Source organism: Caulobacter sp. SSI4214, from assembly GCF_012184455.1.
Classification (GTDB): Bacteria; Pseudomonadota; Alphaproteobacteria; order Caulobacterales; family Caulobacteraceae; genus Caulobacter; species Caulobacter vibrioides_E.
The window spans coordinates 1-53,922 of sequence record NZ_SZWJ01000026.1; the positions used below are offsets into that span (position 1 = coordinate 1).

Below are 53,922 nucleotides of genomic sequence, written 5' to 3' on the forward strand. Positions count from 1 at the left end.
GACGTCGGGCGCAAGTTTTTCGCCGACGGTCGGGTGCGCCCGTTCGCCGGCAACACGATCATCTGTCATTTGCCGCAGCAAGGGCCCGGCTACGAGACGTTCGACGCTCTGCTGGACGTTTATCGTGAGATGCCGATCCACGAATTTGGCCGCAAGATCGCGCTACTGCCGCCGTCCAGCTACCACATGACGATCTTCGGCGGGGCCAATGACCAAGGCCGCTCGCCGGGCGCGTGGCCGGCGGACATTCCGACCGATACGCCCATCGACGTGTGCAGCGCCCTGCTGGCCAAGCGCCTCGCCGATTTCGATCTGGACTGCGCGCTTCCCATTCGCATGAGGGTCAACGACGCCGAACCCATGCATCCCGAACCGCTGCTGATCGACCTGGTCCCGGTCGACGCCGCGGAGAACCTGAAGCTGCGCCGCTTGCGCGACCGACTTTCACAGACGCTGAAGATCCGAACGCGCGACCACGACCGTTACGGCTTCCACATCACCCTGGCCTATCAGATCGCCTGGTTCGACGAGGCCGAAAACGCCGACTTCCAACGCGCTCGCGATCGCTGGCGGTCGGAGCTTCGCAAGACGGCGCCGGTGATCGAGTTCCAAGCGCCCGAATTCTGCACATTCAAGGACATGTTCGCGTTCAAGAGCCAGTTCCCGCTCGGTCGCCGCGCCCCGGCTTGAGCCGACTGGCGCGGCGCCCGACGCCTCAAAGGCCGAGCGAGGCGCGCAGGAAGCCGTCGGCCTTGTCCAGCATCCGGGCGCGGGCCGAGCTGTCGTCGAGCTGGTGATCCAGGCCCGGATAGACGACCAGTTCGACCTTGCCGCCGGCGCTCTTCAGGCGCGAGGCCATCAGGCGGGACTCGCCGACGCCAACGTTCACGTCCTGGTCGCCATGGAACATCAGCACCGGCGCCTTGATCTTTTCCGCGTTCTGCGCGGGCGAGCCTTCCTTCACGTGCGGGCCGTGGCCGATGCGGGCGTCCTCGACCTTAAAGTTGGTGAAGTCCCGGGCCTCCTCGCGGAAGGCGTCGAGGTCGGTGACCGGCGCGATCGCCACCACCGCCTTGAACAGGCTCGGATCCAGCACCGACGACTGCAGCGCCGCGTAGCCCCCGTAGGACCAGCCGACGATCGCCAGCTTGCCCGGCGCGGCGATCCCCTGGGCGCTCAACCAACGACCGGCGTCGTTCACGTCGCCGATGGCGGTGCGCCAGGACTGGAAGCCGTTGTTCTCGAACCAGGCCTCGCCATAGCCGGCCGATCCGCGAAAGTTCGGCTGCAGCACCGCGAAGCCGCGATTGGCGAAGTACTGGGCCAACCAGTCGAAGCCCCATTCATCCCGACTTTCGGGACCGCCATGCGGCATGACGATGGCGGGGATGTTCTTGCCGTCCGAGCCCGGCGGCAGGGTCAGGTAGGCCGGGATATCGGTTCCGTCGGCGGCCTTGTAGGTGATCGCCTTGACCGGCGAGAGCTTGTAACCCGCCAGTTCAGGCCGTCCGGGCATCACCTCCGCCAGGCGCTTGGCGGCGCTGTCGAACAGGTAATAGCGCCCCGGGTCCACGTCCGTGCCGGCCCAGAGCAGCAGCTTCGTCCCGTCCTGGCTGGCGTCCACGAAGCGGATGTCCGGCTGACCCAGGGCCTTGGACAACGCCACCGCCGTCGCCTTCAGCTTCGGGTCGAAGAACTCGACCTGCCGGCGATCGGTGGCGTAGCTGGCGCCCACGACCCGGTGATCGCGGCCCACCCGGATCAGGCGATCCACATCGACATCGCTCCGAGAGACCAGCACCTCGCGCTTGCCAGAGCCGTCCAGGGCGACGCGAACGACCGCCAGATGGCCGTTGACCCATTCGAAGCCATAGGCCGCGTTCAGCGCGCGGTCGACGTCGGTGGGCTCGAAGCCGGTGCGCGCGTCCCCGTCATAGCTGGACAGCGGCGTCCAGGGTCCGCCGCCGGCCGGGCGATAGAAGTAGTTGACCTTGTTGGTCATGTAGCCGCTGGTCGCCCTGGGGCGATGCCCGTAGATCCGCACCGCGCCGTGCTGGTCCGAGATATAGACCTCGACCGCTTCGCGAGGCTGCTCGACGATCGTGCGTTGCAGCGTGTTGGTGTCGACCTTCTCGACGGCCAAGCCGCGCTTCTGGTTGGCCAGCAGCGTGCCGGTCGAGTCCTCCTCATGGAACGCCCGGCTCATCAGCACCGAGCCGCCGTTCGGGTCATCCGCGAGCCAGTCGATGACGCCGCCGCCGAACTGGCGATATTCCAGCGTGTAGTTGTTGGACGTCGCGCTCAGCTCCTGGACCTTGGTCCCGTCGGCGTTCACGGCCACCATCCGCGTGAAGACCATGCGAATGGCGTCCTGCTTGGTCACCATGTAGATCTGACACACCAGACGCGTGTTCGAGGCCCAGCCGCAGTCGGTCAGCCGGTCGGGCCGCCCGGACGACGTCAGGATCGGCTTCGGCTGGCTCTTCCCATCCAGGCGCGCGACGAACAGAGCATTGGCCTGGCCATCGGCGAGCGGCTGGATCAGCGCGATCGACTGACCATCGGGCGAAAGGCTGGCGTCCAGCACCGCCGGGCGCGCGCCGAAAGCCTTCGCGGCCGGATCCTCCGCCGCCACCGCGACGCCGGCCGACGCCAGGCAGACCAGACCGAACACGGCGCCCCGAGCGAACTTCGACATAGGATACTACTTTTGATGAATCCCCGAACAGATCGCCACTAGAGGTCAAGCCGACCGGGAAAATCAAGTCGCCGAAACGTCCGCTTGAGCCGGCGGGCAAGGCGGGCTAAACGAAGCATCCCTTCGGCGGGCGTAGTTCAGAGGTAGAACGTCAGCTTCCCAAGCTGAATGTCGGGGGTTCGATTCCCCCCGCCCGCTCCAAGGCTTTTCCCCCTCCCTTCTTGAAACGCGGAATTCGCGCCCCCGCGCGCCGGCCAGGGCGTCGCGTGGAAAAGCGGACGCCGGCTTTCCGCGAGAGCGACGCCTGAGCAGCAACCCAGCGCGAGCCCCGCGACGGCCAGACCCCAGCGCGCGGCCGTAACCGTCGCAAATAATTCGCAAAATTCCCGGGGCTCGAACTGTCCCCGATCGCCGCGCCGGCGGCTCCCCCGCGTGACGGCCGATCGCGCCGTCGGACCTGGGGAAAGCCTGCAAGGGATCGGCCATGCGCAAGACGCACAAGTTTTATCTGCTGACCACGACGGCCGCGGCCGTCTGCCTGCTGAACGCGCCGATGGCGCTGGCCGCCGACACGGCCGCCGACGCCGCGCCGGTCGCGACCGCCGGCGACGACAACCAGCTGGAGGCCATCGTCGTCACCGGCTTCCGCGACAGCCTGATGCATGCGCGCGACATCAAGCGAAAGGCCGTCGGCGCCGTGGATGTCATCGTCTCCGAAGACATCGCCGCCTTCCCCGACCTGAACCTGGCGGAATCGCTGCAGCGCATTCCGGGCGTGACCATCTCGCGCGACAGCGGCGAAGGTCGCCAAATCACCCTGCGGGGCCTCGGCCCGGACTTCACCCGCACCCAGCTGAACGGCATGGAAGTGCTGGGCAACACGGCCTCGGGCATGGACAACCGCGGCGGGGTCAGCCGTTCGCGCGCCTTCGACTTCAGCCTGTTCGCCTCGGAACTGTTCGACCGCGTCACGGTGCAGAAGTCCTACGCCGCCGAACAGGACGAGGGCGGCATCGGCGGCACGGTGCAGCTGTCGACCGCGAAACCCTTCGATTATAAAGGCTTCAAGGCGGTTCTGTCGGCCAAGGCCCAGCAGAACAGCAATGTCAGCGGCAAGACCTCGCCCCGCGTCGTGGGGCTGATCTCCAACCGCTGGGGCGACTTCGGCGCGCTGGCCTCGATCGCCTACAGTGAGAGCGACTCGAACGAATTCGGCTATCGCAGCTTCAACTGGGGCCCGATCCGCGCCAATCCCGGGAATATCGGCTCGGGCGTCAGCGCCGCCGACGCCGCCCGGCTGACGGCCGCCACCGCGACCATCTACGCCCCGCAGGCCGACACCTATTCGACCTGGTACGATCACCGTAAGCGCCTGGGCGCGACCGTGTCCTTGCAGTACGAGCCCGGCGACAAGCTGAAACTGGCTTTCGACGGGCTGTACAGCCAGCTCGAGAACAGCCGCCAGAACTTCGCCCTGGCCACCTCGGGGGTCAACAGCCTGACCGGCAACATCACCGGCACGCAGGTGATGCAGAGCGCCGTGATCCAGGGCAATACCCTGATCGCCTCCAGCTATACCGGCGTTGATCTGCGCAGCGAGTTCAACCGCGAAGAGGACAAGACCAAATTCTATCAGCTGGGCCTGAGCGGCTCGTACCAGGCGACCGAAAAGCTGCTGTTGTCGGGCCTCGTCGGCTATTCGAAGTCGGACTACCACCTGCCGGTCCTCGACAAGGTGTTCCTGGAGTCGAAGAACCACGCCTTCAGCTTCGACGACCGTCCGGAAATGCCGGTCAACACCTATGACGCGGGCCTGACCGATCCCAGCAAGTGGGACCTGATGCGGATGGACACCCAGGAGAACCGCATCTCCTCGGAGTACAAGAACGCCAAGTTCGACCTGAACTACGCGCTGAACGCCATCTCCAGCGTCAAGGGCGGCGTCTTGTACAAGAAGTTCGTCAACAGCGGCGCGCAGTGGTCGGACAAGGAGTTCAAGAACGTCCCCGCCAACACGATCATCTCGAACGACCTGAAGCTTGTCGTGCCCTACAAGTCGCTGGGCGCGTACATCGTGGGCAATGTGGATCCGGTCTACGCCGCGATCGGCCAGGTCCGCGATCTGGAAGCCCAAGGCGCCAAGTTCGCCACCCCCGGGACCAACTACACCGTCACCGAAGAGACCAAGGCCGCCTATCTTCAGTACGAGCTGAACACCGAGATCCTGGGCAAGGGCGTCCGCGCCAACGCCGGCGTGCGCTACTATTCGACCGAGCTGACCTCGGACGGCACGCTGAACACCGGGACCAGCCTCCAGCCGGTGTCGATCCAGCATAAGTACAGCGGCTGGCTGCCGGCCTTCAATGTCGCGGTGGACGTCAACGAGGGCATGGTCGCCCGCTTCAGCGCCAACCGCGACATCAGCCGCCCCGCCCTGGGCGACCTCGCCGCCGCCGGCTCCCTGACGACCGCGCCGTTCGGGGGCACGATCAGCACCGGCAACCCGAACCTGACGCCGTTCACCTCGGACTCGGTCGAAGGCTCGCTGGAGTTCTACGACGGCAAGGTCGGTTCGTTCACGATCGGCGTCTTCTACAAGAAGCTGAAGTCGTTCATCACCGCGCAGACCAGCATCATGCCCTACTCGCAGACGGGCTTCCCGCTGTCGTTCCTGCTGCCCGGCCAGGACGGCACGATCCCCTATAACGTCAGCCACCCGGTGAATGGCCCGGGCGCCGACATCCAGGGTCTGGAAATCGCGTTCCAGCGTGACTTCACGTTCCTGCCGGCGCCGTTCGACCACCTGGGCGTGGTGGCCAACGGAACCTATGCCGACGGCTCCTCGCCCGTGATCATCAGCGGCAATTCGGTGAACCTGCCGCTGTTCCAGCTGTCGAAATACACGGCCAACGCCACGATCTACTACGAGACCGACAGGTGGGGGATGCGCCTGTCGAGCGCCTATCGAGACAAGTACCTGGACGGCGCCGGCGGCAACGGCAACATCGGCAGCGGCTACAAGGCGACGAACAACATCGACTTCGCCGCGCACTACAACGTGCTGCCGAAGCTGAAGCTGACTCTGGAGGGCCTGAACCTCTCCAATGAGCACAGCATCCAGTACACCGACGTCAACGCCAAGCGCACGACGGTCAATGTCAGCAGCGGCCGCACCATCCTGGTGGGCGCCACCTACGAGTTCTAACCGCCTTCGAAGATCCCCTGAACTCGCGGGCCGTCGTCCCAACCGGGGCGGCGGCCTTTCTTTAGGTGGCCCTGGAGCGACGCCGGGCGGTCCCGGCGACGCCATCCACGGAACCTTCAAATTAGTGACATGCGCCTTTTGTAGAGGGTTCTCCAGGCCGCCAGGAAGCTTTGCTGGCGTCCGACTTTCGGGGACCTTGATGGCCGCACGGCGCGCCTGGCTGTCGCGATCGGGGGCGAGCCTTCTGGCGGGTCTGACCTGCGGCGTCGTGGCGGCCCCCGCCTTCGCCGCGCCGGCGCAACACTTCGCCATCGCCCGAGGCGATCTCGCCCAGGCTCTCAACGCCTTCTCCCGACAGGCCGACGTGCCGGTCATGACCCTGGCCGACATCCGCAACCGCACCAGCCAGGGCGTCAGCGGCGTTCTGACGCCGGAGCAGGCGCTGAACCGGCTGATCGCCGGCCAGAATCTGCGCGCCGTGGCGGCCGGCGGCGGCTTCGTCCTGCGCGAGGCGCCGCCGCCTTCCCCGCCCCCCGCGGTCGTCCGTCGGGCGACACCGCCCGAACCGGCGATCGAGCTCGATACGGTCGTCGTCACCGGCTTTCGCGAGACCCTGCTGCACGCGCGCGACCTGAAGCGCCGCGCCACGGGCGACACCGAGGTGATCCTGGCCGAGGACATCGCCGCCTTCCCCGACCTGAACCTGGCGGAATCCCTGCAACGGGTGCCGGGCATGACCATCTCGCGCGACACCGGCGAGGGTCGCCAGATCGCGTTGCGGGGCCTGGGCCCCGACTTCACGCGCGCTCAGCTCAACGGCATGGAGGTCTCGGCCTCGACCGCTTCGGGCATGGACAACCGAGGCTCGGTCAGCCGCACGCGGGCCTTCGACTATTCGATCTTCGCCAGCGAGCTCTTCAACAAGGTCACGGTGTGGAAGTCCTACGCGGTCGACCAGGACGAGGGCGGCATCGGCGGCACGGTCGCGCTGCGCACGGCCAAGCCGTTCGATTATCCGGGGGACAAGCTGGCCTTCTCGGCCAAGGGCCTGACCAACAGCGCCACCAGGACGGTCAGCCCTCGCGTGGCCGCCTTGGTCTCGCGGCGATGGGGCGACCTGGGGGCGCTGGTCTCGGTGGCCTATAGCGAGAACGACGCCAACGAATACGGCTATCGCAACTGGGGCTGGACGCCGGTGACGTTCGGCGCGGCCAATGTCGCCGCCACGGTCGATCCCGTCGTCGCCAATCGACTGATCAACGCCACGGGCGCGGGCCGCGTCGTCGCCCCGATGGCCGAGAGCTACTCGACCTGGTTCGACCATCGCACGCGGCTGGGCGTCACGGCGTCGCTGCAATACGAACCCGGAACCCGCGTGAAACTGGGCGCCGATCTGTTGTATGGCCGCCTTTCCAACGATCGCGACGAATTCTCGCTGGCCGCCGCCGGCGACAATCCGCTGACCGGCGACGTCAAGGGAACCCAGCGCCTGCGCGGCGCCGTGATCCAAGGAAACAGTCTCGTCCAGGCCGACTATTCCGGCGGCGTCGATCTGCGCACCGAACATAAGCGCTCGGAGGACACGACGGTCTTCCTCCAGGCGGCGATCAACGGCGAGATCCAGGCCGCCGACAAGCTGAGGCTGCGCGGCATGGCCGGCTATTCGAAGTCGGACTTCGAGGGGCCGGTCTTCGACAAGATCTTCCTGCAGGCCAGCGACAAGGCCTTTTCGTATGACCTGCGCGGCGGCAAGGCGGTCAACACCTACGGGTTCGACCCGATCGACCCGGCGCAATGGAGCCTGATGCGGGCCGACACCCGCGAGGATCAGGTGATCAATCAGTTCACCACGGGGCGCTTCGACGTCGACTACCAGGCCGCGCCGACACTCTCGATCGAAGGCGGCGCGCAGTACAAGTCGTTCCGCAATGACGGCTACACGCGTCGCGGCCGCTCGGACTATCCGACCGGGACGTCGGCGGCCCAGGCGGTCAAGGAGCTGGTCTTCCAGAAATCCCCGAGGCTCTACATCGTCGGCGACGTCGACGCGACCTTCGCGCGCCTGGGGGTCAATCGCGATCTTTCGACCGCCGACGATCTCCCCGGCTCCGATTTCTCGATCACCGAAAAGACCTGGTCGGCCTATCTGATGATGCGCGCCCACGGCGAGACCCTGGGTAAGACCTGGCGCGGCGACCTCGGTCTTCGCTACTACGACACCGACCTAACCTCGGACGGACTGGTCAATACGGGTGTCCAGACGCGGCCGGCGGTGATCCACGGCCGATACGACGGTGTGCTGCCCGCCCTGAACCTGGCGGTGGATCTCGGCCCCTCGGTGGTGGGCCGGCTGTCGATCAATCGCAACATCAGCCGCCCCAGCCTGGCGGACCTGCGGGTGGCGGGCAATGTCAACTCCGCGCCGTTCGGCGGCACGATCACGTCCGGCAATCCGAACCTGCGCCCGTTCCTGGCCGACGCCATCGAGGGGACGATCGAGACCTATCAGGGCCGCGCGGGCTACTTCGCCGTCAGCGTCTTCTACAAGCGCATGGCCTCGTTCATCACCACGGCCACCAGCGCCGTGACCTACGGCTCGACCGGCTATCCGTTGCAGTTCCTCGCCCCCGGCAACGGGCCAGATACCATCTATACATTCGTGCGCCCGGTGAACGGCGACGGGGCTTCGATCAAGGGCCTCGAACTGGCCTGGCAGCGCGATTTCACCTTCCTGCCCGCGCCGTTCGACAAGCTGGGCTTCGTGGGCAATGTCACCCGCGCCGCCGGCCGCTCGAACGCCATCGTCGATGGCCAGTCGGTGATGCTAGACCTCTTCCAGCTGTCGCGCTGGACCTCGAACGCCACGCTCTACTACGAGACCCCCCGCTGGGGCGCGCGGATCTCGTCGGCCTATCGCTCGGGCTATCTGGACAGCGCGGGCGGCAACGGTTCGATCGGCACGGGTTATCTGGCCAGCAACAACATAGACTTGGCGGCCCACTACAACACGACCGGCGGCCTGCGGATCGTGCTGGAGGGCGTCAACCTGACCGACGAGCCGATCACCCAGTATTCCGACATCACCGAAAAGCGCCTGACCGCCCGAACGGTCAGCGGCCGCACCTTCACCCTTGGCGTGACCTACGAGTTCTAGAGCGTAGTTCCAACACCGTGACGAAAAAGCTGTTCTCGCTGTCCCCGTTCGCGCGATCCGCGCCTCTACCGTCCATGGACGCGCGCGCCACCCTGCCGATCGGAAACGCCATGAAGGACGTCCTCGAGGCGCTTCGGCCCCACGAGCGCAAGCTCGCGGCCTACATCGCGCGGCGCTCCAAGGACCCCGCGCGCGCCGAGGACATCTTGCAGGAGACCTTTCTCACCGTCATGCGTCAGGCCGGAAAGCAGGAGATCACCCAGCCCCTGGCCTATGCCTATCGCGTGGCGGACTCGCTGATCTACGCCCAGGCCCGCCGCGACCGGCGCGAAGAGCCGATCGGCGACGAGGACTTCGGCTGCGAGATGCCTCTGCCCGACGCGGTGCTGGAGCACAAGCAGCGCGCCGCGGTGTTCGAGGCGGCGCTGAAGCGGCTGTCGCCCCTGCGCCGCGATATTTTCATCCGCCGTCATCTCGACGGTCAATCACGACAGGCCATCGCCGACGATCTGAGGATCAGTCTGGAGGCGGTCAAGAAACATCTCGTGCGGGCCATGACCGAACTGGCCGGCGCGATGCAGGACGCGGCGGTCAACGCCGCGCGAGAAGGGAGCGGCCGCGATGCGCGCTAACGACAACTGGCGGCTGCCGTCCGAAGAGGAACTCGAGATCGCCGCCGACTGGGCCGATCGCCTGCCCGAGTTGACCGCCGCCGAGCGTAGGGAGCTCGAATCCTGGCTCGCTGGCGGTCCCGGCCGCGCCGCCGCCTTCGCGCTGATGCGCGACACCCAGCGCGACACCGCTCTGGTCGAGGCCGCCGAACGCGTGCGCGCCGCGCCCGGCGCCAAGCGCTTGCCGCGCCTGGGCCTGATCGCGGCCGGCGTCGCCTTGGCCGCGGGCCTCTCGGCGGCTTTCCTGGTCCGCCCCTATCTGACGGCGACCGAGACGCCGCTGGAACTGACGACGCCCTTGGGCCAACGCGCCGAGCATCGGCTGAGCGACAAGTCCGTGGTCAGCCTGGCGGCCGACACCGGCGTCTTCGTCCGCTACAGCCACGGCGCCCGCGACATCGACCTCAAGAAGGGCGACGCGATGTTCCAGGTGGCGAAGGACAAGACCCGCCCCTTCAACGTCCAGGCCGGCGACACAACGGTCACCGCCGTCGGCACCACCTTCGAAGTCGAGCGGGTCAGCGACGCCGTCCAGGTGCGGGTCTTCGACGGCGTGGTGCGCGTCAATCGCGACGGCGCCGAGCGCAGCGTCAGCAAGGGCGAGTGGCTGATGCTGGTTGCCGATCGCGCGCCGGTCCAGGGCCGCCTGGACGCCGAAAGCTATCAGGCCTGGCGCTCGGACTGGCTGGACGCCGACGCCATGCCGCTGAAGTACGTGATCGCCCGCCTGAACCGCTACACGGCGCAAAGCGTGTCGTTGCACGATCCGTCGCTGGGCGACCTGAAGGTCACCGGTCGCTTCAAGCTGGATCGCCCGGCGGAGTCGCTGACCATGCTGGCCGCCCTGCTGGACATGCGGGCCGACCCAGCCGGCCGCCGCGTCTATCTCACTCCGAAGCGAACGGCCAAGGCTGAACCGAAGACTTAGCCGCCCCACCCGCTTCATTGACCTTCGGCGGCTTCGAGCGCACGATCGCCTCAAACAGACGTTTGGGAGAGAAACGCCATGGCCGACGGGGAAGACCATCCGCGCGCCCAGTTCCATGCCATGACCGAGGGCACAGCCGAGGACTGGAGCATCATCGCCGGGGCGTCGATGCAGTTCGGCCGCGAGCTGCCCACCCGCCTGGTCGCGCATCTGAATCTGTTGAAGGGCGACTGCGGCGGCTTCCCGGTGGACCGTCTGGAGCACAGCCTGCAGACCGCCACCCGCGCCCACCAGGCCGGCGAGGACGAGGAGTATGTCGTCTGCGCCCTGTTGCACGACATCGGCGACATCCTGGGCCCGCGCAATCACGCCGACATCGGCGCGGCGATCGTCCAGCCTTTCGTGTCGGAGCGGAACCACTGGATGGTGGCCAAGCACGCCATCTTCCAGGGCTATTACTTCTTCCACCACCTGGGTCTGGACCGCGACCTGCGCGAACAGTATCGCGGCCACCCGGACTTCGAACACACGGCGAAGTTCTGTCACCTGTACGATCAGGCGGCGTTCGACCCGAACTTCAAGTCGATGCCGCTGGAGGCCTTCGAGCCGATGCTGCATCGGGTGATGAGCACGCCCAAGCGCTCACTCTATATGAACACGCGCGCGGCGGAGTAGCCGCCTACTCCACGCGCTCGGCGGTGACGCCCAGCTTGGCCAGCTGGGCCTGCACGCTGTCGGGCCCCACCAGGTGGCCCGAGCCGACGGCGACGAAGCTGACGCCCTTGCCGGCCAGCTTGGTCTTCAGCTGCTGGGCCCAGTTCCGATTGCGCTGGACGATCAGCAGGTCATAGAGCGCCGGATAATCGCCCTTCATCTCCGAGACGAAGATCGACTCCAGGGTCTTGGTGTCGCCGGCGGCCCAGGCGGCCACCATCTGGTCGATCTTGCCCACGCCCTCGTCGGCGTCCTTCAGGCTCTGGGCCAGGAAGTCTGCCTCGGTCTTGGGCGGCAGGTCGGCGAAGAAGCGGATCTGCTGCTCGGGGGTCTCCAAGGCGTTTTCGGCCTTCCCGGCCGCGACGGCGTCCTTGATCAGCACCTGCTCGACGCCGCTCTTGGGGTCGTAGCCGGCCTTGATCACCGGGGCCAGGGACAGCGACACCGCCGCCATCCAAGGCCGCATCATGTTCAGGACCTGGGGCGGCACGCCGCCCAGCTGCGCCAGTTCGCTGGCGTGCTTGAACTGGTCGGGAGTGATCTTGCCAGACAGCGGATGCTCGCGATCCAGGCCGTAGGTCATGACCAGGGGCTGCATCACGGCGGGATCGTCGGCGCCGATGATCTCCAGCGTCAGATCGCCGCTGTCGGCCAGGGCCTTGTCGATCTTGGCCGAACGCCACTGGGTCTCGGGCCGCAGCACGTGGATCGTGCCGAACAGATAGATCGTCGAGTCCTTGTCCTTGATCGCCCACAGCGCCGGTTCGGCCTGGGCGACGCCCGACCAGGCGAGCCCGAGGGCCAGGATGGCGACCAGGCTCAGGGCGAACCGGCGCGCCGACCAACGAAGCTTGTCCAGCATGGATTTTCCTTCCGACCGAGCCCTATCCTTGGAGCGCGTCGCCGGCGGGCGCAAGGACCGCCGACGTTCGAAAATCAGTCCTTCAGGAAGGCGTCCACCGCTTCGGCGAAGGCCTTGGGCTGGTCGAACATGATGAAGTGACGACTGTCGTCGATCCGCTTCAGCTTGACGCCGGGCAGGTCGGCATAGGCCTTGGCGTAGATGCCGTCGACCATGGCCACGGGCGCGCCGATCGCCGGGTCGAACGGATAGAGCAGCGTGGTCGGCGTCTTGATACCGGCCAGGCCGGCGCGGGCGTCGGTGGTCATCAGGTCGTACATCGCCCGAGCCACCGCGCCGCGATCCGAGGTCTTGGACCATGCGATGACGGCCTTCAGGCCCTCGGCCGACTTGACCATGCCGGGCAGCACCGCGCTGGCCTGCTGATCCTGGAAGGCGGCCTCGTCCATGGCCAGCACGGCGTCGCGCAGGGCGGCGGCGCGGGGCTTGGCGCTTTCGGCCGTGACGCTGGACGACATGGCCGCCGAGAAGAACGGCAGGCTGTCGACGATCAGCAGGCGACCGACATCCTCGGGGTGATGCTCGGCCAACTCCAGGCCGGTGAAGCCGCCCATGGAGTGGCCGATCACGGCCGGGGCCTTCAGATGGTTGGCCTTGATATAGGCGTCGACGGCCTCGACCACGGGCTCGACGACCGGGCCCTGGGCGTTGCCAGCCACCGGCGCGCCGGCGAACCCCGCCACCTGGACGACGTGGACGCGGTGCGTGGCTGAAAGCTGCTTCACCGTGGCGTCCCACACCGCGCCGGACGAGGCCAGGCCCGGGATCAGCACCACGTCGGGACCCTTGCCCGAGACGCTGACGGTGATGCGGTCGGAAGACGGGGCGGCGTGGGCGCGGCCGCCAAACACGCCGATCGCGGCCAATATGGCCAGGAAGATAACCAGAAAGCGGTTGCTAAACGGCGTATCGTACATCGCGCTTCTCCTTGAAATTCAGGCGTGCGGAAGGCTCCGGCGCGACGCGCCGAGCGGACGGATGGGAGGTTGGTGGGAATGTCGGCGTCCCTATCGGCGGGACGCCGGGTTCTCAGGCTTCGTCCTGGAAGATCGCTTCGATCGGCTGCTCGAACAGCCGGGCGATCTTGAAGGCCAGCGGCAGGCTGGGGTCGTACTTGCCCGTCTCCAGGGCGTTGATGGTCTGGCGGGAGACCTCCAGCCGTTCGGCCAGATCCGCCTGGCTCCAGTCGCGCTCGGCGCGGAGCACCTTGAGGCGGTTCTTCATTGGTACCGCCTCCGAATGAGCGGCTGGCTCGCGCCCCAGGCCGCGCAGAACAGCGGGAAGACCAGGAAAGCCGGCGGCGCGGGGACCACCTCGGCGTTGCTGAGGAAGCCCCAGACCGTCGACACCGCCAGCACCGTGGCCAGGCCCCAGAGCATCGCCTCGACGCTGACCGCGCGCTCGAACTCGTCCGGCTCTTCCTTGAGGTAGAGGCCGATGATGCCTAGCACGCCCAGGATCGGAATGGCCGGCGCCACGGCGACCAGCCACAGCAGCGGTCCGGTGAGGCCGCCGTGCTTGAGCAGCATGACCGAGCCCAGCAGCGTGACGGTATAGATGATCATCGTGATGGACAGGCGGCGACGGTAGCGCTGCATCGCGGGGCCGGGCCGACATTGCTTGATCCTGGCGCTGCCGAAATAGACGTAGGCCACGAACACCATGCTCCAGACGAAGACGGCGATCACCATCGCCGCGCCGCTGAGCACGTGCGAAAGCCCAAGGGCGACGATCAGACCGGTCAGCACGACCACGCCGACCATGAACAGCGCCGTCCTGGGCCAGGTCGGTTTCTCGTTTTCCATGACAAGCACCCCTCTCTATTTGACAAGCACACTTGTCATCCATGGGCGAGGACATGTCAAGCATCATTGTCATATTGTCAGGTTTTGCCGACTAAACGACGGAGACCCTTGACCTTAGGCGCGCTTCAAGCGGCCTCCCGGCCCAGAAAAGGATCGATCGTCAGAGCGTCGGCGGTCAGGCCGCGCCAATGAACCGCCTCGAAGCGCCTGGCCGGAAAGGCCAAGCGCAGAACGCCGGAACGCTGGCGCGGGACCAGCTCCCAGCCATACCGCGAGAAGCGGTCGCCGAAGTCGGACCAGCGGATCACTCGCCCCTCGGCGTCCTGCCGCCAGACAGCCTTGTCGCAGCCCGGAATGCGCCCGCACCGCTCCCAGGCCTCGACACGGCCTTGCAGGATCACGAACGGGTCATGGGCGATAAGGGCCATGCAAGGGGGCTCCAGGGGCTGCCGCTGTCCTTTCGCGGCGACGGAGCTGAGTCGCGCCCCGGAAGGACGAGACCTAGAATTTGTGTAACCGCACAGACTGTCCACCACATCTGGTGCGGCGGGTTGCCGCGCGGCGCGGACCGCGGCCGGCGGCCTTTCGTCCCAGGACTATTTCCAGGCCTTGAAATGCTTGGACAGTTTCAGACCCTGGCGCTGGTAGTGCGAGCCGCCCTCGCCGTACAGGCGCTTAGGCCGCGCGGTCAGCGGTTCGTAGACGAGCCGCGCCACGGTCTGGCCGTCCTCCAGCAGGAACGGCGTCTCGTGGCTGCGCACTTCCAGCACGCCCTTGGAGCCCGTCGCCAGGGCTTCCTCCGTGCCGAAGCCGGGGTCGAAGAACCCCGCATAGTGCACGCGGAACTCGCCCACCGACGGGTCGATCGGCGTCATCTCGGCCGCCTCCAGCACCGGGATCTCGATATTGTCCTTGGAGGCCAGGATGTAGAATTCGCCCGGATCCAGCAGCAGCTCGCCGTGACGCGCCTCCAGGGGCTCCCAGAAGTCGCGCGGATCGTGACCGTCCTCGTGGTCCAGGTCGACGACGCCCGCGTGGCGGCGGCCGCGGAAACCGACGACGCCGGTGTCGGACAGCAGATCCACACCGACGCTGCGCGTCGCCAGCTTGGCCGGCTCGCCGCGCTTGAGGCGCAGCTGGTTCAGCCGCGTGCCCGCCCTGACCAGCACCGAGAAGGTCTGCGGCGCGATCTCGATATAGAGCGGCCCCGTATAGCCGGCGTCGACGTCGTCGAAGGCGCGCGAGTGGTCGGTCAGCAGGCGCACGAACACGTCCACCCGTCCGGTCGAGCTCTTAGGGTTGCCGCGCGCCGACACCGTCATCGGCAGGGTCAGGCGCTCCTGGATCTCGGCGATATAGACGCAGCCCTTTTCCAGCACCGCGCCCCGAGTCAGGTCCAGCTCGTGCATGGCCACGTCCTTGAGCCGCTCGGGCACCTTGCGCGACAGGCCGGGCAGGAACGAGGCGCGGATGCGCCAGGCGCGCGCGCCCAGGCGCAGGTCGAGGCTGGCGGGCTGCACCTGGTCGACGTCGAAGGGCGTGGCCGAGGTGATGGCCTCCTCGGCGATCAACTCTTCGATGGTTTGGCAGGGCAGAATCCCTGCGGCGTGGGCGTCGGTCATCGGCGGGACACTCGCCAAACCGGACCATAAAGGCAAGGCGAGACCTGGCCCCTTGAAACCACTCGCCTGTGACAATCGTCTTTTCGCCTGTGACAATTCTCCGGTCGCGGAAGAGGTGTTCGCCCTTGACCCAGACGCCCTCGCCGCTCTCTATGCCCGCGTTTCAAGCGTAGGAGACCGCCGGTGGCCGAGGACCCCAAAGACTGGGACGTCGCGACGAAGCTTATTCGAGGCGGCATCGCGCGCTCGCAGTTCATGGAAACCGCCGAGGCGCTCTATCTGACGCAAGGCTTTACCTACGACAGCGCCGAGGGCGCGGACCGTCGGTTCGCCGGTGAAGATCCCGGCTTCGTCTATTCGCGGTTCAACAATCCGACCGTGAAGATGTTCGAGGATCGCCTGGCGCTGCTGGAAGGCGCCGAGGTGTGCCGCGCCCAGGCCACGGGCATGGCCTCGATCCATGCCTCGCTGATGGGTCTGGTCAAGGCCGGGGATCACGTCGTGGCGGGCCGCGCCCTGTTCGGCTCGTGCCGCTGGATCGTCAGCGAGTGGCTGCCGCGCTTCGGCGTCGAGACCACCTTCGTCGACGCCACCGACCTCAAGGCCTGGGAAGCGGCGATCCGCCCGAACACCAAGGCCGTGCTGATCGAGACGCCCTCCAACCCCGTGCTGGAGATCACCGATATCGCCGCCGTGTCCGAAATGGCCCACGCCGTCGGCGCCAAGGTCATCGTCGATAACGTCTTCGCCACGCCGATCTTCCAGCAGCCGCTGAAGCTGGGCGCGGATGTGGTGGTCTATTCGGCCACCAAGCACATCGACGGCCAGGGCCGCGTGCTGGGCGGGGCGATCCTGACCAGCGAGGCGATCAACGAAGAGTTCTATCGCGACAGCCTGCGCCACACCGGCCCTTCCCTGTCGCCGTTCAACGCCTGGGTGATGCTGAAGGGCCTCGAGACCCTCGACCTGCGCGTGCGTCGCCAGAGCGACACCGCCGCGGCCCTGGCCGACGTCATGGCCGAGCATAAGAAGGTCCAGACCGTGCTCTACCCGTTCCGCGAGGATCATCCGGGCTATGAGGTCGCCAAGAAGCAGATGAGCGGCGGCGGCACGGTGATCGCGCTGGACCTGGGCTCGCGCGAGGCGGCCTTCAAGTTCCTGAACGCCCTGGAGATCGTCGACATCTCCAACAATCTGGGCGACGCGAAGTCCATGGCGACCCATCCGCCGACCACCACCCACCGCTCGGTGCCAGAGGAGCAGCGTCCGCTGCTGGGCGTGACCGAGGGCGGCGTGCGCCTGTCGGTGGGCCTGGAAGGCGTCGAGGACCTCAAGCGGGATGTGATCCGTGCGCTCGATCAGGCGTGAGACCTCCCCGCCGATGCAGCGGATGCGCCGGCGTCGCGGCGGCGACGCCTCGATCTATGAGGCCCGAACGCGCGACATCGTCGTGCGCGTTTTCCCGACCTACGCCCATGAGGAGTCCTCTCCCGAGGAGGGTCTCTATCTCTGGTCCTACACGGTCGAGATCGAGAACCATGGCGACGAGACCGTCACCCTGGTGTCGCGCCGCTGGACCATCACCGACGGCTTCAATCGCGTGAACGACGTGGAAGGCCCCGGCGTGGTCGGCGAGCAGCCGGAATTGAAGCCCCGGGAGGCCTTCCGCTACGTCTCCAACTGTCCCCTGCCCACGCCCTCCGGCGCGATGAAGGGCAGTTATCAGATGATCAACGACGTGGGCGAGGTCTTCGATGTGGCGATCCCCGAGTTCTCGCTGCACATGCCGGGCGCGGCGCTGAAGCTGAACTGACGCGACCTTCCGAAAAGGAAAAGCCGGCGCCTTCTCAAGCGCCGGCCTTGATCCTCGCGGGCGGTCGGATCACGCCGCCGGCGCTTGGTCCTTCGGCGGATCCAGCTTGTAGACGCGCGAGCAGTACTCGCAGGTCACGTGGATCTTGCCGTCGGGTTCGATCATTTCCTCGACCTCCTGGGCCGAGAAAGAGTCCATGACCACGCCGATGCGGTCTTCGGAGCAGCGGCAGAAGGCGCGCAGCGGCTTTTCGTCCAGCAGACGCACGCCATCCTCGTTGAACAGCCGCCACAGAAGCGTCGGGGTGGAGACGGTCGGGTCGATCAGCTCGTCCTCGCCCGTCGTCTCGAACAGCGCCTGAACGTGGGTCCAGGCGTCCTGGGTGTCGCCGCGCGCGGCGTCCCCGGCGATAACCTGAATGAGAATGCCGCCGGCGCGCCACTGGGAGCCCTCGCCGGTATCGACCTGACCGACGGCCAGGCGAATGCGGGTCGGGGTCTGTTCCGACTGCTGGAAGTATTGCTCGGCGCACAGGGCCAGGGTCTCGCCCTCGATCGGGGTGACGCCCTGATAGCGGTCCATGTCCGGCCCCTGGTCCAGGGTCATGATGAACACGCCGCCGCCCAGCAGGGTCTTGGCGCCAGGCCGCGCGAAACCCTCCGAGGCCTTGGCGACCTCGTCCGGATCGAAGCGGCAATAGCCGCGCAGGCCGCCGCTGGTGTCGTAATCGACCACGACGTAGCGGACCGGCCCGTCGCCCTGGGCCTGGATGATCAGGCGGCCGTCGAACTTCAGGCTGGAGCCGACCAGGGCGGCCAGGGCGCAGGCCTCGCCCAGCAGGTTGGCCACGGGATCGGGATAGGCGTGCCGCGTCAGCACCTCGTCGACGGCCGCGCCGAGGCGGACGACGCGACCACGTACGGGCAGGCCTTCGATCTGAAACGCGGAAACGACGTCGTCGAGGACGCTGGTGTTGGGAGCGATTTCGGTCATGGGGAGGCTAGATAGGTGAGCGGGGAGAGAATTGCGAATCTTCGCTCTCCGCCACCGTGCTCTGGTTCTCTCCTCCCCCGTCTGGGGGAGGTGGCGCGCCCGCGCAGCGAGGCGTGACGGAGGGGGCTTGCGCGGCTTAGGCCGGCGCTGACCCCTCCACCACCGTTCGGCGGCCCCCCTCCCCCAAAGGGGGAGGAGAGTGTAAGCCGACCGCCCCTACCCGATCGCCCCGAAGCACCAAGCCAGCACCGACTTCTGGGCGTGGATGCGGTTTTCCGCCTCGTCCCAGACCAGCGAGCGCGGACCGTCCAGCACGGCGTCGGTGACTTCCTCGCCCCGGTGGGCCGGCAGGCAGTGCAGGAAAACGCCGTTGGCGGCGGCCAGATCCATCAGGGCGTCGTCGACCTGATAGGGCTCCAGCGCCGCCAGACGCTCGTCATGGTCGGTGTCGCCCATCGACACCCAGGTGTCGGCGACGACGACGTCGGCGCCGCGCACGGCCGCCTGGGGGTCGGTCGTCATGCTGACCTTGCCCCGCAGGCTCTCGGCCCGCGCCAGGTCGTGCAGGTCGGCGTGATAGACCGCCGGACAGGCGATCTTCAGCTCGAAGCCCAGCAGCGGCGCGGCGTGGATGAAGCTGGAGCAGACATTGTTGCCATCGCCGACCCAAGCGATCGTCTTGCCGGCGATCGGACCGCGATGCTCCTCGATGGTGAGGATGTCGGCCATGATCTGGCAGGGATGGCTCTTGTCGGTCAGGCCGTTGATGACCGGCACGCTGGCGACCTGGGCGAAGCGCTCGACGTCCGCGTGGCTGTTGGCGCGGATCATCACCGCGTCGACCATGCGCGAGAGCACCTTTGCGGTGTCCTCGATGGTCTCGCCGCGCCCCAGCTGCATGTCGGACGCGGTCGAGATGATCGACGCGCCGCCCAGCTGGCGGATGGCCGCGTCGAACGAGAAGCGGGTGCGGGTCGAGTTCTTCTGGAAGATCATCGACAGCACGCGGTCCTTCGCCGGCGCGTCGGCGTCGACCTTGCCCTGGGGCCAGCCCTTGCGGGCGGCCTTGCGCGCATGGGCGTCGTCCAGCAGCAGGCGCAGGGTCGCGCCGTCCAGCTTCCACAGGTCGATGAAGTGACGGGGGTGAGTCATCGGACTATCCCTATTTCCCGCCTCCCCGGCGACAGCCGGGGCCCAGATACATCCGGGTGGTCAGCGGGCTTGATCTGGGTCCCGGCTGTCGCCGGGAAGAACGGTGAAAAGCGGGATTAGGCGGCCGAGGCCTTCGCGCGCGCGACCTCGCAAGCCTTTTCCAGCTTGGCGACGGCCTCGCTGGCCTCTTCGATGGTCAGGTTCAGCGGCGGCAGCAGGCGCACGCAGTTGTCGCCGCCGCCGGCGACCAGCAGATGCTGATCACGGGCCAGGACCATGAACTCGCGGTTGTTCGGGATCAGCTTGATCCCGATCAGCAGGCCCTTGCCGCGGATGTCGACGATGACGTCCGGGAAGCGGTCCTTCAGACCGTTCAGCTGCTGGGTGAAGAAGCCGGCGACCGTGTTCACGTTGTCCAGGGTCTCGGGCGAGTTGATCAGGTCGAACGCCGCCTTGCCCACGGCCATGGCCAACGGGTTGCCGCCGAAGGTCGAGCCGTGCGCGGCCACGGTCATGCCCTTGGCCGCCTCGGTCGTGGCCAGGCAGGCGCCGATCGGGAAGCCGCCGCCTAGGGCCTTGGCCACCGCCATGATGTGCGGCGCGCCGCCTTCCGCCCACTCGTGAGCGAAGAGCTTGCCGGTGCGGCCCATGCCGCATTGGACTTCGTCATAGATCAGCAGCACGCCGTGCTCGTCGCACAGCTCGCGCAAGCCCTTCAGGCACTGGGTCGGGATGGCGCGCGCGCCGCCCTCGCCCTGCACCGGCTCGACGATGATCGCCGCCGTGGTCGGGCTGGCGATGGCGGCCTTGATGGCCTCGTGATCGCCGAAGGTCAGTTGGCTGTAGCCCGGCAGGCGCGGGCCAAAGCCGTCGACATAGCTGGGATTGCCCGAGGCGTTGACGGCGGCGTAGGTCCGGCCGTGGAACGAGCCGTCGAAGCCGTAGATATCGATCCGCTCGGGCTGGCCGTTGGCCGAGTGATATTTGCGGGCGGTCTTCAGCGCGCACTCGACGGCTTCCGTGCCCGAGTTGGTGAAGAACACCACGTCGGCGAAGGTGGCCGCGCAGATGGCGTCGGCCAGGGCTTCCTGCTCGGGGATCCGATAGATGTTCGAGACGTGCCAGAGCTTCTCGGCCTGGGCCTTCAGAACGTCGACCAGAACGGGATGGGCGTGGCCCAGGCCGTTGGTGGCGATGCCGGCCACGCAGTCCAGGTATTCGCCGCCGTCCGTCGAGAACAGGCGCGCGCCTCGGCCTCGCTCGAACGCCAGCGGGGCGCGGTTATAGACGCCCATGATGTGGTGTTGAGAGGCGTTGGACGACGTCGCGGTGCTCAAGACCGGCCCTCCTAGAAGGAAATAAGCCCCCGTGCTGCGCGCACGGGGGACTGGAAGGCCGCAGGTTGTCGCCGCGGAACGACGTCGTGTCAATCAAGGGACCGTGAAAAAGGGCTCTGAAAAAGCCGAAGAATTCACGGGTCTGTCCTAACGGCCACAGGCTGGGGATCAGCTCTTCAGACGGTAACCGGTGACGAACAGGCGCCAGCACCACAGGAAGAGACCCGTGGTCAGGACGCCCATGCTCACGACCCCGGTCGCGATGGATCCGTCGGCATGGCCGATGAAGCCATAGCGAAAGCCGTCGATCAGGTAGAAGAACGGGTTGAAATGGCTGGCCGAGCGGAAGGGCTCGGGGAGCTTGTCGACCAGATAGAAGGTGCCCGACAGGAAGGTCATGGGCATGATCAGGAAGTTGGTCACGGCGGCCAGCTGGTCGAACTTCTCCGACCACAGGCCCGCCAGAATGCCGGCCAGGCCCAGGATCATCGAGGCGGTCAGTCCAAAATAGAGGATGGCCCAGGGATGGGCGATCGACAGACCCGCGCCGGGCAACACGCCGATGACCAGGGCCGTCACCGCGCCCACGACCACGCCCCGCGTCGCCGCGCCGAGGGCGAAGCCCAGCACCTGCTCCAGCGCCGACAGCGGCGGCGTCAGGAAATCGGGCGTCAGGCCCATCATCTTGGCCTGGATCAGCGATGACGACGAATTGGCGAAGGCGTTGTTCAGGATCGCCATCATGATCAGGCCCGGGGCCACGAAATGGCCGAAGGTCACCCCGCCCACCGCCGGCCGGCTGGCGCCCACGGCGACGACGAAGACGAGCATATAGAGCAGCGTGGTGACGACCGGCGCGGCCACGGTTTGCGTCCCGACCTTCCAGAACCGGCGAATTTCACGTTGGTAAAGCGTGACGAACCCGGACCAATTCCAGCCGTGATAGTTGCGCGGCTGCGGCGGAACGACGCTGTTGGCCATGTCTCTCATCGCTCAATCCCTTGATTTTACGGGCATGTGCGCCTTGCGGCGCGGTTTCGCAAGCGCGGGGTTGCGGGAATCAACATCTTGTTTCTGTGGACAGAGTCGATGGCGCCCATTGTGTGTTTTAACGCATTCTTTACGATATCTAGTACGACGACCGCCGGCGGGGCGGTTCGATCACCATATATGGGGTGAAGGACGTGGGGACGTCCGGCGCCCTGTCAGATGGCGGAGACGGGTATGAGCTGGACGGACGAACGGGTCTCGACCTTGAAGAAGCTCTGGCTGGACGGCCTTTCGGCCAGTCAGATCGCGAAGCAGCTGGGCGGCGTCACGCGCAACGCCGTGATCGGCAAGGTGCACCGCCTGGGTCTTTCGGGCCGCGCGGCCCCCTCGCAACCGGCGCGCCCGGCCTTCAAGGCGCCGCGTCCGGCACGTCCCGTCGCCCAGGCCATGCCCTCGGCGCCGCGCCGCGTGACGCCGGTCGAGGCGCCGGCTTCGGTCCCCGTGGCCGCCGCGCCCGCGCCGCTGCCGGCCTTCCGGCATGAAGAGCCGGGCTCGGCCACCGTGCTGACCCTGGGCGCGCACATGTGCAAGTGGCCGATCGGCGATCCCTCGTCGGAAGGCTTCACTTTCTGCGGCCGCCGCTCGTCGGAAGGCCCCTACTGCGTCGAACACGCCCGCGTGGCCTACCAGCCGCAGCAGACCAAGAAGAAGGGCGGCGCCACCGAGCTCGCCCGCTCGCTTCGCCGCTACATCTAAGAAGAACAAAAGTCTCTCAGGCGGCGGATCCCGGGCAGCTCGACGGCTGCCCGGGATTTTCCATTTTGGGAACAGCGTTAGAGAGAGCCGAGGACGAGGGCCAGCACGCCCACAATCACCAAGACGCCGATCCCGAACAGAATCGGCGGGTCGGGCTCAACGGTGGCCTCCGAGAGATCGGGATCTTGCCCATCCATCGCCGCCCGCACCCTAGGCCACTCCCGAGCCAGAAACTGCTTCCTCGCGCCTCCGCTCAGGAACCATGTCACCCGCGGCCTCTTCAAGGTTCGCAGGATCCGTTCACGGACAAAGCCTGGATCAAAACCGGTCCACTCGCCGGCGATGCTCATCAGATTGAAGGCGAAGGCCGGAAAGACCTCGCGCTCGAGAATGTCGCGAACCTGCTCCTCCGAAAGCCCGCCCTCGCGCGCCGCCCGAGCGATCGCCTCATAGTCTTGTCGCCGCGGTTGGGTGTCGACAAACAGATCCGACAGCGCACACCACAAGGGCATCCTGGCGGCGACATCATCTTCGCTCAGTACGCGTTCGGCCATTTAACCCCGCCCCGGCTTTATCCTATCTAGAAGCCCATGAGCGATCTGCCGCCAACCGATTCCAACGCCCCGCCCTATTCGGTCTCCGAGCTGGCCTTCGCCCTGAAGCGCACGCTGGAGGACCGCTACGGCTTCGTGCGGCTGCGCGGCGAACTTTCCAAGGTCACGCACCACTCCAACGGCCACGTCTATCTGACCATCAAGGACGACAAGGCCGCCATCGACGGCGTCGTCTGGAAGGGCAATGTCCGGTCCCTCGGCGTGCGGCCCGAGCATGGGCTCGAGGTCATCGTCACCGGCAAGATCACCACCTATCCGGCCGGCTCGCGCTACCAGATCGTCATCGACAGCATGGAGGCCGCCGGCGTCGGCGCGCTGCTGGCCCAGCTGGAACGGCTGAAGGCCAAGCTGGCCGCCGAAGGTTTGTTCGCGCCCGAGCGCAAGCGTCTCCTGCCCTCGATGCCGGCCGTCGTGGGGGTCATCACCAGCCCCACCGGCGCGGTGATCCGCGACATCCTGCACCGCATCCGCGACCGCTGGCCCTGCCAGGTTCTGGTCTGGCCCTGCGTGGTGCAGGGCGACGCCGCCGCCGCTCAGGTCAGCGCGGCCATTCGCGGCTTCAACGCCATCGCCCACGGCGGCCCTGTGCCGCGTCCGGACATCCTGATCGTCGCGCGCGGCGGCGGCTCGGTCGAGGATCTGTGGGCCTTCAACGACGAGGCCCTGGCCCGGACGGTCGCCGAGGGGACCATCCCGCTGATCTCCGCCGTCGGCCACGAGACCGACACCACGCTGATCGACTTCGTCTCGGACCGCCGCGCGCCCACGCCCACCGCCGCCGCCGAGATGGCCACGCCGGTGCTAGCCGAGCTGCGCGCCCTGATCTCGGACTTCGACCGCCGCCTGAACCGATCGGGCGCGCGCCTGATCGAGGATCGCCGCACGCGCCTGACCAGCGCCGCGCGCGGTCTGCCTCGCCCCGACGACATTCTTGCGCTGGCCCAGCAGCGGTTCGACATCGCTTCGGGACGCCTGGACGCGGCCCTGCAACGCAATACCGCCGTCCATGCCCAGGACCTGCTGAAGGTCACGGCGCGCCTGACGCCGGACGTTCTGGCGCGGCAGCGGACCATCAAGGGGGAGCGCCTGGCCGATCTTGACCGACGTCTCGAGGCCTGCGGAACCCGGGCGCCCGAGCGCGCCGCCGCCCATGCCCGCTTGCCCGCCCTTTGGGAGCGCCTGCGAGCCGCCGGCCAGCGCCGCCTGAGCCGCGCCGAAGACCAACTGACCAGCCTCGACAAGTTGCGACAGTCGCTAAACCCGGAAAGGCCGCTGGAACTGGGCTTCGCCCTGGTCCGCAAGAGCGACGGGACGCTGGCCCGGTCGGCCGCCGACCTCGTCGCGGGCGAGCGCGTGAATCTGAAGTTCAAGCTCGGCGATCGGGACGCGGTGATCGACGGCCAGGGCGCGATACCCCCGCCGACCGCGCCGGCCCCGGCGCCCAAGCCTCGCCCCAGGCCGCACGCGCCGCCCACCGAGCAGGGCGACCTGTTCTAAAGCCGCGCCTTGGCGTAAGGTAAGCCGCATGAACGCTTTCGATCGTGATCTCGGCAAGTCCGATGGCCCCGCCGTCCTGCACTATGGCGATGGCGAGTTCGCCGTGCTCAGCCCCGGCCGCTTCGTGCTGTGCGCGGTGAGCAACAAGCCGATCCCTCTGGAAGCGCTGCGCTACTGGAGCCCCGAGCATCAGGAGGCCTATGCGGGTCCCGCCGAGGCCCTTCAGCGTTGGCAAGAGGCCTGAGCCGACGCGCGGTCGTCGCCGCGCTGCCGCTGACCGCCGTTGCGTTTAGCCCTCTGGGCGCGGCCCGGGCCGCCGCGCCGGGGCTGAGCCTCTCGGGGAAATTCGTTCAAGGCGGCTATGCGATCGGCCACACGGCGCCGCGCGCCGTCATCGACGTCGATGGACAGGCGCGGACCACCGCCTCGGCCAACGGCTGGTTCGTCATCGGCTTCGATCGCGACGCGCCGCCGACCAGCACGCTGACCGTGACCACGCCCGATGGTTCGGCGGAAGACCGTCGAACCATTGCGCCCGGCGACTTCGACATTCAACGCATCGACGGCCTGCCCCCCGAGCAGGTGACGCCCACCGACCCCGCTCTGCTGGCGAGATTGGAGACCGAGGGCCTGCGCAAGCAGGCCGGCTTCGCCAGCCAGGCCGATCTCGAAGGCTTCCGCGAGGGCTTCGTGATGCCGGTGCTCGGCGCCCGCCGCTCGGCTCGCTTCGGCGGCCAGCGCATTCTCAACGGCGAGCCCAAGCGTCCTCATTATGGGGTCGACCTGGCGGTTCCCGTCGGCACGCCCGTGCGCGCCCCCGCGTCGGGGCTGATTTGCTTCGCCGAGACGGGACTGCACTACGAGGGCGGACTGGTGCTGATCGACCATGGCCAGGGGCTGGTCACAGCCTACCTGCACCTGTCTAAAATCCTCGTTTCTCCCGGAACTTACGTCCGCCAAGGCCAGCTGATGGCCGAAAGCGGCAAGGAAGGCCGCGCCACCGGACCTCATGTTTGCTGGCGCATGAAGTGGCGCGGACGCAATCTGGACCCTTCGCTGCTGGTCGGCGAAGGCCCTTTCCGGGCATGAAATTGTAGCAATTCGCCCCTGGCGCGAATTTAAAACCTTCTGTAGCAATGCCCCAAATTATCGGAAGCGGAGTCGCGGGGGAGCGGCCATGCTCCGGTCCCTTCCATGAGACTGTTCAGGAGGCGGCGCCCGCATGTCGGCGGCCCTGGAAAAACTGCGCTTCTTGCTGGTGGACGATAACCATCACATGCGCGTCATCGTCTCGACGATCCTCAAGAGCGTTGGCGTAAAACACATCCGCGAAGCCATTGACGGCGCCCAGGGCCTGCACATCCTGCGCGAGTGGCAGCCCGACATCGCCATCGTCGACTTCAAGATGAGTCCGCTGGACGGCGTGCAGTTCACCCAGCTGGTTCGCAAATCGCCGGACAGTGTCGATGCGTTCCTGCCGATCATCATGCTAACCGGCTTCGCCGAGCGCCACCGAGTGTTCGAGGCCCGCGACGCGGGCGTCACCGAGGTGGTGGTCAAGCCGGTAACGGCCCGCTCGCTGCTCGACCGCATCAATACCGTGATCTATCACCCGCGACCGTTCATACGCTCGCCGGACTATTTCGGCCCTTCGCGTCGTCGTCGGACGGACCCCAATTACACGGGTCCTTTCCGCCGAGCTGGCGAAAAGGACGGCCCGCCGGAGATGATCGAAATCTAGAACAAGCTGAGCGGAAAGCCGCGCATCCACCTTTCCGCGCGATACGCCAGAGCGTGAGGCTGAAAGTGGGAACCGATTTCAGCTTATCTCACGCTCTAAACATTTGATTTGGAGCCTTCGCCTAACCTTCGCCGGCCTTCTCCATCGCCGCCCGTTCGCGTTCGGCCAGTTCGGCATAGACCGCGTTCGGCCATCGCCGGTGCACCCAGAACCACTCGGCCGGCCGCTCGCGGATGCGCTCTTCCATGAAGGCGTTGATCATCCGAACGCCCGCTTCGATGTCGGCCGTCCGGTCGCCGGTCCTAGGCGGCACGATCGGATCGTGCACCACCGCCCGAAACCGCGCGCCCTTCAGCCGCTGAACGGACATGGGCTGCAAGACCGTGCCGAACCGGATCGCCAGGCGCGTGGGCCCGGGCGCCGTATGCGCCTCGTGGCCGAAGAATGGAGCGGCGACGCCGGTGTTGAACTTCTGGTCGTTCATCAAGGCGACGGACTTGCCCTCCTTCATGCCCTCCAGCAGCTCGCGCGCGCCGTCGCCGCCCTTGGGCGCGAACAGGCGCACGCCGTATCGGAAACGGCTGTCCTTGATGCGCTTGTCGACATAGGGATTGTTGGCCGCGCGATAGGTCATCTCGCAGACGACCCCGCTGTCGACGATGGCCGCTGGCATCACTTCCCAGTTGGAAAGGTGTCCCGAAACGAACACGACGGGGATCTTGTCCGCCGCGATCCGAGCCAGCCGCTCCTTGTTGACCACCTCGACCCGCCCGGTGGACGGCAGGATCTTGTCCATCAGCGGGAATTCGGCGAACGAGCGCCCCAGCCCCTCCCACTGCTCGGCCAACATGGCCTCGCGCCAGGCGGCGTCCTTATCCGGAAAGGCCAGCTTGAGATTGCGCTCGGCCACCTTGTGCGCGCCGCTCATCGGCCCGAACGTCCGGCCCAGCCAGCCGCCGAAGTCCGAAGCGCGATCCACGCCCATCAGACGCACCGCGCCGATGAACAGGTCGAAGCCCAAGGCCTCCAACCGCCAAAACAGGTCCTGAACCCAAGGCTGACGCTTATTCGACATGACCTCTTCTTAGAGTGTGACGGCCAAAACCGGGAGCGGTTTCGACGACCTTCGTGGCTCGCGGGGGGCCGGGGCGCGATCCGTATGGCGCGACGCCGTCTCGCGCGGCACGCGACTTGCGACCATCGGTTCAGGCCGTTCCGTTTCGGGACGGGTCGGAGCAATCGAGGGGGCGAGGCTTCCATCATGGGTAACGACATCGACGTTCACCTGGGCAAGCGTCTCCGTCGCCGCCGCCGCTTGCTGGGCCTGACCCAGCAGCAGCTGGCCGGGACGGTCGGCGTTCGTTTCCAGCAGATCCAGAAGTACGAGTGCGGCGCCAATCGGATTTCCGCCGCCCGCCTGTGGCAACTGGCCGAGGCGCTGGAAGTGCCGGTCGGCTACTTCTACGATGGTCTGTCGGATGTGCGCCGCGAAGCCGCCGGCGAGTCGGCCGAGGGCGGCGAGATGTTCGCCCGCAAGGAAACGCTGGACCTGATCCGCGCCTACTATCTGCTGGGCGAGCGTCCCCGTCGTCGCCTGCTGGATCTGGCCAAGTCGCTCAACGGCGGCGCGGCGGAACACGCCGACGCCTAGAGCCTTTAGCCTGAAATCGGAATCCATTTCAGGCGTCAAAAAGGCTCTAAATCAAATGTTTAGAGCGTGAGATAAGCTGAAGACGGTTCCCACTTTCAGCCTCACGCTCTAAGGTCTTTGGTAGCGTAGCCGAGGCGGGGGCGCTAAACCCCGCCCATGACGCTTTCCGCTGACCGGCTCGCCACGCTCGACGCCTTCATCATCGACCTGAACCGAGCCTCGGCGCGCGCGATCCTGCCGCTGTTCCGCGCCGACCATGGTCTCGAAGACAAGGGAGCCGGCAAGAACCTGCCCCGCGAGTCGCACGCGGCCTTCGATCCGGTGACCGAGGCCGATCGCGGCGCCGAGGCGGCGATCCGCCAGCTGATCGCCGAACGCTATCCCGAGCATGGGGTGATCGGCGAGGAATATGGCGAGGATCGTCCGGACGCCGAGTTCGTCTGGGTGCTGGACCCGATCGACGGCACCCGCGCCTTCATCTCCGGCTTGCCGCTCTGGACCACGCTGATCGGTCTGCGTTGGCAAGGCCGCCCAGTGCTGGGCTCGATCGGCCAGCCCTATGTCGACGAGATCTTCGTCGGTCACGCCGGCGGCTCGCGCCTGCTGGCCCGCGGCGAGGAGACGCCGATCCACGTGCGCGAGTGCGCCAATATCAACGACGCCGTCATCGCCACCACCGATCCCGACGCCTGTTTCGACGGCGCCGAGCGCGGGGCCTGGCTGCAGGTGCGCGCCGCCGCCAAGCTGGCTCGCCTGGGCTGCGACGCCTATGCCTACGCCATGGTCGCCATGGGCAAGATGGACATGGTGATCGAGGCCGGCCTCAAGGCCTGGGACATCGAGGCGGCCATCCCCGTCGTCGAGGGCGCCGGCGGCCTGGTCACCAACTGGCGCGGCGAGCCGATCGGGCCGAAGGGCGGGCAGATGGTGATTTCCGGCGACCGCCGCCCGCTGGACGAGGCCCTGGTCAGTCTGAGACGTTCGGCGAAATAAGCGGTTCGCGTGGAGCGATCTGGTCGGCGGTCTCGTCGAAGGCCTTCCAGAACACGGCGCGGCGGGCGTCGGTCTCGATCAGGATCTCGTGGAAGGCGCCGGGAACCTCGACATACCGCCCCTGGGGAATGCGGCTGGCGATCGCGCGCGCGTCGGCGTTCAGCACGCGGTTGTCGAGCTCGGCGCCGACGATGGTGACCGGGATGGCGATCTTCTCGACGCCCTTGCTGGCCCTCAGCCAATCGCAGGCCGAGATCGCGAAGTCCGCCCAGCCCCAGGTCATGCCGCCCAGCGCGATCGCGGGATCCGCCCTCAGCTGAGCCTGGTAACGGTCGTAGCGAACCTCGTCATGAGTCAGTCCGTCGCCCTGGAAGGTCTGAACCAGCGGATCGTAGGGGGTTTGGACATACTCTCCCGCCAGGCCGACCCGCGACAGGGTCCAGGCCAGCGGCTTGGCCAGCCAGGGCGGCACGCCGGCCGTGTTCAGGCCCAACATCGGCGCCGACAACACGGCGGCGGCGAAGCGCGTCTCGCCATGGGCCAGGACCAGGGTCGTCAGGCAGCCGCCCATCGAATGGCTGACCGCGATCCAGGGCTTGGGCATCCTGGGCTCGAACGCCGTGAGCAGGGCGTCATGGTCGGACAGGAAAGTCTTGAAGCCTCGGGCGTGGCCCCTGAGGCGGTCGGGGAGCTCGCGGGCCGAGAGTCCCTGCCCTCGCCAGTCGTGCAGCAGCACGGCGAAGTCGCGCGCCAGAAGATCCTCGACGACCTCGAAATATTTCTCGAGCGGTTCGCTGCGTCCGGGGCTGAGCACCACCGAACCGCGCGCCGCCGCCTTCGGAAAGAACGTCGCGGCGCGGAGGGTCGCCCCATCCGCGCCGCGAAACCATTCCGGCGCGCCGTGGTCGGGAACCGGAGCCTCGGGAATCGAGACCAGACGCGCCGGTTCCGTCGCCATCGGGCTTAGCGCATCTTGGCGAACAGCGCGCCCATCTTGGGCTGCAGGGCCATGGCCGCGCCCATGTCCGACAGCTTCAGCTTGCCGGTCATGACGGCCATGGTCGGGTCCAGAGAGCCGGCGCCGATGGCCAGCAGGTCGTCCAGGCTGAGCGTCATGGTCAGGTCGGCGGGCTTGTCTTCGTTGGTGACCGAGCCGCCATCGATGTGGATGACGCCGGCGTCCTTCAGGTCGAACTTGAGGCTCTTGCCAAGTCCGCTGTCGTCGCCCACGGCGCCCTTGATGCGATCGGTGATTTCCTGAAGCGTGGCCATGAGCGCGATCTCCCTCTGCGCGTAGTGTGGGTTGCGATACTTGAACGGACCATCCGGCCAAGTAAACACCGTTCAGACGATCCGGGGGTGTATTTCCCTCGGCGGAGGGCGACCCTAGTTGGGGTTTTTGTCAACTTTACCCACGCGGCGCCCTTATCGCGGCTTCACGAACTTCAAGGTCATCCGATCGCTCTCGCCGATGGCGTCGTACTTGGCGTGATCGAAGCCCGGCTCCGCCGGTTCGCCGCGCGGCGCCGACAGGCGCGTGGGCGGCAAGGTCCAAACCCCAAAGGGATAGGTCTTGGTGTCCTTGGGATTGGCGTTGATTTCGCTGGTCTCGGCCAGCACGAAGCCCGCCTCCTTCGCCATCTGGATCACATAGGCCTGCTGGACGTAGCCATCCTCGGCCAGGACGTCCTGCACCCGGCCCGGCTCGCCGCGATGCTCCTCGATCCCCAGCACGCCGCCGGGCTTCAACGCGGCCAGGGCGTCCTTGAACGCCTTCTCGGCGATGCCGCCGGCCATCCAGTTGTGCAGATTGCGCAGGAACAGCACCAGGTCGGCGGAGCCGGCCGGCGCCACCGCACCGCTGGTCGGACCGAACGTGGTGAAGGTCACGTCGCCATAGATCTTCTTGTTCTGGCTCAGCTTGCGCTCGAAGCCCGCGACGATTTCCGCGGCCGCCGGGTCGGACGGATCGCTAGTCTCCAGCACCGCCTCGTAGAGCTTGCCATGGGTGTCGGCCAGGAATGGAGCCAGGATGTCGGCGTACCACCCCGCGCCAGGCCAGAACTCGACGACGGTCTGCCCCGGCCGCAGCCCCCAGAACTTCAGCGACTCGACGGGATGCCGATAGACGTCCCGGGCGCGGTCGGCGGGCGACCGCCAATCGCCGGCCACGGCCGCCTCGATCGTATCGGGGCCGGCCTTCCGCGCCGCCTCGGCCTCGCGCTTGGCGGAGGAAGTCTTGCCGCACCCCGAAAGGCCCAACGCGCCCACGCTCGCCAAGACGCCTCGCCGTGACCAGTCCAGTGCCGAAGCCATCATTCCCCCGTGTCGCGCGAGTCCAGCATCCAAGCCGACCTTGGCCAAAGTCGGGCCGTCGCGAAGGGCGCGACCTTAATCAGGGCGCCCCGCGCGTCAAACGATTCAGGTCGTGGCGATCCGCCTCTTGAACCTCCCAAACGGCTCCCCAACTAACCTCTCGAAGGCGCTGGAAACCCGGGCCTTCCGGACCACGGGCGACGCCGAATTCGGGTCGCCGACGGGCCGCACATTCGAAGACCTTGCTTGATGAGAAGGATCTGCACCATGCGCACTATCGACCTTTCGCCCCTGTACCGTTCGCTCGTCGGCTTCGACCGCCTCGCCGATCAGCTGGACGCCGCCGCGCGCAATGAAGCGGCCTCGGGCTATCCCCCGTACAACATCGAACGCACCGGCGAGAACGACTACCGCATCGAGATCGCGGTGGCCGGATTCAAGCCGGAAGAGCTGAACGTCGAGGTGAAGGAAAACCTGCTGACCGTCACCGGTCGCAAGGCCGCCAACGACGAAGCCAAGCAATATCTGCATCGCGGCCTGGCCGAGCGCAATTTCGAGCGCAAGTTCCAGCTGACCGACTACCTTGTGGTGGTCGACGCCGAGCTGTCGAACGGCCTGTTGTCCATCGCGCTGAAGCGCGAGCTGCCGGAAGCGCTGAAGCCCCGCACGGTCGAGATCAAGTCGGCCTCGGCCGCCAGCCTTATCGAAGGCGAGAAGGCCGCCTAGAGCCTTATCCGCTCGAATGGAATCATTCGAGCGGAAAAAAAGGCTCTAAATCAAACATTTAGAGCGTGATAACCGCCGAAACCGCTCACACTTTCGGCTATCACGCTCTAAGGCCGTCGCCGAACCCCATCTCCCTCAATCCCCACCGAACTTGGGCGGCGCGGCCTCGCGCCGCCCTTTTCGCATCGTTCAGCGCCGTGGCGGGCGTCGCGAAGACGTATCTGCCGCCTTCGCGTCAGCCCGGCAGGGAGAAGTCCAGGCCTTGAACCTGGGTCAGGTCGACGTCCCGGAAACTGGCCTTGGCCACGCGGGCGCCGGTGAAGTCCGAACCTCGCAGGTCCGCCCCGTCCAGCAAGGCCCCGCTGAGATCGGCTGCCTGGACCATCGCATAGCGCATCCGGACGCTTTGCAGACCGGTCTGGGTCTGACGCTCGGGTCCCAGCGGCAGGGGCGACAGGAAGGCCTGGCGAAGGTCGGCCTTGGTCAGGTTGGCGCCGGCCAGCCTGGCGCCGCGAAGGTCAGCCCCCCGCAGATTGGCCGCGCGCAGGTCGGCGTTCTGCAGATTGGCGCCCTGCAGCTGAGCGCCGGACAGATCCACCCCCACCATACAGGCGCCCCTGGCGCTCATGGCCGTCAGGCGCAGGCCTTTCAGCTTGTCGTTGAGGGGACGCAGATCCTGGCCGTCCAAACGCGCGACCGCGCCTTCCTTGCCGCCGGTTTGGCACCAGCGCTGGTTCGAAAGGCAGCGTTCATGAAGTTCCCGGGCCTTGGAAATCGCCTCGGGCGTGACCGAGCCCACCGCGCCGGCCATGCTGGCGCCGCTGACACGAGCCGTCGAGGTGTCGACGCCCGCCAGAACCGCGCCCGAAAGGTTCGCCCCCTCCAGATTGGCGCCCATCACATCGGCCCCTTCGAGGATGGCGCCGACCAGATTGGCTTCCTTGAGGTTCGCTCCGGACAGCTTCGCGCCCTTCAGCGAACAATCGCTGAAGTCGGCCTTGAACGCCGAGACGCCCTCGAAACGCGAGCCGTCGAGGGTGGCGCCGGAGAAGTTGGCCTCGTCCACCTCGCCCTGGCGAGCCTCGTGCCGCAAGGTGTCTAGGCCCCTGCGCGGGTGGGGAATGGCGATTTGACCTTCGCGAAAATCGGCCTGGGTCAGGTCGGCCTGGCCCAGGTTGGCGCCGCGCAGGCAGGCGCCGCGCAGATCGGCCCGCACAAGCGAGGCCTGGCGCAGGTCGCTCTTGCGCAGGTCACAGCCAAAAAGGCTCGCCCGGTCCAGCTTGGCGCGAACCATGCGACAGCCTTCGAGCAAGGACCCGGTCAGGTCCGCGTCGACCAGGTTTCGGAACGACAGATCTAGGCCCGACAACTGGATGAAGCGGAGCGTCGCCCGCTTGCCGCCTTGTTTGCCGGTAACGAATTTCTCGTGCGCCGTTACGATCATGTCGAGCTCGGCTTGGCTCAGGCGTCGCCGCCCAACCACGCTCTGCGCGGCGTTCATAACGATTTCCCCGTGGGTTTCTATTTTTCAGCTGGACGCACCCTAAGCGCCAGGGACGAGCGAACCGTTAAGCCTGCGACGATTTGTCGCCAATTCACTCAGATAATGTCATCAAGTCCCCGAGCGCCCAGACGGATGGCGCCGGTCAGATCGATATCCCGCAGGTTGGCCCCGGTGAAGTTGGCGCGCGAGGCGTCCGCCCCGGTCAAGCGCGCCTGGCGCAGGTCGGCCCGGGCGAAATCGGCATTGGCCAGGATAGCGCCCGTCAGATCGGCCGGAAGCACGCGGTCCGCGGCGATCAGCAAGGGCCCCAACTGAACATCGCGCAGGTCGGAGCCCGTCAGCTTGGCCCCCTTGAGCCTCGCTCCGCGCAGGTCGGCCCGGCGCAGATTGCAGGCCCGCAGGTCCGCCCCTTCCAGTTGGGCGCCCTGCATCTGCACGCCCTCCATGTCGAGGCCGTAGAACACCGCCGACTTGGCCGAGAGCGCCGTCAGGTTGAAGCCTCGAATAGAGCGCAGATTACGCAGGTCGGCCTTGTCGAACACGGACGGCTTGCCCTCGACGCCGCCGGTCTCGATCCAGCGCGCGTGATCGGCGATCATCTGCTCATAGGGCATGTCGGACACGTCGGTGCCCGCCGGTTTGTCGGTCAGGGCGCCTTCGAGATTGGTGTCGTTGATGTTCCACGACATCGTCTTGGCGCCGACCAGAACGGTGTTGCGAAGGTCCGCCCCCGCCAGGTTGGCGCCCGAGAGGTCGGCGCCGGCTAGGTTCGCGCCGTTGAAATTGGCCTGTTTGAGATTGGCGCGCACCAGCTTGGCGTCCTTCAGGATCGCGTCGCTGAAGTCGGCCTTGGTGGCGACGATGCCGGAAAGCCGAGACCGTTCCAGATTGGCGCCGGAAAGATTGGCCCCGCTGGCATAGGCCTCGCGCTGGGTCAGCTCGATCACGCGATAGCCTTCCTTGCGGTCGGCGGCGGCGATCGTGCCCTCGCGCAGATCGGCCTCGAACATGTCGGCGCCGGTCAGGTTGGCGCCGCGCAGGCTGGCGCCACGCAGATCGGCGCGGCGAAGACTGGCGTCGGACAGGTCGGCGCCCTGCATGTCCGCGCCGTAGAAATTGGCGTTATCCAGCCGTGTCTTGCGCAGATCGCAGCCGACCAGCACCGCGCCGGTGAAATCGGCGTCACAGAGATTCCGGCCCGTCATGGACAGGCCGGAAATATCGCAGAAGGCGAAGACGGCGCGCGCCCCGCCGAGCCGCGCGGACCACAGGCGATCGTGCTTGGCGCAGATCACGTCGACGTCGTGCTGCGTCAGGCGCTTGTATTCCTGTGGTGTCGGCGAGGCGGCGCTCATGGCTCGCATGGTTCCCGGATCAGGCGGTAACCATGCGCAGAGCAAAATTAACGTCGTCTTTCCAACAAGTTCCGGCCAAGTTTAGCCGATGCTGGGGAGCGCCTCGGCCCGACTCTCGTCCAGATAGCGCGCGCCGACCGGCTTGAGCTGAGCGTCCAGTTCGATGACCAGCGGGTTGCCCGTGGGGATCTCGACGCCGACGATCTTGTCGCTCGGAACGTCGAACAGATGCTTGACGATGGCGCGCAGCGAATTGCCGTGCGCGGCGACCAGCACGGTCTCGCCCGCCTTGAGATGGGGGGCTATATCGCTTTCCCAGTAGGGCAGAACGCGCACCAGCGTGGTGGCCAGGCTTTCGGTCGCGGGCAGGTTCGCGCCCTTGTAGCGGCGATCCTTGGCGAAGTCGTACTCACCGCCCGGCGCCAGCGGCGGCGGCGGCACATCGTAGGAGCGGCGCCAGATGGTGACCTGCTCGGCGCCATGCTTCTCGGCCGTCTCGGCCTTGTTGAGGCCCGTCAGGCCGCCATAGTGCCGCTCGTTCAGCCGCCAGTCCTTGGTCACCGGCACGAAGCTCTGCTTGGCCGCGTCGAGCGCCAGATTGCAGGTGCGGATCGCGCGGGTCTGGACCGAGGTGAAGGCCTGGTCGATCTCGAGGCCGGCCTGGGCGATCAGTTCGCCGCCCTTCCGGGCCTGGGCCTCGCCCTCGGCGGTCAGATCGACGTCGACCCAGCCCGTGAAGCGGTTTTCCAGGTTCCACTGGCTCTGGCCATGGCGGAGCAGGACGAGGGTCGGCATCGGGCTTCCTTCGATCGGTCGGGGAAATGTCAGGGCGGGCTAAGGCCGGACGGCGACAGCGTCAAGCGCCGAAGCCCCCGCGCCCCCTCCCCCTTGCCGCCGCCCGTGCTATAGGCGGGTCATGCCTGATCGCATTTTCATGCCGCTCCTGGGGCTGATCGCCGTGGCGCTGATCGCCTTCTCCCTCGTCTGGCCACAGGGCCAAGGCGACCGTTCCTGGGGTCCGTTCGGGCACACGCCCGTCCAGCAGACGCCCGAGATGAAGGCCGCGATCCAGCGCGAGAAAGACGCCGCGGCGCGCCGCGACGCGGCCGCGCGTAAGGCGATCGAGGACGCCGCCCAACCGCCGCCCCCGGCGCCCCGATGAGCGCCTTCGACGCCGTCGCCCTGGGCCGTCGCGTTCTGAACACCGAGGCCGACGCCCTGCGCGCGCTGTCCGCGTCGCTGGACGAGACCTTCGTTCAGGCGGTCGAGACGATGTTCAACGCCAAGGGCCGCATCGTCTGCACGGGCATGGGCAAGTCCGGCCACGTGGCGCGCAAGATCGCCGCGACCCTGGCCTCGACCGGCGCGCCGGCGATGTTCGTCCATCCCGCCGAGGCCAGTCACGGCGACCTGGGCATGATCGGCCCCGACGACGTGGTGCTGGCCCTGTCGAAGTCCGGCGCCGGGCGCGAACTGGCCGATACCCTGGCCTACGCCAAGCGCTTCTCGATCCCGCTGATCGCCATGACCGCCGTGGCCGACAGTCCGCTGGGCCGCGCCGGCGATATCCTTCTGCTGCTGCCCGACGCGCCGGAAGCCACGGCGGAGGTCAACGCGCCGACCACGTCCACGACCTTGCAGATCGCGCTGGGCGACGCCCTGGCCGTGGCCCTGCTGGAACGTCGCGGCTTCACGGCCAGCGATTTCCGCGTCTTCCATCCGGGCGGCAAGCTGGGCGCCATGCTGCGCACCGTCGGCGACCTGATGCACGACAAGGCCGAACTGCCCTTGGTCGCCGCCGAGGCGGCCATGCCAGACGCCCTGCTGGTGATGAGCGAAAAGCGCTTTGGCGCCGTGGGCGTGGTCGACGACCAGGGTCGCCTGTCCGGCCTGATCACCGACGGCGACCTGCGACGCCACATGGATGGCTTGCTGACCCACACGGCCGGCGAGGTCATGACCCGCGCGCCGCTCACCATAGCTCCACAAGCCCTGGCGGGCGAGGCGCTGAAGTTGATGAACGAGCGACGTGTCACGGTGCTGTTCGTGGTCGAGGATGCGCGTCCGGTCGGCATTTTGCACGTTCATGATCTGCTGCGCGCCGGCGTGATCTAGATCACAGTCGTTATTTACCGAACTTTGTCATGTGAACACGCTAGCCGTCCGCCCTGGAGACGGCTAAAGCGCCTTTATCATCATTGAAGCGAGATTTTCGATGTTCTCCGCGCCGCGCGCCGACCTCGTTGCGAATACAGCTGCTTACGAAAACGAACCGCTGGTCAAGCCGACGGGCTTTCGCGAGTACGACGCGCGCTGGCTGTTCGGCCCGGAGATCAATCTGCTGGGCGTCCAGGCGCTGGGCCTGGGTCTTGGGACCTATATCCACGAACTGGGCCAGTCGAAGATCGTGGTCGGCCACGATTTCCGCTCGTACTCGACGTCGATCAAGAACGCCCTGATCCTGGGCCTGATCAGCGCCGGCTGCGAGGTCCACGACATCGGCCTGGCCCTGTCGCCGACCGCCTATTTCGCCCAGTTCGACCTCGACATTCCGTGCGTGGCCATGGTCACGGCCAGCCACAACGAGAACGGCTGGACCGGCGTGAAGATGGGCGCGCAGAAGCCGCTGACCTTCGGCCCGGACGAGATGAGCCGCTTGAAGGACATCGTGCTGAACGCCAAGTTCGTCGAGCGCGACGGCGGCAAGCTGATCCGCGTGGCCGGCGAGGCCCAGCGCTATATCGACGACGTCGCCAAGCGGGCCAGCGTCACCCGCCCGCTGAAGGTCATCGCCGCCTGCGGCAACGGCACGGCCGGCGCCTTCGTGGTCGAGGCCCTGAAGAAGATGGGCGTGGCCGAGGTCGTGCCGATGGACACCGACCTGGACTTCACCTTCCCGAAGTACAATCCCAACCCTGAAGACGCCGAGATGCTGCACGCGATGGCCCACGCCGTGCACGAAACCAAGGCGGACCTGGCTTTCGGCTTCGATGGGGACGGCGACCGCTGCGGCGTGGTCGACGACGAGGGCGAGGAGATCTTCGCCGACAAGATCGGCCTGATGCTGGCCCGGGATCTGGCCCCGCTGCACCCCGGCGCGACCTTCGTGGTCGATGTGAAGTCGACCGGCCTCTACGCCACCGACCCTATCCTGGCCGCCCACGGCTGCAAGGTCATCTACTGGAAGACGGGCCACAGCTACATCAAGCGCAAGAGCGCCGAGCTGGGCGCCCTGGCCGGCTTCGAGAAGAGCGGCCACTTCTTCATGAACGGCGAGCTGGGCTACGGCTACGACTGCGGCCTGACCGCCGCCGCCGCCATCCTGGCCATGCTGGACCGTAATCCGGGGCTGAAGCTGTCGGACATGCGCAAGGCCCTGCCCGTGGCCTTCACCTCGCTGACCATGAGCCCGCATTGCGACGACGAGAAGAAGTACGGCGTCGTCGCCGACGTGGTGAAGGAATACGAGGACCTGTTCGCGGCCGGCGGCTCGATCCTGGGCCGCAAGATCACCGAGGTGATCACCGTCAACGGCGTCCGCGTCCACCTGGAAGACGGCTCGTGGGTGCTGGTCCGGGCCTCGTCCAACAAGCCCGAGATCGTGGTGGTGGTCGAAAGCACCCAGTCCGAGGACGACATGCGCGCCCTCTTCCGCCAGGAAGTGAAGCCCCGCCTCGGCGACCGCGTCGGCAAGTACAATCAGGAGATCTGATCGCGACGGCGGGGGCCGGCGCGGTCTATCATCGCCGCGATGATCAAGCTCCGCCCCTCGCGTCCCGAGGACGGCCCCCGCGTCGTCCAAATCTGGGCCGCCGCCGTCGACGCCACCCACGACTTCCTGACGCCCGAGGACCGCGCCGCGATCGGACGCGAGGTCGAGGCCTTCCTGCCGTCGGCCCCGCTGACCCTGGCCGTCGACGACCGTGACCGCGCCATCGGCTTCATGCTGATCGACGGCGGCCACATGGAGGCGCTGTTCATCGATCCCGAGCATCGCGGGGCCGGCGTGGGGGCGATCCTGATCGACTACGCCCTGGCCGTTCACCCCGTGCTGACCACCGACGTCAACGAACAGAACGCCCAGGCGGTCGGCTTCTACGAGCATATGGGTTTCGAGCGCATCGGCTGGTCGGCGACCGACGGCCAGGGTCGCCCCTATCCACTGATCCATCTGCGCTTTGGCGTCTGACGCGGTTTTCGGCTTAGCTGACGACGTTCCTTCGCGAGTCGTCCCATGCGCCGTCTTCTCACCGCCCTCGCCCTGCTGCTGAGCCCCGGCCTGGCCTTCGCCGCGCCGCCGATCCTGCTCAAGCCCGCCAAGGTCTGGACGGCCGAGACGGCCGATCCGCCGCATGAAGGCTGGGCCGTGCTGGTCAAGAACGATAAGATCGCGGCCGTCGGTCCGGCGGCCCAAGTGGCGTCGCAAGCCGACGCGATTGGCGCGGAGATCGTCGACCTGCCCGGCGCCACGCTGATCCCGGGCCTGATGGACCTGCACAGCCATCTCTTCCTGCACCCTTATAACGAGACGTCGTGGGACGATCAGGTGCTGAAGGAGACGCCGACCTATCGGACGCTTCGCGCGGCGGTGCAGGCCAAGGCCACCCTGGAGGCGGGCTTCACCACGCTGCGCGACCTCGGCACCGAAGGCGTCGGCGCGGCCGATGCGCCGCTGAAGAAGGCGATCAATGACGGGCTCATTCCCGGCCCTCGCCTCTTCGTGGCCACGCGCGCCATCGTCGCCACCGGGGCCTATGGACCGGCGCGGCGCAACTACAACCCCGAGGCCGATCTGCCCCAGGGCGCCCAGGAAGCCAGCGGCGTTCCCGAGGTCATCAAGGCCGCCCGCGAACAGGCCGCCGCCGGCGCCGACTGGATCAAGGTCTATGCCGACTACCGCACGGGCCCGGATGGCTCGACCCAGCCGACGTTCAGCCTCGAGGAACTGAAGGCCATCGTCGAGACCGCCCATTCCGGCGGCCGCCCCGTCTCGGCCCACGCCTCCAGCGAGGAGGGGATGCGCCGCGCCGTCCTGGCGGGGGTCGACACGATCGAGCACGGCTATGGCGGCGGCGAAGCCACCTTCAAGCTGATGGCCCAAAAAGGCGTCGTCTTCTTCCCGACCCTGACGGCGGTCGAGAGCACCTCGACCTATTTCGGCGGCTACGTTCCGGGCAAGAGCGAGCCGACCACGGCGATGAAAAACGCCGATCGCGCCTTCAAGCTGGCGGTGAAGAGCGGCGTCACCATCGGCATGGGCAGCGACGTCGGCGTCTTCAGGCACGGCGACAATGCGCGCGAGATCGTCTGGCTGGTCCGCGAAGGCATGAGCCCGGTCCAGGCCCTGCTGGCCGCCACCGCCGTCGACGCCAAGGTCATCGGCCACGCCGCCGATCTGGGCCAATTGAAGCCCGGCTATCTGGCCGACATCGTCGCCGTGAAGGGCGACCCGACCCAGGCGATCGAAGCCGTCCGCGACGTCGTCTTCGTGATGAAGGGCGGCCAAGTATATCGGCGTCCCTGATCAATCGCATCGCCTCGTCATCGGTCAAACGCGCCCGAAGCGTCTCGCGGCCGTTCGTTCCTCTTGGGCAAGCGGCCGACGACCGCTAAGCAGGCGGGACTTGTCGTCCTGGGAGCTTCCATGCGTCTGCCCGCCCTCGCCCTGGCCTTGCTGGCCTTGCTCGTCTCTCCCGCCGTCGTCGCGCCGGCCTGGGCCCAGCGCCTGGACGAGACCCCGCGCGTCGCGGTGATGTCCGCCTTCCCGCCCGAAATCGGCGCGCTGAACGCCGCGACCAGCCAGCAGAAGACCTTCGAGGTCAACGGCGTGCGCTTCACGACCGGAACGCTGGAGGGCAAGCCCGTGGTCGTGTTCCTGAGCGGCGTCTCGATGGTCAACGCGGCCATGACCACTCAGATGGCCCTGGACCGCTTCAACATCACCCGCATCGTCTTCTCTGGCATCGCCGGCGATGTCGACGAGGGCCTGGACATCGGCGACGTGGTGGTGGCCGATCAGTGGGCCCAGAACCTGGAAAGCGCCTTCGCGCGCGAGACCGACAAGGGTTTCGAGGTGTCCGCCAGCATCCGCAACAGCGACCTGGCCAATTTCGGAATGATCTATCCGCGCGCGATCCTGCTGCCGGGCGCTGATCTTTCCAAGCCGGCCCGCGTCTGGTTCCCGGCGGACCCGGCGATGCTGGACATCGCCCGCAAGGTCGCCGCCGAGGTGGCGCTGCAGCGCTGCGTCGCCGACAAGTGCCTGGCCCATCCGCCCAAGGTGGTCGTGGGCGGCAACGGCGTCTCGGCCCCGGTGTTCCTCGACAACGCCGCGTACCGCAAGTACCTGCGCGCCACGTTCCAGGCGCGCCTGGTCGACATGGAGAGCGCCGCCGTCGCTCACGTGGCCCTGGTCAACAAGACGCCGTTCGTGGTGTTCCGCAGCCTGTCGGACCTGGCGGGCGGCGGCGCGGGGGCCAACGAGATGCACACCTTTATGGCCCTGGCCTCGGACAATTCCGCGACGGTGGTGAAGGCTTTCGTGAAGGCGCTTCCGAACTAAAGAGCCACGTCTATCGCGTCCCGAAGGTTCGATCCCCGGCGTCTCCCAGGCCCGGTACGATGTAGCCGTGGTCGTTTAGCGTTTCGTCGATGGCCGCAGTCCAGATCGGCACGTCCGGATGCGCCGCGCTTAGAGCGTCCACGCCCTGGCGCGCGGCCAGCAGGCAGACGAAGCGAAGATTGGTGACGCCGTGATGCTTCAGGCGCGCGATCGCCGCGATCGCCGAGTGGCCGGTGGCCAGCATCGGATCGACCACGATGACCAGGCGGTCGGTGATGTCCTCGGGGGCCTTGAAATAGTACTCGATCGCCTCCAGCGTCTCATGGTCGCGATAGAGGCCGATGTGAGCCACGCGGGCCGAGGGGACCAGGTCCAGCATCCCCTCGCACATACCGAGGCCCGCGCGCAGGATCGGGGCGAAGACCAGCTTCTTGCCGGCGATCTCGTAGGCCGTCGTGGGCGCGACAGGGGTCTCGATCTCGACCTTTTCCATCGGCAGGTCGCGGGTCACCTCGTAACAAATCAGGGTGGCGACCTCTCGCATCAGGGCGCGGAAGGTCTTTGTCGAGGTCGCCTTGTCTCGCATCTTGGTCAGCTTGTGCTGGACGAGCGGATGGCCGACGACGGTGACCTGGGTCATGGGAGCGCCTTGCTAGGACAGTGACCCCAAGCTCCTAAAACCTGCCGGGTTCGGATGGAACCGTCTAAGCGACGTAAGGGGCTCCATATTCAAGCCGTTGGAGCGTTCGCGCGACCAGGCCAGGCGCCGCCGCGCCTTCCAAGCGGAGATCGCTGACGGTTTTCGCGCTGTTCTTCTCCACGCACTTAGGTATTTCAGGCTCGACGACTCACGCGATCGCGAGCGCTATTGTCGCCGCTCGCGTCGCGCGGGCCTCGGCGATGCGCCGCCGCGTAGCCAAGACCATCGTAACCGCCAGAACCGCCGCCCGCCATCGGCCGCGCGGTCCGACGACCTCAGGGTTTGAGATGAAGTGACCGATACGAGCGGGGTCAAAGGAGCTGGACGCAAGTCCGGCGGCAAGCGTCGCCAAGTCGCCGCCCTGCCCTGGCGCGGCGAGGGCGAGGCGCTGCGCATTCTGCTCGTCTCCTCCCGCGAGACCCGCCGATGGGTGATCCCCAAGGGCTGGCCGATGAAGGACAAGACCGACTTCCAGGCCGCCGCCACCGAGGCCTATGAGGAAGCCGGCCTGGACGGGATCATCGGCGAACAGTCGATCGGCGAATACGAATACCTGAAGAAGCTCAAGAACGGCATGGCGCGGCTGGTCAAGGTCGACGTCTATCCGCTCCAGGTGACGGGCGAACGCGAAGCCTGGCCGGAGCAAGGCCAGCGCACGCTGCGATGGATGCCGCCGGTCGAGGCCGCCCTGGCCGTCCAGGAGCCGGCCCTGCGCGACCTGATCGTCCGCTTCGCCGGAACGACGCTCCCCGAGGAGGAATGCCCGGCCCCGGCCAAGGCCCCCACCCCGGTCCGCGTGGCCTTCGACCGTCTGCGTCGCCGCGTGACGGCGCTCTGGGGACGCTATCCGCGATAGACGCGCGACGGCGCCTGTGGACAAAGCCGCTCGTCGCGCATAATGTTCTTATTATGTTCTCGCGCGGCGGATCTTCTCGATGCAGCTCTCCCTAGGCCTGGCCCGGTCGCCGCTGGAAAGCATGCGCGACGCGCTGCTGTGCGAGTTCGGTCCGCAGCGGCCAGTCGCGCGGATGGATCCGATCTCGCAATTGGTGAAGTCGTCGATCAGCGGTCGCACCCAGGACGCCGTCTCGTGGAGCGCCTTTCTGCGCCTGAGAGCCGAGTTCAAGGCCTGGGAAGACCTGGCCCGCGCTCCCGTCGCCCGCGTGGCGCGGATCATCGACGACGTGACCTTCCCCGGCGACAAGGCTCGCCATCTGACCACCGCCCTGAAGATGATCGAAGCCAAGGTCGGCTGGCTGTCATTGAACCACCTGAAGACCCTGACCGTGGACGAGGCCCGCTGGGAATTGCAGGTGCTGCCCGGCGTGGGCGTCAAGGTCGCCGCGTGCGTGCTGAACTTCAGCGACCTGGCCATGCGGTCCTTGGTCGTCGACACGCATGTCCACCGAGTCGCCCGCCGCATCGGCCTGGTAGGCGCGGGCGACACGACCCACGCCTATCACACGCTGATGGACATGGCGCCGGCTAGCTGGACGGCCGACGACCTCTTCGAACTGCACTGGCTGCTGAAGCGTGGCCTGGGCCAGATGCTGTGCCCGCACGAGGCTCCCAAGTGCGGGGCCTGTCCCGTCAAGGCGATGTGCGCCAAGACCGGCGTGGGCCACAGCGCCGACGTCCTGGCCTGGCGACCACGGGGTTAGGCCGATCCGCGCCTCGCCCTCGTTCCCGATGCCGGTCGGCGCGATCCGCCTTTGAAAAAAGTCATCCGCCGACCGGCGGAAATCGCGATCTCGCCCGTCGGTCTTGGAAACAGGTATCGGCACGTCGGGGAACGCACCATGATGAAACCCACCCTCAAGTCCGTTCTGATGGCCACCGCCCTGGCCGGAACCTTGGGTCTGGCCGGCGTGGGCATCGCCCAAGCGGCCAAGGCCGGCGACGGCGAGGTGGTGGCGATCATGGGCGCGACCGTCTTCGACGCGACGGGGGCGGCGCCGCATCTGGCCAATGTCGTGATCCGCGACGGCCGCATCGCCGAGGTCGGACCGACCGTGAAGGCTCCACGCGGCGCGAAGGTGATCGACGCCAAGGGCGAGGCGCTGCTTCCAGGCTTCTTCGACCTGCACACCCACTGGACCCCGTCAGGCGTTCCGGGGACCACGCCGCAGATCGCCACGGCCTATGTCTCGTCGGGCGTCACCACGGTCAGCGACTTCAACGCCGCGCCGGAATCCTTCGCGCCCCGCCGCCAGTGGCTGTCGACCCTGGTCGCGCCGCACGTCAACTTCGCCGCCCGGATGAGCACGCCCGGCGGCCACGGCGCCGACTGGGCCGACACCGCGACCACCAAATGGGTCAACACGCCCGAGGCCGCCCGCGCGGCGGTCAAGTCGCTGATCCCCTACAAGCCCGACCTGATCAAGGCCTTCACCGACGGTTGGCGCTATGGCGTCGCGCCCGACAACACCAGCATGGACGAGTGGACCCTGACCGCCCTGGTCGACGAGGCCCACAAGAACAATCTGAAGGTCTTCACCCACACCGTCACCGTCGATCGCGGAGAGGTCGCCGGCCGCTCCAAGGTCGATGTGATCACCCACAGCCTGCAGGATCGCCGGCTGGACGCCGAGGCCGTCGAGATTATCAAGGCCGGCGGCACGTCGGACACGCCCACTCTGGCGGTCTACGAGCCGGTCAAGCCGGGGCAGCCGCCGCGCGATCCGGACGAGAACCCGAACGTCAAACAGAGCTTCAAGAAGTTCGACAACGCCCTGCACAACGCCAAGATGCTGCATGACGCCGGCGTGACGATCGCGCTGGGCACCGACGCCGGGATGCCCGGCACGCCGCACGGCGCGTCGACCCTGCATGAGATGGAGCTGATGGTCCGCGCCGGCCTGACGCCGACCGACGCCCTGATGGCCGGCACGGCCTTCAGCGCCAAGGTCATCAACCTGCTGTCGGATCGCGGCACCATCGAGGTCGGCAAGCGCGCCGACCTGGTGCTGATCAAGGGCGAGCCCTGGAAAACCATCAGCGACGTGCGCAAGACCGATCGCGTCCTGATCGACGGTAAGCTGGTCTACGGCCCTGGCGCGCCGGCTCTGACGGCCAACCAGGCGACGACCATGCCCTCGATCCCGGCCAAGGCCCAGATCGACGATTTCGAGCGCGCCGACGGCCGCTCCAGCCTCGACACCCTGCGCACCGACGACCCGGACGGCGGCCTGGACCGCACGGTCGAGATCAGCCAGGTGATCACGCGCGGCGAGCAGGGCCACGCCCTGTCGATCAGCGCCCGCATGTCGATGAAGCCCAAGCCCTATGCCGGGGTGATCATTCCCCTGACCCGCGGCTCGATCCAGCCGGTCGACGCTCGCGCCTTCAAGGGCGTGCGCTTCGAGGTGCGCGGCGACGGCGATTACGCCCTGGGCGTCAGCACGGCTGGCGGTCGCTGGTCCGCGCCGTTCTCGGCCGGTCAGGCCTGGAAGACGGTCGAGATCCCGTTCACGGCCCTGAAGCCCGCCAGCGAGCGCGGCGGCAAGAGCGAATGGACTGGCTCGGACCTGACCGAGGTCGAGTTCATGGGCGGTCGGAAGGGCGGCGAGAAAATCTGGATGGAAGTCGACAACGTCACTTTCTACTGAGCCGGAAGCGGCCGGCGCGCGGCGTCAAGATCGCGCCCGGCTATTTCCAGGGAAGACGCGGCCAAGGTCGGCCGGTTGCATCGAAGGCTCGCTCTTGGGGGGCGGGTTCAAGAAGAGGGGAACTCTAATGACTAAGACACGCGCGCTGCGCGCCGCCATGCTGGCCACCTCGGCGCTGTGCGCCGCCTGGGCCAGCCAAGCCGCGGCCCAACAAGCCGCCACGCCCGAAAGCACCGTCGAGGAGATCGTGGTTGTCGGCTCGCGCATCGAAGGCGCCAAGGCCACGGCCGCCCTGCCGGTGACGGTCGTCGATTCCAAGCAGCTGGAAACGGTCGCCGCCAATTCGGGCGATGAGCTGTTCCGCGCCATCCCGCAGATGGGCGACGTCAACTACAACAGCAGCTACATTCCGGGCAGCAGCAACTCGGCCCGGGGCGACATCGGTTCGGTGAACCTGCGCAACCTGGGCTCGGGCAATACCCTGGTGCTGCTGAACGGCCGCCGCGTCGTGACCCACCCGACCAGCCAGGCCGACGGCACCAGCCTGGTCCCGACCATCACCTATAACACCAACGCCATCCCGACCACGGGCCTGCAACGCCTGGAAGTCCTGCGCGACGGCGCCGCCGCCATCTACGGCACCGACGCGGTGGCCGGCGTGGTCAACACCGTGCTGAAGGACAACTTCAACGGCGCCGACGTCTCGGCGCAATACGGCCACGCCCAGGGCACGCACCTGAAGGAATACGAATTCAACGGCCTGTTCGGGAAGAACTTCGACCGCGGCAACGTCACCGTCTTCGTCAACTACGACCACCGCACCGAGCTGAACTCGCTCGACCAGAGCTACACCGCCTCGGCCGACAAGCGTCCGCTGTTCGACGGCACCAGCTTCGCCGGCGCGGGCAGCCTGGACAATCGGGTCACCACCACGCCCTGGGGCAGCTTCACGGCGTCCGGCGCGGTCCGCGCCAACGGCGTCCTGATCACCAGCGCGGCCGGCGCCTTCCACATCCAGCCGACGACCAACAACGGCAGCCAGATCGCCGTCGGCCCGGGCATCAGCATTCAGTCGGGCGCGCCCGCGACCTCGGGCGATGATCGCAACCTTCGCTACGACGCCGCCGCCACCGGCACGTCGATCATGCCGGAGCTGAAGCGCATCAACGTCTTCTCGACCGGCCACTACGACCTGACCGACACCATCACGGCCTTCGGCGAGGTCGGCGTCTATCGCGCCAAGACCCGCGCCTACCAGGCGCCGAACAACACGACCTCGGCCCAGGTGCTGACGGCGCCGGCGTCGAACTACTGGAACCCCTTCGGCGCGGCGACCTTCGCCAACGGCACGGCCAATCCCAACCGCCTGGCCGGCACCACCGCGCCCGCCACGGGCCTCTCGGTCAACCTGACCAGCTACGACTTCGTCGATGTCGGCAAGCAGCAGGTGGACGTCACCAACAACGAGACCCGCTTCCTGGGCGGTCTGCGCGGCAAGGTCGCCGGCTGGAAGTGGGAGTCGGCGCTGCTGTACTCGCGCGCCTCGGTCAAGGACGTGTCCGACGGCATCAGCGCCACGGCCCTGGCCAAGCAGCTGGCCCTGTCGACGCCGGACGCCTACAACCCGTTCAACGGCGGCACGCTGGCCAATCCCAGCGTCGGCGACGCCACGCCCAGCAGCCAGGCGGCGATCAACGCCATCAAGATCAAGACCACGCGCTACAGCACCAGCTCGCTGGCCTCGTGGGACTTCCGCGTCTCGCGCCCGGATCTGTTCCACCTGCCCGGCGGCGATGTCGGCGTGGCGGCGGGCGTCGAGTGGCGTCGGGAGACCCAGCATGACGACCGCGACGCCCACGTTGACGGCACGATCACCTACACCAACCCGGTCACCGGCCTCGTCTATGGTTCGGACCTGATCGGCACCAGCCCCTCGCCCGACACCAAGGGTTCGCGCAAGGTCAGCTCGGCCTATGTCGAGTTCGCCATCCCGGTGATCTCGCCGGAAATGGGCATCCCCCTGGTGCGCAACGTGGAACTGCAACTGGCCGGTCGCGCCGAGGACTACAGCGACGTCGGCTCGGTGGCCAAGCCCAAGGTCGCCATGGCCTGGGACGTGGTCGACGGCTTCCGCCTGCGCGGTTCGTGGGCCCAGGGCTTCAAGGCCCCGAACCTGGAGCAGATCAACGCTTCGGTCATCAGCCGCGCCAACACCCGCACCGACTATATCCGATGCGAAGCCGACCTGCGCGCCGGCCGGATCACCAGCTTCAGCAACTGCACCCGCTCGCTCAGCGTCACGGCCCAGCGCGCCGGCAACCCCGACCTGAAGCCGGAAGACTCCGAGACCATGGGCTTTGGCTTCGTGTTCGAGCCGAAGTTCATTCCGTCCGACTACGGCAACTTCACCCTCACCGTCGACTATTGGCGCGTGAAGCAGAAGGGCATCGTCGGCCTGTTCGGCGAGGGCAACGCCCTGATCCTCGACTACCTGCTGCGCCAGAGCGGCTCCAGCAACCCGAACGTCGTGCGCGCCGCTCCGACGGCCGACGACGTCGCCGCCTTCGCGGGCACGGGCCTCGCTCCGGTCGGCACGGTGCAGTACGTCAAGGATCAGTACGTCAACACCCTGCCGCAGGAAGCTCGCGGCGTGGACATCGGCCTGATGTGGCGCAAGCACGGCACGCGCTTTGGCGATTTCGACGTGTCGGTCAACGGCGCCAACCTGCTGAAGTTCTATCAGCAGCCCTCGCCGCAGATCGCGCAGCTGCTAGCCGCGCGTTCGGCCGGTCAGATCAACGCCGGCACCAACATCACCGGCGGCGGCAGCTACATCCGCTACAACGGCAAGCCCGACTGGAAGTGGACCGCTTCGGCGACCTGGCGCCTCGACCATCTCACGGTCGGCGCGTTCACCCAGTACATCTCGGACGTGAACGACACGAGCCTGCTGGACTCGGCCGGCACGCCGTGGGTGGTCAAGTCCCAGGCCACCGTCAACATCTACGGTCAGTATGAGTTCAGCCAGGGCTGGGCCCAGCGCACCTATCTGAAGCTGGGCGTGAAGAACCTGTTCGACAAGGATCCGGCGCTGTCGTCGAACGGCTACATGGCCTCGGTGTACCAGCCCTACGGCCGGTACTACTACGCCAGCATCCGGAAGACTTTCTAAGCGTTTCTGGCCCGCGCTCTCCCTGGGGAGCGCGGGCTTACCTTATTCGGTCTCGACATGGACCCGGCGGAAACGTCCCTGGAGATAGACCAGGGGTTCGTGATCCGGGTCGTAGCGCAGCTTGACCACCCGCCCGACATAGACGCGATGATCGCCGGCGTCGAAGGCGTGGTGGGTCTCACACTCGAAATTGGCCATGCAGTTAGGCAGGATCGGCGCGCCCGTGCGCCAGGTCTCGGTCTCGATGCCGGCGAAGCGGTCGATATCCTTGCGCACGAACTGACGCGCCAAGGCCTGGTGCTCGGCGTGCAGCACATTGACCGCCCAGCGTCCGGCCGCGTCCAGAGCCGGCAGGCTGGCAGACTTGAGGTCGACGCAGACCAACGCCAGAGGCGGGTCGAGGGACACCGATGTGAAGGAATTGGCCGTCAGCCCCACCTTGCGTCCATCCTCGCCAACAGTGGTGATCACCGTCACCCCGGTCGTGAAGCAACCAAACGCGTTGCGCAGAGCCCGGGCGTCGTGATCGCCGCCCTCCCCCAATTCGATCGTGACCGCCTTGCTCATCGAGCCAGCAGTAAGCCCCTTCCCCGTCGCGGGAAAGGGGTTCCGGTCAGCGCTCGACCAGCACGCCCGGCCGGCTGGCGTCCAGCCCGAACGTCGTCGGCAGATGGCGCACATGCGGCGTTTGCAGGCCCAGGGCCTTGGCGCCGCGCGCCACGGCCAGCTTGCCCAGAGCGGCGGGACCGAAACCCTCTTGGATCCGCGGCTTGGCGCCCAGACGCCGGCGCAACACGCCGTTGGCGTAGATGACATTGGCCCGCATCAAGGCCGGCGGCGTCATGAACTCGATCGAGATCGAGACATTCAGCATCGGGCCATTCTCGATCCGATGCGGGGCGTTCTGCTTCCAGGTGACCATGTCGCCCGGCGTCAGTTCGACCATCTGGGCGCCCTGATCCCATTCCGGCTCGAAGGCGAATTGCTCGGCGGTCTCGCGCAGCACGATCCGCTCAAGGGCCTGGTCGCCGACATAGGGGTCGGCCACCGGATAGACCCAGACCTTCTTGCGCCCCCGTAGCTGCCAGAGCGACACCAGCGGCACGTCCAGATGGTAGAAGACCTGGGCGTTGGCGCTGGAGATCAGCATCCCAAGATCGCGCTTGAAGGTTCTCAGGCCCGGAACGCCCGCTTCCTTGTCCGCGAAGATCTCCTGGCAGAGGGCGGCGTATTCGGGCACGTGTTCGTTCGTCTGGCGAAGGTTCAGCCAGATGCGGCCGCTCTTAGCCGCTTCCAGCAGTTGGTCGCCGGTCAGGGTCCCCGCCGAGCCCTTGCGCCAGGTCGTCCAGGCCTTGGGGTCCTCGCCCATGGTGAAGACGCCCAGCTTGTCGCGCGGGTAGAGATCCAGAAGGCGCGCCAGGCCCTCGTCGTCGAACATCGGCCGCTCATGCAGAGCGTGCTTGAACATCAGGGTCTCGCGGCCGAAGGCCTTGGCCTTGTCCGCCGTCCAGTCGGTGATCACGCTCACGCGGTCCTCCCGTAGAATTGGATCTTGAAGGGGCCCCACCAGAAGGTCTTGCCCAGCCCCCGCGCGGCGCGGTCCAGCCACTCGGCCCGGTCCTTCGCGCGGGTCAGCCACTTGAACGCGGCCATCGCGCCGAACAGCGCGGCCTGGACGACCCCGATCGCCATCCAGCGGGCCACCCCGAGGCGGTCCGGCGGCGTGGCGGCGGCGCAGTGCGAACTGGGCCCTTGTCCATAAGCAAAGGCGCGCGCGATCGTGTAGGAGAGGCTGAGGCGCGAGGGGACCGGATCTTCCCAGACCCAGGCCGCCGGTTCCCAGGCGAAGCGCGCGCCGGCCGCGCCCATGTGGCCGAACAGCATGTCGTCCTCACCGCCAATGTGATTGCGCTCGGCGGCGAACGGCGAGACGGGATCCGGCAAGGCCGCGCGGCGGATCAGGCTGTCGCCGCAGCCGTAATGCCGGTCCAGGATCCCGGCTTCCGCTGGTCCCTCGCGCGAGAAGAAGCGCTCCAGATAGTCGCGATGCTCGACGATCTGGGCCGGCGCGCGGGCCTTGACCGGGCCGAACACCACGTCGGCGTCGAAGCGGTCCTGGGCGGCCAGCAGCGCGGCCAGCCAACCGGCCGGAGCCTCCTCGTCGTCGTCCAGGAAGGCGATCAGGTCGCCGGACGCCTTGGCCATGCCGGCGTTGCGAGCATTGGCCACGCCGGCCTTGGGCTCGTGGACATAGATCAGCGGAAACGGCGCGTTCTTGGCCAGATCCTCGGCCACGGGGCGCGCCGAGGGGACCTGGTCGTTGTCGACGATCACCAGTTCCAGCGTCGCGGGATCGACGCCGACCTGCCCGAACACCGAACGCGCCGCCACGGCCAGGCCGTCGGGACGTCGCTGAGTCGGGATCATGATCGTCACGCGCGCCATCAGGCCTCCGAGAGCTCTCCGCTTCGACGCTGGGTCCGCGAAGCGACGGCCTCGACGAACTCGCGCACGCGACCGCCCATGGTCAGTTCGGTGCTGGCGATGGCGTCCATCCGGCGGCGCAGACGACCGACGGCCCCTTCGCCCCGGGCGCCGGCCAGGCTCCAGACATTCTCGACCGACATCGCCATGCGCCCGCCCAGGCCAGCGGCCGTGGCGCCCCCCTCGCCGATCGAGATCGTGTTCAGGGCGTAGGCGCGCTTATAGTGGTCATGGCCCGGACCCAGATCATAGCGGGTCAGCCCCATCTTCGGCATGGCGGCGATGGCGCGCAGGAAGAAGATCTGCCCCGGCGACCAAGCGGCGTGCTCGGGGTTCGTGGAGGCGATCCATGGATGGTAGGTCTGGCCTTGTCGGACGCCGAAATGACTAGCCACCAGAGTGTCGCCGGCATAGAGGCCGATCATCAGGCCGCGCATCGCCCCGTCGCGGGTCTGGAACAGGTCTGCCATCAGCTCGCGCGTCCAGTCGGCGCGCAGATAGTCGTGGCCGCCCGTGCGGATCAACTGTTCCCGCTTCCAGTCGATCAGCAGATTGAAGCTCTCGCGCGAGATATCGCCGGCCACCAGACGAACGGACCCCACCTCGCGGTCCAGCTTGTTGTCGAGACGCCGGTAGTTCTTGATCTTCTTGGGGCTCTCCGCGCGAACCGCCTCGAGATAGCGCTCGGCGTCCGTTTCGCGCAGGTCGATCACATAGGCCGCGCGCTCGGCGGTAGGGGCGGCCGCGAAGACGCCGTTCGGATCCAGCAGGCCGGTGTATCGAAATAGACGCACGTCGGCGGCGCGAAGCACGTCGCCAATCTTCAATCCCGCTTCGGGACGGCTGACCAGGCCGTGATAGTCGGACAGCGGGGAGCCGATCGGCCGCGCCAGGCCGCCCGGGCGTCGGTGATAGGCCAGGAAGCCCACGGCTTCGCCATCCCGCCGCACCACGGCGACACGCGCATCTTCCCGAACCTTTCCAACGGCTTGCGCGAAGTCAGGCCCCAGCAAGGGATTGGCGAAAGCCGGCTGCGAAGCGGCCAGCCCCCGCCAGACCGCCACGTCGGTGGGCGTCAGCAGGCTGGGATGAAGGGTCTCGACGTCCAGCATATCCACCTGTCCTACTCCGGCTCGGGTTAGGGAAAGATGGACCTTTCACTGCAATCCCCGCGCCAAAGGCGGGGCGCCGTTGGCTACCCGAAAGTCGCCTTCAGGATGGTCTCCAGCCACCGCTGATCCGTGTCGTCAAAGGCGGCGGGCTTATCGGAATCGACGTCGAACACGGCGATCAGCTGGCCGTCGGCGTCGTGGACCGGCACGACGATCTCGCTCTGGGAACGACCGTCGCAAGCGATGTGTCCCGGAAAGGCGTGCACGTCCGGGACGAGCTGAGTCTCGCCGCTGGCCGCCGCCGCGCCGCAGACGCCGCGCCCATAGGCGATGCGCAGGCAGCCCAGCGTGCCCTGGTAAGGCCCGACCACCAGCTCCCGCGGCTTCAGCGGATCGACGACATAGAAGCCGGTCCAGAAGTAGTGGTCGAAGCTGTTCGCCAGCATCGAAGTCACCGTCGCCATGCGCGCGGTCAGGTTGGGCTCGCCGTCCAGCACGGCGGCGATCTCATCGGCGACCTCCGCATAACGGGTCGCCTTGTCGGCGGAGAGGGTGATGTCGTTGAACGCTTCGGCCATGGCCCGGATATAGCGCGCCCTAGAACTCCTGCCACTCCCCCGGACGCGAGCTGGGCTCGACCTTCAGCGCGTTGGCGCCTTGGACATAACGCTGGCGGAAGCTTTCACGGGTCGGGGCGGCGGTCGGTCGCGCGGTCGAGGGCGCCGGAGCCACCGGACGCGGGGCGCGGGGCGTGGGCATCTGGCGAACCTCCGCGCCGACCTGGAAGCGGCCGATCAGCTGTTCCAGCTCGGCCGCCTCGACCGAGAGGGCGTGACTGGCGGCGGTCGATTGCTCGACCATGGCGGCGTTCTGCTGGGTGACCTGGTCCATCTGGTTCACGGCCTGGTTCACCTCGGCCAGACCCACGGCCTGCTCCTTGGCGGAAGCGGCGATCTCGCCGACCAGCTCGTTGATCTCGGCCACCTGGACCAGGATCTGCTCGAGGGTTTCCCCCGTCTCTCCGACCAGACGCACGCCCTTGCCGACCTCGGCCGACGAGGCGCTAATCAGGCCCTTGATCTCCTTGGCCGCGTCGGCCGAGCGCTGGGCCAGCGCCCGGACCTCCT

52 protein-coding genes and 1 tRNA gene are annotated in these 53,922 nt (G+C 67.2%); 27 read left to right on the forward strand and 26 right to left on the reverse strand.

The genetic code is table 11. From position 1 onward, the window contains the following. The coding region (locus FCU40_RS09935) for a DUF1868 domain-containing protein (protein WP_168074662.1) at positions 1-690 on the forward strand (690 nt) is incomplete at its 5' end. A gap of 25 nt (positions 691-715) precedes the next feature. On the opposite strand, the gene FCU40_RS09940 is transcribed toward FCU40_RS09935, so the two are convergent. After that, on the reverse strand, positions 716-2,698 hold the full coding sequence (locus FCU40_RS09940) for a S9 family peptidase (protein ID WP_175582070.1): 1,983 nt from the start codon (positions 2,696-2,698) through the stop codon (positions 716-718). 126 nt (positions 2,699-2,824) lie between these two features. On the opposite strand from FCU40_RS09940, the gene FCU40_RS09945 reads away from it, so the two are divergent. The 6 genes from FCU40_RS09945 to FCU40_RS09970 all read left to right on the forward strand — a co-directional run bounded on the left by FCU40_RS09945 (position 2,825) and on the right by FCU40_RS09970 (position 11,331). Beyond that, a tRNA-Gly gene (locus FCU40_RS09945) sits at positions 2,825-2,899 on the forward strand. 283 nt (positions 2,900-3,182) lie between these two features. Continuing rightward, the gene (locus tag FCU40_RS09950; RefSeq protein WP_168074664.1) at positions 3,183-5,903 is read left to right on the forward strand and encodes a TonB-dependent receptor; all 2,721 of its coding nucleotides are present in this window, start codon (positions 3,183-3,185) and stop codon (positions 5,901-5,903) included. A 199-nt stretch (positions 5,904-6,102) separates the two neighbouring features. Then, on the forward strand, positions 6,103-9,057 hold the full coding sequence (locus tag FCU40_RS09955; RefSeq protein WP_168074666.1) for a TonB-dependent receptor: 2,955 nt from the start codon (positions 6,103-6,105) through the stop codon (positions 9,055-9,057). A gap of 110 nt (positions 9,058-9,167) precedes the next feature. Continuing rightward, a complete protein-coding gene (locus tag FCU40_RS09960; protein ID WP_241693584.1) occupies positions 9,168-9,689 on the forward strand; it encodes a sigma-70 family RNA polymerase sigma factor in 522 nt (173 codons plus the stop codon). Then, entirely contained in the window at positions 9,679-10,656 is a 978-nt protein-coding gene (locus tag FCU40_RS09965; RefSeq protein ID WP_168074668.1) for a FecR domain-containing protein, read from the forward strand. Before FCU40_RS09960 ends, FCU40_RS09965 begins: the two co-directional genes overlap by 11 nt. Positions 10,657-10,734: 78 nt before the next feature. Further along, the gene (locus tag FCU40_RS09970; RefSeq protein WP_004622215.1) at positions 10,735-11,331 is read left to right on the forward strand and encodes an HD domain-containing protein; all 597 of its coding nucleotides are present in this window, start codon (positions 10,735-10,737) and stop codon (positions 11,329-11,331) included. 4 nt (positions 11,332-11,335) lie between these two features. Here the strand turns inward: FCU40_RS09970 and FCU40_RS09975 are convergent, their stop codons facing one another. The 6 genes from FCU40_RS09975 to FCU40_RS10000 all read right to left on the reverse strand — a co-directional run bounded on the left by FCU40_RS09975 (position 11,336) and on the right by FCU40_RS10000 (position 15,719). After that, positions 11,336-12,232: a TraB/GumN family protein gene (locus tag FCU40_RS09975; RefSeq protein ID WP_168074670.1), complete on the reverse strand. Its 897-nt coding sequence runs from the start codon at positions 12,230-12,232 to the stop codon at positions 11,336-11,338. 74 nt (positions 12,233-12,306) lie between these two features. Beyond that, entirely contained in the window at positions 12,307-13,209 is a 903-nt protein-coding gene (locus FCU40_RS09980) for an alpha/beta hydrolase (protein WP_168074672.1), read from the reverse strand. 112 nt (positions 13,210-13,321) lie between these two features. Continuing rightward, positions 13,322-13,516 (reverse strand): helix-turn-helix transcriptional regulator, encoded by a 195-nt coding sequence (locus FCU40_RS09985; RefSeq protein WP_004622220.1) that lies wholly within the window; start codon positions 13,514-13,516, stop codon positions 13,322-13,324. Further along, positions 13,513-14,097, reverse strand: coding sequence for a hypothetical protein (locus FCU40_RS09990; protein WP_004622222.1), 585 nt, complete (start codon positions 14,095-14,097; stop codon positions 13,513-13,515). The genes FCU40_RS09985 and FCU40_RS09990 overlap by 4 nt, the downstream gene beginning before the upstream one ends. Before the next feature lie 125 nt (positions 14,098-14,222). Further along, entirely contained in the window at positions 14,223-14,525 is a 303-nt protein-coding gene (locus FCU40_RS09995; RefSeq protein ID WP_004622224.1) for a hypothetical protein, read from the reverse strand. A gap of 168 nt (positions 14,526-14,693) precedes the next feature. Further along, a complete protein-coding gene (locus FCU40_RS10000; RefSeq protein ID WP_004622226.1) occupies positions 14,694-15,719 on the reverse strand; it encodes a 2'-deoxycytidine 5'-triphosphate deaminase in 1,026 nt (341 codons plus the stop codon). Positions 15,720-15,902: 183 nt separating this feature from the next. Here FCU40_RS10000 and metZ point away from each other — a divergent pair, with 183 nt between their 5' ends. Together metZ and apaG are read left to right on the forward strand one after the other, a co-directional pair. Then, positions 15,903-17,087, forward strand: a complete 1,185-nt coding sequence (gene metZ, locus FCU40_RS10005; RefSeq protein WP_168074674.1) for an O-succinylhomoserine sulfhydrylase — start codon at positions 15,903-15,905, stop codon at positions 17,085-17,087. Then, entirely contained in the window at positions 17,068-17,532 is a 465-nt protein-coding gene (apaG, locus tag FCU40_RS10010) for a Co2+/Mg2+ efflux protein ApaG (RefSeq protein WP_035017564.1), read from the forward strand. The genes metZ and apaG overlap by 20 nt, the downstream gene beginning before the upstream one ends. 69 nt (positions 17,533-17,601) lie before the next feature. Here the strand turns inward: apaG and FCU40_RS10015 are convergent, their stop codons facing one another. From FCU40_RS10015 to FCU40_RS10030, 4 genes are all read right to left on the reverse strand, one after another. Then, positions 17,602-18,525 carry an Hsp33 family molecular chaperone gene (locus tag FCU40_RS10015; RefSeq protein WP_004622232.1) on the reverse strand — a complete coding sequence of 308 codons (924 nt, stop codon included), beginning with the start codon at positions 18,523-18,525 and terminating at the stop codon, positions 17,602-17,604. A 216-nt stretch (positions 18,526-18,741) separates the two neighbouring features. Further along, a complete protein-coding gene (argF, locus tag FCU40_RS10020; protein WP_004622234.1) occupies positions 18,742-19,677 on the reverse strand; it encodes an ornithine carbamoyltransferase in 936 nt (311 codons plus the stop codon). Positions 19,678-19,793: 116 nt separating this feature from the next. Continuing rightward, complete coding sequence (locus tag FCU40_RS10025) at positions 19,794-21,014, reverse strand: aspartate aminotransferase family protein (protein WP_168074676.1); 1,221 nt, start codon at positions 21,012-21,014, stop codon at positions 19,794-19,796. Between the two features lie 168 nt (positions 21,015-21,182). Further along, on the reverse strand, positions 21,183-22,004 hold the full coding sequence (locus FCU40_RS10030) for an ABC transporter permease (RefSeq protein WP_168074678.1): 822 nt from the start codon (positions 22,002-22,004) through the stop codon (positions 21,183-21,185). Positions 22,005-22,238: 234 nt separating this feature from the next. Here FCU40_RS10030 and gcrA point away from each other — a divergent pair, with 234 nt between their 5' ends. Continuing rightward, positions 22,239-22,760, forward strand: a complete 522-nt coding sequence (gene gcrA, locus FCU40_RS10035; protein WP_004622242.1) for a cell cycle sigma 70 cofactor GcrA — start codon at positions 22,239-22,241, stop codon at positions 22,758-22,760. A 77-nt stretch (positions 22,761-22,837) separates the two neighbouring features. On the opposite strand, the gene FCU40_RS10040 is transcribed toward gcrA, so the two are convergent. After that, positions 22,838-23,314 carry a hypothetical protein gene (locus tag FCU40_RS10040; RefSeq protein ID WP_168074679.1) on the reverse strand — a complete coding sequence of 159 codons (477 nt, stop codon included), beginning with the start codon at positions 23,312-23,314 and terminating at the stop codon, positions 22,838-22,840. A gap of 36 nt (positions 23,315-23,350) precedes the next feature. On the opposite strand from FCU40_RS10040, the gene xseA reads away from it, so the two are divergent. The 4 genes from xseA (at position 23,351) to FCU40_RS10060 (ending at position 26,612) form a co-directional block, all read left to right on the forward strand. Then, a complete protein-coding gene (gene xseA / locus FCU40_RS10045; protein ID WP_168074680.1) occupies positions 23,351-24,871 on the forward strand; it encodes an exodeoxyribonuclease VII large subunit in 1,521 nt (506 codons plus the stop codon). 28 nt (positions 24,872-24,899) lie between these two features. Continuing rightward, a complete protein-coding gene (locus FCU40_RS10050) occupies positions 24,900-25,115 on the forward strand; it encodes a DUF2093 domain-containing protein (RefSeq protein ID WP_004622247.1) in 216 nt (71 codons plus the stop codon). Beyond that, on the forward strand, positions 25,100-25,960 hold the full coding sequence (locus FCU40_RS10055) for a M23 family metallopeptidase (RefSeq protein ID WP_168074681.1): 861 nt from the start codon (positions 25,100-25,102) through the stop codon (positions 25,958-25,960). The genes FCU40_RS10050 and FCU40_RS10055 overlap by 16 nt, the downstream gene beginning before the upstream one ends. A gap of 133 nt (positions 25,961-26,093) precedes the next feature. After that, positions 26,094-26,612, forward strand: coding sequence for a response regulator (locus FCU40_RS10060; protein ID WP_004622250.1), 519 nt, complete (start codon positions 26,094-26,096; stop codon positions 26,610-26,612). A gap of 121 nt (positions 26,613-26,733) precedes the next feature. Here the strand turns inward: FCU40_RS10060 and FCU40_RS10065 are convergent, their stop codons facing one another. Further along, on the reverse strand, positions 26,734-27,687 hold the full coding sequence (locus FCU40_RS10065) for a lysophospholipid acyltransferase family protein (protein ID WP_168074682.1): 954 nt from the start codon (positions 27,685-27,687) through the stop codon (positions 26,734-26,736). A gap of 186 nt (positions 27,688-27,873) precedes the next feature. Here FCU40_RS10065 and FCU40_RS10070 point away from each other — a divergent pair, with 186 nt between their 5' ends. Both FCU40_RS10070 and hisN read left to right on the forward strand, forming a co-directional pair. Next, the gene (locus tag FCU40_RS10070) at positions 27,874-28,263 is read left to right on the forward strand and encodes a helix-turn-helix transcriptional regulator (RefSeq protein ID WP_004622254.1); all 390 of its coding nucleotides are present in this window, start codon (positions 27,874-27,876) and stop codon (positions 28,261-28,263) included. 156 nt (positions 28,264-28,419) lie between these two features. Continuing rightward, positions 28,420-29,256, forward strand: a complete 837-nt coding sequence (hisN, locus tag FCU40_RS10075) for a histidinol-phosphatase (RefSeq protein ID WP_168074683.1) — start codon at positions 28,420-28,422, stop codon at positions 29,254-29,256. Here hisN and FCU40_RS10080 read toward each other — a convergent pair. The 3 genes from FCU40_RS10080 to FCU40_RS10090 form a co-directional block, all read right to left on the reverse strand. Beyond that, entirely contained in the window at positions 29,231-30,214 is a 984-nt protein-coding gene (locus tag FCU40_RS10080) for an alpha/beta hydrolase (protein WP_168074684.1), read from the reverse strand. The genes hisN and FCU40_RS10080 overlap by 26 nt on opposite strands. A gap of 5 nt (positions 30,215-30,219) precedes the next feature. Continuing rightward, a complete protein-coding gene (locus FCU40_RS10085; protein ID WP_004622261.1) occupies positions 30,220-30,528 on the reverse strand; it encodes an SCP2 sterol-binding domain-containing protein in 309 nt (102 codons plus the stop codon). A gap of 153 nt (positions 30,529-30,681) precedes the next feature. Continuing rightward, positions 30,682-31,575: a class I SAM-dependent methyltransferase gene (locus FCU40_RS10090; protein ID WP_081612973.1), complete on the reverse strand. Its 894-nt coding sequence runs from the start codon at positions 31,573-31,575 to the stop codon at positions 30,682-30,684. Between the two features lie 264 nt (positions 31,576-31,839). Here FCU40_RS10090 and FCU40_RS10095 point away from each other — a divergent pair, with 264 nt between their 5' ends. Next, positions 31,840-32,298: an Hsp20 family protein gene (locus FCU40_RS10095; protein ID WP_004622264.1), complete on the forward strand. Its 459-nt coding sequence runs from the start codon at positions 31,840-31,842 to the stop codon at positions 32,296-32,298. Between the two features lie 235 nt (positions 32,299-32,533). Here the strand turns inward: FCU40_RS10095 and FCU40_RS10100 are convergent, their stop codons facing one another. The 3 genes from FCU40_RS10100 to gpmA all read right to left on the reverse strand — a co-directional run bounded on the left by FCU40_RS10100 (position 32,534) and on the right by gpmA (position 35,952). After that, complete coding sequence (locus FCU40_RS10100) at positions 32,534-33,799, reverse strand: pentapeptide repeat-containing protein (protein WP_168074685.1); 1,266 nt, start codon at positions 33,797-33,799, stop codon at positions 32,534-32,536. 98 nt (positions 33,800-33,897) lie between these two features. Next, positions 33,898-35,157 carry a pentapeptide repeat-containing protein gene (locus tag FCU40_RS10105; RefSeq protein WP_004617508.1) on the reverse strand — a complete coding sequence of 420 codons (1,260 nt, stop codon included), beginning with the start codon at positions 35,155-35,157 and terminating at the stop codon, positions 33,898-33,900. Between the two features lie 81 nt (positions 35,158-35,238). Continuing rightward, entirely contained in the window at positions 35,239-35,952 is a 714-nt protein-coding gene (gene gpmA, locus FCU40_RS10110; protein ID WP_168074687.1) for a 2,3-diphosphoglycerate-dependent phosphoglycerate mutase, read from the reverse strand. A 139-nt stretch (positions 35,953-36,091) separates the two neighbouring features. On the opposite strand from gpmA, the gene FCU40_RS10115 reads away from it, so the two are divergent. The 6 genes from FCU40_RS10115 to FCU40_RS10140 all read left to right on the forward strand — a co-directional run bounded on the left by FCU40_RS10115 (position 36,092) and on the right by FCU40_RS10140 (position 41,719). Next, a complete protein-coding gene (locus FCU40_RS10115; protein ID WP_168074705.1) occupies positions 36,092-36,319 on the forward strand; it encodes a hypothetical protein in 228 nt (75 codons plus the stop codon). Then, a complete protein-coding gene (locus FCU40_RS10120) occupies positions 36,316-37,272 on the forward strand; it encodes a KpsF/GutQ family sugar-phosphate isomerase (protein ID WP_168074689.1) in 957 nt (318 codons plus the stop codon). Before FCU40_RS10115 ends, FCU40_RS10120 begins: the two co-directional genes overlap by 4 nt. A gap of 100 nt (positions 37,273-37,372) precedes the next feature. Further along, positions 37,373-38,869 (forward strand): phosphomannomutase/phosphoglucomutase, encoded by a 1,497-nt coding sequence (locus tag FCU40_RS10125; RefSeq protein ID WP_168074691.1) that lies wholly within the window; start codon positions 37,373-37,375, stop codon positions 38,867-38,869. A 39-nt stretch (positions 38,870-38,908) separates the two neighbouring features. Continuing rightward, the gene (locus FCU40_RS10130; RefSeq protein ID WP_004617519.1) at positions 38,909-39,346 is read left to right on the forward strand and encodes an acetyltransferase; all 438 of its coding nucleotides are present in this window, start codon (positions 38,909-38,911) and stop codon (positions 39,344-39,346) included. Between the two features lie 45 nt (positions 39,347-39,391). After that, on the forward strand, positions 39,392-40,681 hold the full coding sequence (locus tag FCU40_RS10135; protein WP_168074693.1) for an amidohydrolase family protein: 1,290 nt from the start codon (positions 39,392-39,394) through the stop codon (positions 40,679-40,681). Between the two features lie 120 nt (positions 40,682-40,801). Continuing rightward, positions 40,802-41,719, forward strand: a complete 918-nt coding sequence (locus FCU40_RS10140; protein WP_168074695.1) for a 5'-methylthioadenosine/S-adenosylhomocysteine nucleosidase — start codon at positions 40,802-40,804, stop codon at positions 41,717-41,719. A gap of 10 nt (positions 41,720-41,729) precedes the next feature. Here FCU40_RS10140 and upp read toward each other — a convergent pair whose 3' ends face one another. Continuing rightward, positions 41,730-42,359 carry a uracil phosphoribosyltransferase gene (upp, locus tag FCU40_RS10145; protein WP_168074697.1) on the reverse strand — a complete coding sequence of 210 codons (630 nt, stop codon included), beginning with the start codon at positions 42,357-42,359 and terminating at the stop codon, positions 41,730-41,732. Between the two features lie 352 nt (positions 42,360-42,711). Here upp and FCU40_RS10150 point away from each other — a divergent pair, with 352 nt between their 5' ends. The 4 genes from FCU40_RS10150 to FCU40_RS10165 all read left to right on the forward strand — a co-directional run bounded on the left by FCU40_RS10150 (position 42,712) and on the right by FCU40_RS10165 (position 49,199). Continuing rightward, positions 42,712-43,275, forward strand: coding sequence for an NUDIX hydrolase (locus tag FCU40_RS10150; RefSeq protein ID WP_004617527.1), 564 nt, complete (start codon positions 42,712-42,714; stop codon positions 43,273-43,275). A 79-nt stretch (positions 43,276-43,354) separates the two neighbouring features. Then, the gene (locus FCU40_RS10155) at positions 43,355-44,080 is read left to right on the forward strand and encodes an endonuclease III (protein WP_168074699.1); all 726 of its coding nucleotides are present in this window, start codon (positions 43,355-43,357) and stop codon (positions 44,078-44,080) included. Between the two features lie 138 nt (positions 44,081-44,218). Next, a complete protein-coding gene (locus FCU40_RS10160; protein WP_206677324.1) occupies positions 44,219-46,027 on the forward strand; it encodes an amidohydrolase family protein in 1,809 nt (602 codons plus the stop codon). Positions 46,028-46,154: 127 nt separating this feature from the next. Beyond that, positions 46,155-49,199 carry a TonB-dependent receptor gene (locus FCU40_RS10165; protein ID WP_004617535.1) on the forward strand — a complete coding sequence of 1,015 codons (3,045 nt, stop codon included), beginning with the start codon at positions 46,155-46,157 and terminating at the stop codon, positions 49,197-49,199. 42 nt (positions 49,200-49,241) lie between these two features. Here FCU40_RS10165 and FCU40_RS10170 read toward each other — a convergent pair whose 3' ends face one another. From FCU40_RS10170 to FCU40_RS10195, 6 genes are all read right to left on the reverse strand, one after another. Then, positions 49,242-49,766: a flavin reductase family protein gene (locus FCU40_RS10170; protein ID WP_004617538.1), complete on the reverse strand. Its 525-nt coding sequence runs from the start codon at positions 49,764-49,766 to the stop codon at positions 49,242-49,244. Positions 49,767-49,812: 46 nt separating this feature from the next. After that, a complete protein-coding gene (locus FCU40_RS10175; RefSeq protein WP_168074700.1) occupies positions 49,813-50,838 on the reverse strand; it encodes a hypothetical protein in 1,026 nt (341 codons plus the stop codon). After that, a complete protein-coding gene (locus FCU40_RS10180; RefSeq protein WP_168074701.1) occupies positions 50,724-51,644 on the reverse strand; it encodes a glycosyltransferase family 2 protein in 921 nt (306 codons plus the stop codon). The genes FCU40_RS10175 and FCU40_RS10180 overlap by 115 nt, the downstream gene beginning before the upstream one ends. Further along, complete coding sequence (locus FCU40_RS10185) at positions 51,644-52,795, reverse strand: GNAT family N-acetyltransferase (protein ID WP_168074707.1); 1,152 nt, start codon at positions 52,793-52,795, stop codon at positions 51,644-51,646. The genes FCU40_RS10180 and FCU40_RS10185 overlap by 1 nt, the downstream gene beginning before the upstream one ends. A gap of 83 nt (positions 52,796-52,878) precedes the next feature. Further along, positions 52,879-53,373, reverse strand: coding sequence for a GAF domain-containing protein (locus tag FCU40_RS10190; RefSeq protein WP_168074702.1), 495 nt, complete (start codon positions 53,371-53,373; stop codon positions 52,879-52,881). A gap of 19 nt (positions 53,374-53,392) precedes the next feature. Beyond that, positions 53,393-53,922: methyl-accepting chemotaxis protein (locus FCU40_RS10195; protein ID WP_241693585.1), on the reverse strand; the 530-nt coding region annotated here is incomplete at its 5' end.

Excerpts from the sequence above, each read along its gene's own strand:
- FCU40_RS09940 (WP_175582070.1), bottom strand. The coding sequence starts at position 2,698 with ATGTCGAAGTTCGCTCGGGGCGCCGTGTTCGGTCTGGTCTGCCTGGCG.
- FCU40_RS09950 (WP_168074664.1), top strand. The coding sequence starts at position 3,183 with ATGCGCAAGACGCACAAGTTTTATCTGCTGACCACGACGGCCGCGGCC.
- FCU40_RS09955 (WP_168074666.1), top strand. The coding sequence starts at position 6,103 with ATGGCCGCACGGCGCGCCTGGCTGTCGCGATCGGGGGCGAGCCTTCTG.
- FCU40_RS09960 (WP_241693584.1), top strand. The coding sequence starts at position 9,168 with ATGAAGGACGTCCTCGAGGCGCTTCGGCCCCACGAGCGCAAGCTCGCG.
- FCU40_RS09965 (WP_168074668.1), top strand. The coding sequence starts at position 9,679 with ATGCGCGCTAACGACAACTGGCGGCTGCCGTCCGAAGAGGAACTCGAG.
- FCU40_RS09970 (WP_004622215.1), top strand. The coding sequence starts at position 10,735 with ATGGCCGACGGGGAAGACCATCCGCGCGCCCAGTTCCATGCCATGACC.
- FCU40_RS09975 (WP_168074670.1), bottom strand. The coding sequence starts at position 12,232 with ATGCTGGACAAGCTTCGTTGGTCGGCGCGCCGGTTCGCCCTGAGCCTG.
- FCU40_RS09980 (WP_168074672.1), bottom strand. The coding sequence starts at position 13,209 with ATGTACGATACGCCGTTTAGCAACCGCTTTCTGGTTATCTTCCTGGCC.
- FCU40_RS09985 (WP_004622220.1), bottom strand. The coding sequence starts at position 13,516 with ATGAAGAACCGCCTCAAGGTGCTCCGCGCCGAGCGCGACTGGAGCCAG.
- FCU40_RS09990 (WP_004622222.1), bottom strand. The coding sequence starts at position 14,097 with ATGGAAAACGAGAAACCGACCTGGCCCAGGACGGCGCTGTTCATGGTC.
- FCU40_RS09995 (WP_004622224.1), bottom strand. The coding sequence starts at position 14,525 with ATGGCCCTTATCGCCCATGACCCGTTCGTGATCCTGCAAGGCCGTGTC.
- FCU40_RS10000 (WP_004622226.1), bottom strand. The coding sequence starts at position 15,719 with ATGACCGACGCCCACGCCGCAGGGATTCTGCCCTGCCAAACCATCGAA.
- FCU40_RS10015 (WP_004622232.1), bottom strand. The coding sequence starts at position 18,525 with ATGACCGAAATCGCTCCCAACACCAGCGTCCTCGACGACGTCGTTTCC.
- argF (WP_004622234.1), bottom strand. The coding sequence starts at position 19,677 with ATGACTCACCCCCGTCACTTCATCGACCTGTGGAAGCTGGACGGCGCG.
- FCU40_RS10030 (WP_168074678.1), bottom strand. The coding sequence starts at position 22,004 with ATGAGAGACATGGCCAACAGCGTCGTTCCGCCGCAGCCGCGCAACTAT.
- gcrA (WP_004622242.1), top strand. The coding sequence starts at position 22,239 with ATGAGCTGGACGGACGAACGGGTCTCGACCTTGAAGAAGCTCTGGCTG.
- FCU40_RS10040 (WP_168074679.1), bottom strand. The coding sequence starts at position 23,314 with ATGGCCGAACGCGTACTGAGCGAAGATGATGTCGCCGCCAGGATGCCC.
- xseA (WP_168074680.1), top strand. The coding sequence starts at position 23,351 with ATGAGCGATCTGCCGCCAACCGATTCCAACGCCCCGCCCTATTCGGTC.
- FCU40_RS10050 (WP_004622247.1), top strand. The coding sequence starts at position 24,900 with ATGAACGCTTTCGATCGTGATCTCGGCAAGTCCGATGGCCCCGCCGTC.
- FCU40_RS10060 (WP_004622250.1), top strand. The coding sequence starts at position 26,094 with ATGTCGGCGGCCCTGGAAAAACTGCGCTTCTTGCTGGTGGACGATAAC.
- FCU40_RS10065 (WP_168074682.1), bottom strand. The coding sequence starts at position 27,687 with ATGTCGAATAAGCGTCAGCCTTGGGTTCAGGACCTGTTTTGGCGGTTG.
- FCU40_RS10070 (WP_004622254.1), top strand. The coding sequence starts at position 27,874 with ATGGGTAACGACATCGACGTTCACCTGGGCAAGCGTCTCCGTCGCCGC.
- hisN (WP_168074683.1), top strand. The coding sequence starts at position 28,420 with ATGACGCTTTCCGCTGACCGGCTCGCCACGCTCGACGCCTTCATCATC.
- FCU40_RS10080 (WP_168074684.1), bottom strand. The coding sequence starts at position 30,214 with ATGGCGACGGAACCGGCGCGTCTGGTCTCGATTCCCGAGGCTCCGGTT.
- FCU40_RS10085 (WP_004622261.1), bottom strand. The coding sequence starts at position 30,528 with ATGGCCACGCTTCAGGAAATCACCGATCGCATCAAGGGCGCCGTGGGC.
- FCU40_RS10090 (WP_081612973.1), bottom strand. The coding sequence starts at position 31,575 with ATGATGGCTTCGGCACTGGACTGGTCACGGCGAGGCGTCTTGGCGAGC.
- FCU40_RS10095 (WP_004622264.1), top strand. The coding sequence starts at position 31,840 with ATGCGCACTATCGACCTTTCGCCCCTGTACCGTTCGCTCGTCGGCTTC.
- FCU40_RS10100 (WP_168074685.1), bottom strand. The coding sequence starts at position 33,799 with ATGAACGCCGCGCAGAGCGTGGTTGGGCGGCGACGCCTGAGCCAAGCC.
- FCU40_RS10105 (WP_004617508.1), bottom strand. The coding sequence starts at position 35,157 with ATGAGCGCCGCCTCGCCGACACCACAGGAATACAAGCGCCTGACGCAG.
- gpmA (WP_168074687.1), bottom strand. The coding sequence starts at position 35,952 with ATGCCGACCCTCGTCCTGCTCCGCCATGGCCAGAGCCAGTGGAACCTG.
- FCU40_RS10115 (WP_168074705.1), top strand. The coding sequence starts at position 36,092 with ATGCCGCTCCTGGGGCTGATCGCCGTGGCGCTGATCGCCTTCTCCCTC.
- FCU40_RS10120 (WP_168074689.1), top strand. The coding sequence starts at position 36,316 with ATGAGCGCCTTCGACGCCGTCGCCCTGGGCCGTCGCGTTCTGAACACC.
- FCU40_RS10125 (WP_168074691.1), top strand. The coding sequence starts at position 37,373 with ATGTTCTCCGCGCCGCGCGCCGACCTCGTTGCGAATACAGCTGCTTAC.
- FCU40_RS10130 (WP_004617519.1), top strand. The coding sequence starts at position 38,909 with ATGATCAAGCTCCGCCCCTCGCGTCCCGAGGACGGCCCCCGCGTCGTC.
- FCU40_RS10135 (WP_168074693.1), top strand. The coding sequence starts at position 39,392 with ATGCGCCGTCTTCTCACCGCCCTCGCCCTGCTGCTGAGCCCCGGCCTG.
- FCU40_RS10140 (WP_168074695.1), top strand. The coding sequence starts at position 40,802 with ATGCGTCTGCCCGCCCTCGCCCTGGCCTTGCTGGCCTTGCTCGTCTCT.
- upp (WP_168074697.1), bottom strand. The coding sequence starts at position 42,359 with ATGACCCAGGTCACCGTCGTCGGCCATCCGCTCGTCCAGCACAAGCTG.
- FCU40_RS10155 (WP_168074699.1), top strand. The coding sequence starts at position 43,355 with ATGCAGCTCTCCCTAGGCCTGGCCCGGTCGCCGCTGGAAAGCATGCGC.
- FCU40_RS10160 (WP_206677324.1), top strand. The coding sequence starts at position 44,219 with ATGATGAAACCCACCCTCAAGTCCGTTCTGATGGCCACCGCCCTGGCC.
- FCU40_RS10165 (WP_004617535.1), top strand. The coding sequence starts at position 46,155 with ATGACTAAGACACGCGCGCTGCGCGCCGCCATGCTGGCCACCTCGGCG.
- FCU40_RS10170 (WP_004617538.1), bottom strand. The coding sequence starts at position 49,766 with ATGAGCAAGGCGGTCACGATCGAATTGGGGGAGGGCGGCGATCACGAC.
- FCU40_RS10180 (WP_168074701.1), bottom strand. The coding sequence starts at position 51,644 with ATGGCGCGCGTGACGATCATGATCCCGACTCAGCGACGTCCCGACGGC.
- FCU40_RS10185 (WP_168074707.1), bottom strand. The coding sequence starts at position 52,795 with ATGCTGGACGTCGAGACCCTTCATCCCAGCCTGCTGACGCCCACCGAC.
- FCU40_RS10190 (WP_168074702.1), bottom strand. The coding sequence starts at position 53,373 with ATGGCCGAAGCGTTCAACGACATCACCCTCTCCGCCGACAAGGCGACC.